The organism is Photobacterium sp. 270122K, assembly GCF_059941365.1.
In genome coordinates this window covers 1-56635 of the sequence record NZ_JBPOEN010000018.1, presented here as the reverse complement: position 1 = coordinate 56635, position 56635 = coordinate 1, and the positions used below count along the sequence as shown (strand labels likewise).

The window sequence follows — 56635 nt, the reverse complement described above, 5'->3', positions numbered from 1 at the left end:
GGCGTAAAGCCTCGTTTTTTATTTATCGTAGGGACAGGCTCACTAAATATCAGTGAGCCTGTTTAATGCCCATCTTCACTCAATAATTAAGTGAAATCACAGTACTGGTGTGACATCTTCAACATGGAAACCGCCTTTGTCCAGTGGGCGGGTGACTTCCTTGCTGCCATTGAAATTTATCTTAGAGAGATCAACTTGCTTGATGGTGCTGTCACGCATGGTTTTGTAATAAAGCTTTCCGTTGGTCTGATCAATCACGGACGTCCATTGGGTGGCACTCGGTAAATCGGGGATATATTTCTTCTCGTTAAACTCGGTACCGATAGGCAAATCGAAGTTATTCAGAATATGGAAAGCTTGTGAAACCGCTTCATCACCGTTGTGTAGATCAGGCGCGGTATTCACGAAAAATGCCGCGCGAACGAAACGTGATGGTGGCGTGATATCACCAGGCATGCCCAGTGCGCCGGAACCCACACCGAATGAGAACGCATTGACGCCACTGAATTTCTGACCTTGGCTGACGCCCGGGTGCAAATTGATGTAGTTGTTCAGGTTGGTTAAGTGCCATTGGTAATCAGGCGCATTGGTCAACACTTGTGCGGTATTCTTATGAATACTGACTTGGCCGTTATTCATGATTTCAATCACGATATTGTTGCCTAGCTTATCAGCAACGCGCCAGTGTGCTGTTGGGGAAGGGTTGCCTTTTGCATCCATATAAACCGGTACGATTTTGATGTTGGCCAGAGCCTGTTCCACTTCTTCGACGGTGCTAAATTGCGAAAGCATCCAACGCACAAAGTCCATATCAGTGATGTTATCGGCTGTGTGGTTAGGATCATACTGGCTAAGTGAACCGTAGTTTTTGAAATAGAACAAGCCGCTAGACAGCCCAGCTTCATTGACCCCCTCGGCGATAAAGCGGTCATCACTCACCGAGATACCGGTAAAGCCGTATTTTGATTCCCAGGTCAGGCCTTTCTTTTGATCGGGCATGATGGAGGTGTAGGTGTGCTTACGTGGGGAAATCACCAGCTTACTGTTTAGGTCGCTTTCACCCCATTCGATAGTACGGGCTTGAATATAATCATCTTGGGTCGTGGTGAGAGAGATACCGGTACAAGCATGGGCGGTATAGGCAAGGCAAGACGTGATAAGTGCTGCGGCTAACTTTAGTTTCATGATTTCATCCTATTAGCGAATACCGTATATATACACCGTATCAAGCAGAATGCGTATAGATCCCAAAAAATTAGCCGACGCAAATCATGGCAACTTTTGCGAACAACGTTTTATTGTAAGGTAAACGTGTCTCCCCGTGATGATTTACAACTCTGATTTGTAACTTTGATTGGCAATAGCGGTTTGCCACACCTTGATGCGTAACACAGCACGCTTTGCTTTGACTTAACGTGCGGCGAAGTATTCGCTCAATGCCTGTCGCCATTCAGGGCTTTGGCGTATCTTAAGTAAGGCACGGTTGAGTTGTTCTCTGTACGGGCTGTTATTCTCAATCACTAAGCCATAATTTTGCTTTTCAAATTGATAGGGCAAAATCATCAGTGATTCGAATTCGCCTTTTTCCTTGGCTTTTTTGATCATGTATTTCAATACCGCATCATCGGCGACAATGGCTTCAACCTCACCACTGTCGAGGGCTTGTAGAAGTTGTTCGGTATCGTGATAACCACGGTGGACAATGCTGTGGTTAGTGAGAAAAAGCGAGGATGTGGACGCTTGTTTGGCTCCTACGGTCATGTTAGCGAGATCGTTCGGCCCCTTTATGTCAGAGCTGAGCAGACCAAGCGTAAATGTACTGGCTAAAACGGCGGTGATACTGGCGATAAAGAAAGTCGTAAACACGGCCAGCATGACGGTCAACACGCGTCCCGTTAACGTTCTGAATTCATAATAATTGAAGGGGCCTTTGGTGATAAACAACAAGCCGAGAATGAACCCTTCAATCAGTTTGGCCTTGCCTGAGGACATGGAATAGAGCTTATCGTTGACACGGTGTTCAAGCAGAAAGTAAATCCCCCCGACAAGTGCTGCTGTCATAAAGAAAAAGCCGATCACCAACAGCAGTTTGGTATTGGTGAAGATGTTTTTAATGGCTGCAAAATGGCCCTGTTGTTTCACCGCTATTGCAAGATGGGTTTCATAAAAGGAGTGAGAAAAGTCTAAGATTTCTTCACGTTCAGGGGTGATGGAAATACATGACACCCCAATATTGAGCGTGGTTGAGGCGACGTCATTGAGGAGTTCTTCCAACTCATGGTTAGTGATCTGGTATTCCAATTCAAGTTCGGCCGCAATTTTCTGCCACAAAAAAATACTCAAACCCGAATAGCTTTTGTCTTCGTGCTCAATCACAAAAGGCGGACAGTTGTAGCTGCCAACCAGTAAAGGCGTTTTCTGTGCGTGGGCTGACAGGCTAAGCCCTTGCAGCAGTAATCCGATGAATAACAACGAGTATGTGCGTTGCAGGCATCGATGCGCTAAACACCACGCATAAGGTATTTTTCGTGTTACAAGTGACGCGATACCCAGCATTGACACCCCGCTTATTCATGGTGATACAACACTATCAGTATAAGACGGCTTTGAATTTTATCCGGTTAATTGTATGTCCGTTTACGGGTGAGATTGACGAGTGCTTGATGATGAAACAGGGTGAAGGGAGCCAATAGGCTATGCTTAAATCAGCGTGATAACCTGTGCCATTGAAGGGGCCTCTGTAAAATTTGTCCCGTTGTGGATGGCTGGCTTATTTAAAGAGAGTCAGGAGGGGATATGCGAAGTGTGTCTTTTTTGGCAGGGCTGTGCCTTTGGTTGTTTAGCGTGTCTGTACAGGCGCAAACGGTGTGGGTTGTGGATGTAAGAGGCGGTATTGGACCGGCTATCAGCGATTATGTTGCCCGAGAAATACAGTTAGCCCATGCAGAAAACGCGCAACTTATTGTGTTAAAAATGGACACGCCGGGAGGGTTAGATACTTCTATGCGCGATATTATTCGTGCGATTACGACATCTCCTGTGCCGGTTGCTACTTGGGTTGGGCCTGCTGGATCACGCGCCGCCAGTGCCGGGACGTATATTTTATTAGCCAGTCACATTGCTGCGATGGCGCCGGGAACCAATTTGGGGGCGGCCACGCCAGTGTCATTAGCCTCACCTGGCGGTAAAGAGCCGGATGACAGCAGCAACAATCCTTTCTCCCCGAAAAAAGACGACACCCCGCGTGATACCCCCTCTGAAACCTATAGTGATGAAGCCAACAGTGATGAAGTCAGTACTGATGCCGCCTCTGACAAAACGAATACCGATGACGACAGAGTGAAAGCCAAAACGGCCATGGAAAAGAAAGTGATCAATGATGCTCGCGCCTATATCCGTGGGTTAGCAAAGTTGCATGGTCGCAATGCGGAATGGGCAGAAACGGCAGTGACAAAAGCCGCGAGTATTGATGCAGAAACGGCCCTGTCGCTGAATGTGATTGATTTCATGGCACCGGATCTCGATAGCCTGATTGCGCAGAGTAATGGCCGTACTCTCACTATTAATGGTATCGAAAGCACACTCTCACTCAGTAATGTGGTTTATGTAGAACGCGAACAGGATTGGCGATTTAAATTGCTGGCGGTGATCACCAATCCCAATGTGGCGTACATATTAATGTTGATTGGGATTTATGGGCTGCTATTGGAATTCTATAACCCCGGTGTGGGCTTGCCCGGCGTATTGGGCGGGATCTGCTTGGTGTTAGCGATGTACTCGCTGCAAATGCTGCCCGTCAGTTATGCCGGATTAGGGCTGATTTTATTGGGTATTGCACTGATGGTCGCCGAAGCCTTCAGCCCCAGTTTTGGCATATTAGGGCTGGGAGGCATTGTCGCATTCGCCTTGGGTTCCATTATGTTGATGGACACAGAAGTGCCGGGGTATCAGATTGCTGTGCCGTTAATTGTCGGGTTTACCGTGGTTTCAGCCCTGTTTACCTTTGTGTTGCTGACGATGTTGTTGCGAACGCGGCGAAAACCCGTCACGACAGGGGTTGAAGTGCTGCTTGGGCAAGAAGCCACGGTGGTCAGTGGTTTTCCGGGGACGGGACGGGTATTGGTGGATGGCGAAATATGGCAAGCCCAATGTGCATCGTCATTAGAAAAAGGGCAGCGGGTGATAGTGATGCGGGTAAAAGGGTTATCACTCGATGTGGCGTTGGGCCATGAACAGAAGAACGAATAAGGATTGATGTCATGATTACATATTCAATAGCCACAATCATCGTGCTGTTAGTGGCCTTGATTGTCAGTATGTTTAAGGTGCTGCGCGAATATGAACGTGCGGTGGTGTTTTTATTGGGGCGGTTTTACGAAGTAAAAGGGCCGGGGTTGATCATCATCGTGCCAATTGTGCAGCAAATGGTACGAGTGGATCTGCGTACCATTGTGTTGGATGTGCCCACGCAAGATTTGATCACGCGGGACAATGTGTCTGTGAAAGTGAATGCGGTGGTCTATTTTCGAGTCGTTGACCCTAAAATGGCGATCAACAATGTAGAGAATTACTTGGAAGCGACCAGCCAATTGTCGCAAACCACGTTACGGTCGGTATTGGGGCAGCATGAACTTGATGAACTGCTTTCTGCCCGTGAGGAATTGAACCGTGATCTTCAGGGGATCTTGGATCAACATACCGATAACTGGGGGATCAAAGTGGCCAATGTAGAGATCAAACACGTTGATCTTGATGACAGTATGGTACGGGCATTGGCCCGCCAGGCGGAAGCCGAGCGTTCTCGTCGGGCAAAAGTGATCCACGCAACCGGTGAGTTAGAAGCCTCGGCGAAGTTGCGCGAAGCCGCAGAAGTGCTAAACCAATCCCCCAATGCTGTGCAGTTGCGCTACATGCAAACACTGACCGAAATTGCCAATGACAGAACGGCGACCATTGTGTTCCCGATGCCGATTGATTTGGTGGAGAAAGTGGCGGGCATGATGAGTGGAGGAGTTGCATCGCCGGCATCTTCATCTGAGCCAGTTAGGACGAAGGGACAGCCTGACGATGAGTCGTCAGGGCATCCCCAGAAATAGCGCTAACCTTTGTTGAAAAGATAACGGCTGCTGAAAGATAACGGCCAAAGAAAGGTGGCGGCACAAGTGTCCAGCGGTAGGTTACGAGCGTTGCAGCATGAAGGTTTGGTATTCAAGATCTTCAAACTGATTATCAAGCATGATCATACCGACAATGGTGGTGACTAGCATGGTGATGGCGAAACCATAGCCGTAAAACACAGGGCCCATATCGATACTGATGAATGCCAGCGTGACGTTGCCTACGGCCATCAGGGCGGTTAACCCAAGGGCAGCGTAACGTTTATCTAGGTAATACATGACGTTAAGGATCGACATCACCAAGACTTGCAAGCTGACCCCGACCAAATCCACGTACAACAAATGCAAATAAGCCAAATCAATCTTTAAGGCGAGCAGGATATCTTCCGCCCAAAGGATAAGCAGGGCGAGTGTGATCCCCTGTACCTTAAAGATCTCATAGATACTTTGCTGACACGCCAGCACCATCTTATCTTTGAGCAGCTGAATGGAGGTCAGCGTCGCCCCTTCACGTACTGCGTCATAGAATTTCAGACAGGCATCGGCAAAATCTGTTTCCATGCGGAGCATAAAGACGGCCATGCCGGGCACGATGGCAAGATAGGCAATAAAAATCGGTAAATCATAGATATAAGAGGCACGAAAGATATCGATGACTTGGTGCGAGGTTTCTTCTCTGAACCAAAATACGAACTTATCCAGCCAAACGCCCAAGTTGTATAGTAAGCCGCAGAAGATCAGGGAATAAAATGTTTTTTTGTAATTGAGGAACTCAAAATCAACCAGACGGTTGGCTGGGAAATGGCGAATAACGTGGTAAAGAAAAGCAAACGTCATTAATGCTTGGCAGCTGGCAAAAATCAGTATCAGCCCTAACAAACCGAAGGGCGGAAGAAGCACACTCAATATCACCATTAATATGTAGCTGAATGCCATGGTGAAAAAGATCCGGTAATACTCTTTCATCCCACTGAGAAAAATGATGATTAACCACTGATTACACAGCAGTACAAATGACGCAAAAATGGTGATTTTAACCGGCGCTTCAATGGTGTCACACATCGCTAATACACCCAGCCCGAACAGTGCGGCAATGATACTGGTGACAAGCATGGAGCCGAGCAGGTTAGGCACGATTTTATGTTCTTGCTTGGCAAAAATTAAATCTGAAATATAACGGGTTAATAACAGCTGAAATAGCCCACTAATGATCAGCGATCCGGCCATGAGGTAGGTGACGATCACCAGAAACTGGACGATCACGTACGTGGGGAAAACGATCCCAATACTGATCAAACCAATGGCAAGCAAGGCCAGAATAGATAACACCCATGGCCCCGAGCTGATCAGCCCCGCCAGTCCGTAGGCTTCAAACATCGACAATAAGGAGTTACGTTTAAGAATCTTCCTTATTTCAAATCCAATCCCCGCCATGGGTGGCCTCCTTGTATAAGTCGCGATAGGCCGCATACATCATTGGTTCATCGTAATATTTCATCACTCGTGCTTTACCAACATCGCCAGCTTGTAGCCAAGCGTCTTTGTCACTGAGCACTTTGATGATGGCTTTCGCCCCTTCGTTGGGGCTGGCGATCGGAATGATCTCGCCGGCAGAGCCTAATGCGGCATCGTCACCGGCAGCACCGTCAATGATTTCACGGCATGCGCCCACTTCCGTGGCAATGCAAGGAATGCCGGACGCCATTGCTTCAAGCAATACCAAGGGCTGTGCTTCACTGATGGAGGTCAGCATCATGACGCCTAGCTTGGGCATGATGTCGACGACGTTTTGGCTGCCGAGCAGTTTGACATTGTTTTGCAAGCCAAGGCTGTCGATCAACAGTTCACATTCGCGCGCGTAGCTTTGGTCTTCTTCTGTTGGGCCAATGATCCAGCCTTCCAGCGAGGGGAACACTTCAACGGCTCCCCGAATGGTACGAATAAACGTTTTGATGTCTTTAATCGGTACCACTCGCCCAACAAGTCCGACGACCAGTGGCGGAGCATCAGGGCGTAATTTGTAGGCAGCGTTAAAGCGTTCTGTGCTGATGCCGTTGACGATCACTCGAGTGCGGTCGCTGGGGGCACCATCATTGTGCTGGCGTTGTCGATTACCTTCAAATAAGGCCACGATCTGATCGGCTTGGTGATAGGCGCTAAGCCCGAGTTGCTCAAAGAAGGTGATCCATGTTTTTCGGGTGTGATCCATGCCTTTATGCATGGAAATGTCGATGGCGCTATGAGTGTCTTTGATCCATGCCGCTTGCGCTAAATCGATTTTACGTTCTTTGGTGTAAATACCGTGTTCGGTGAGCAAAAAAGGGCGCTGCATACGTTGTTTGGCGAGGGCGCCAAGAAAGCCAGCGTAGCCAGTTGAGACACTGTGAAAGGCTTTCGCGTTGGGTAAGTTTTGCGAAATCGACGATAGGATAAATAACGGCTGATAAATGTTGCGATACGTCCAAAAATAATCCACAAACGATTGTTTATGAGCGGATGCAAAATAGCGTTCAGTGATCACTTCCCAAGAGGCGCGGCTATACAGAAAGTCGCTGAGGGTAAGTTCACCGTCTTTACCCAAAAAATCAGAGACATCAAACAAAAGCTCGTCCGGGATCGGATCGTTGTTTTTTTCAAAGAAAGAGAGAAAACGGCCCCATGTGGAGAACAGTTTTGATTTTCCTCGGCGTGCCGAGGGTTTGAGGTGCCCCTTATCCGATAACAGGTAGTGCATTTCAAAGCCCACGACATTGTCAGGAAACTCATACGCAGGTTTGTCATAAAAATCGGGGTGACCACCAAGAAAAATCAGGTGAAAGGTAAACTCAGGTAAACCACTGATGATTTGGTGCACCCAACTGGACACGCCACCGCGGACATACGGATAGGTGCCTTCCAATAATAAGCAGATATCCACTTCTTCGTTGTGGTTTATTAATCGTTTGTTGTTCATCCCCACAACTCCTTGATTTGACTGAGGCGTTCTCCTTTTTGCTCAGGGAAATACGCAATGTATTCTTTGGCGGTGTCGTAATCACCACTGAGGTAAGCCGCTTCCGCCAAATACGGCGCGACTTGTCGCAGCAACAAGCCGCCTTTTAATGCTGCGTCCAAGGCCACCATGGCTTCTTCCGCGCGGTTTAATTCGAGCAGAACACGCCCCAGCAACAGGTTGGCAGATGCAGTTTGTTGTAAACATAACGACTGCGCTAACCACTGTTCGGCTTCTTGTAAATAGTGCTGGCGTAGGATGCCTTCAGCGATGCCTAAGTAGCACAGTTCCCAGTATTGCTGCGCCAGTTCATGCGCTTTGACCGCGTTCGGTTCGCGTTCATAGTGTTTTTTAAGTACTGAAATAGATTCGTTGATCGTCGTTTCAATGCCTTCTAGTGACGCGTAGGCGAGCAGACGAACATCATCCGACAGATCTTTCAGTGCCAACTGCAAGAGGGGAACGGCATGTTGGCGAGGCAGTTGACGAATGGCGGTGACCGCTAAAGAACGGCGTTCGGCATCGGTATTGTGCAGCAGTATTTCGCGCAGTGCCCCAGTGCCAAATTGGGTGTGAAGCACTTCCCCTGGGTTTTGCGGTAGAGGGGCTTTTTCACACTCTTGCCAAGTCACTTGTGATTGCGGGCGGGGCAAATAGAGAGCGACTAACAATGAACAGCTGGTTCCGATCATGCCAATTAGAGGGAGGAAATAATTAAACAGAAACAAAAAACTCACGGCAGGAACGACCGGTGACTTGTAGTGCTTGGGCAGGAATAACCAGCAAATTACCGTGAAACTGGCACACGCCAACGCATGGGTTACCGCAAATGCGCCCCAGCGTTCCAGTGTCATCGGTTGAGAATACACCAAATAGAAACTGGCTAACTCAAAGGTGATCGTTTGAAGTGTTAACCACAGTTTCATTATAGGCTCCGAGTTCGTTCATCAATTTTCTGATTTCTTGTTTGTCTTTTGATAGAGAGAGTGGCCCGATAATGTCGATATCGCCGATGTCATCCCCGAGTTGGGTGTGCAGTAATTCTTCTAAGCGACGAATATAGTGCTGTGCGTCATATAAGGACGTCAGGGGTAGCAAAACCGCTAAGCCGTGTTGACCGCGTGTGGTGCGGCATGACCAGTACACATCCGCCCCTCGACGATAATTGATGACAGAATCGATAATGTGTTTGTGCTTATTTTGGCTGTCGATACATACCACCAACGAGCTGTCAGCCCCATAATTGCGTTTGTTGTGTCGTGCATGCTTGAGGTAACGAACGAACATGTCATTTTGATGCGGTGCCAAAATAGGGGTGACAATCATGTCACTCAACAGATCGGCGGCGTGGTTTGAGACCAACGAAAGCAGGGCGACATTGGCTGGGGTTAGCATGAAAAATTTGGCGTTTTCCGCGACCACGGCGGCTTGCAAGGTACCAAAGGTGTCGAGCAGTGGAATACATAATTGATAGCGTGATTGGTGGGTTTGTTTGGCCTCCAGTTTGGCCGGTGACAGCACTTTTTTGGTTTTCAACATGTCAAGTAACATGGGATCGGTCGGCACTAACTGGTGATGATCCCCCAATGTGGCTTCTGCCTTGGATTGGATCTTGCCGTCTTGTACCTTATAAATCCCAGCGACCTCAATCCCGCCGATTTCTGCCAGCAAGTTGAGGAAAGGATGCCCGAGGTATTCCAAGCGTTGTTCGGCGTGTTGGGTGGCAATTTTATGCAGGGCACTGATACTTGAGCGCAGGCTGACCGTTTGTCCTGCCGTGCGCTGTTCGAGCTGATCGTGCGAAACTTTCAAAAGATGATAGTTCTGGGTGAAACTGTCGATCTTTTGTTGCATATATTGCTGATCAAGTTGGTGTTTACGGTTGATGTTGTGCCAGTAATCCTGAAATTCCCCTGCAATCATGGCAACCATGATGGTACCGATGGCCAAGGATAACGGATAATAGTCAATGTGGCCGGTAATGTTCATGATCGACGCCAAGCCGGCGGTTGTGAGCAGGGCACAGATGAAGCCTTTGGCAAAGCCGTAACGTAGGGCGATCAGCAGAGGGCCGAAGAGGGGCCAGAAAAAGTTATGCTCTGTCGAGGTCGGCCCCAAAGAATCTGACTGCGTCCAGATAAAAATGGCAATGATAGCGACCAAGACGGTTTCAAGCCATGCTTGGCCAGACTGTCGTAATCCGTTGAATAATTTCTTTTTTAATTCCTGCATATGCAATTATCCGTTATTCACCCATGTCTGAATCATGATGCACCGTGTACACATAGATTAGTTGCTTTGACGCGGGGTGACGGTGAGACCGTCTAATAATTCTTCAATCACGATTTGACCCGTGCCGCTGACACTTTCTCTTCCCCAGCCCCCACGGCTGCCTGATGCGCGCCAATAGGTTTGGCCATTGTGGGCAGATTTCACTTCTAATGTGATGCCGACCGCCGGTTCACCGTCTAAACCGCTTTTGTAATGCCACTCTTCAACAGAGCCGGTGATGACGTATTGGATCGGCTGCGTAGCCAACCAAGCTTGTGCCTGTTTTTGCTTGGCACCATCATCAAGAATGCTTTGTAAATCGGTTGCTTGTACGGCGGGATAGCGGACGGTATTGATCCCTTTCGCATAGAGTTGGGTCGCCAGCAGTTGTTCGGCTTTTTCAGCGGCCAACGGGGTATTGGAATGGTTTGCCATGGGCATAATGGCCCACGTTTCAGCGGCGGAAAACGCAGGGCTGTCCGGTACCTGATAACTGCTGCAGGCTGACAATACACAAGCACTAAGAAGGAGTGAGGTTCTTTTCATGGTGGTGATCCTTTTAAAAACTGTAGTAGTAGCCCAAACGCAGACGTAATGAAGCCTCGCCGTTGCGATCTTGGCTTTGCCAATCAGACGTGACATAAAGTTCATCATTACCGAACAGGCGCCAGCCTAATCCTGCGCTGACGGTAAAATCGAAATCTGAATTGACGCTGTTAAAGCCCAATGAGGTATCTAGCCAATAGCGTGGTGAAGGAACGGTTGCGCCAGGCGTGCCGGGTTCCCCATGCCATACCCGCTGACCAATCGCGATACGCTGGTATTTGTCTTCGATAAAATCACTGCTGACAATGGTGCGCGGACCTTGATGCCACGCATTGATGCCGGTGAGTGGGGCGTCACTCAAGTTGACCTGCTGGAGCGTGATGTCGGCATAGAGTTGCCACGCGGGATCATTAAAAAACAGTTGTTCTGAGAGGCGCAGATTCATGTCCCAGCCTTGGCCTATATCATCACCAAAGCGGGTAGACAGGTCGTGATAATTAAGCTGCATGGATAAAGATTCGCGCGCTGTTGGCTGATAGGTTGCTCGAATACCCAAGCGATCATCTTGCCCTGCCAGCGTAAGTAAGTCGCTGGCTTCAATGTGCTGATTGAACCCCAGCGTCACACCCGCTCGCCAGTAGTCATCTAACGTTAAGGCATAGTCAACCGATGCCCCGAGGCGGCTGTCACCCAAACCATCGGCAATATCAAGCCCAACGGTGAGATCGCTGTCGTTAAATTGATAGAGGTAGGTCCCGCGCAGACGGAATTCATCGTCGATGTGATTGCCGGCAAATTGCTCGGGGGTATCCGCCTGTTGCCAATCTGTGCCCAGACGCCAATTGCCATCAAAATGAGGGCGATAGTAATCCATGCTGTAACGCGTAATGTCCCATTGACTGATTTGCATCACTTGGGTGCGGATACTGTGTGTTTTCGTCGGATGTTGCAGGACATGGGCGCGGCGTAATTGGTTTTCAGCCTGTTTATCGGCCATTTTTCCGATACGGTTTTGACCTTGTTGCCACGCTTCCTGATGGCGGCCGACAACTTGCAACGCGACGTTTTTATCGGCTTCTGGCAGTTTTAAGGTGTGTGCCAGCAGGTGTTCAATTTTTGCTTTGTCTTTTTGTTGTAAGGCTAGTGACAGTTGCTGCCAATCAGGCAGGGTGTAGTGCTGTAACGCCGTACGGTGTTGCCAAAACAGAATACGATCGGCTTGGTTCGCGGCCAAATACTGTGAGAACAACTCGGCGGTTAAGGCACCGCTACCGGTGGTATTTGGCGCGGCATCCGCTGCTGCCAGTGCTTTTTTCTCTATCATGGCGCGGGCATAACGCGTGTCGGTAAACATTCCTACCAACGCGCGGTAACTGGCTTCATCATCTGGCAGCGCAAGCAGAGCATCGCGTTTTTCATTGAGCAGATAACGCCGGAGTTGATACGCTTTTTCTGCTTGGCCTTGTTGTTCAAGCAGGGCGGCGTAATTGAGAATGACAGAGGTATCAGCTTCAGCATTGTTTTTTAATAAGGCTTTGTACCATGCACGTGCTTCATGGCTACGATTCAGCGTTTGTGAGGCGCTGGCAAAGGCTAACCAAAGATCGGGATTGCCTGACAGCGGCTTACTGTAGGTGTCATACAGCGTTCGGATGGCCGCATCGTCATTTTGCGCGATGGCCAGCCAGAGTAAATTGTTGACCGCAGAGGGATTTGCTGGCGCTAGCTGTAAAATGCGCGAAAAGAGGGTGTGTGCGTCATCCGGTTGTTGTTGGTGGAGGGCCAATTGTGCTTTGACCGCTAAGATTTCGATGTTGTCGGTGAGCGACGGGTCGGCATCGGCAATGCGCAACAAACTGGCCAGTTCGGAATAGTCCTCGGTGACTGCGCGAGCACGAATAACGGACAGTAATAGCGCTGTATTACCGGTACGTTGGTACAGCGACAGTAGCTTTGCTTGTCGTTCGGCGGTAATCGGTGACATTAGGTTGATATATCGGTAAATATCCAGATTGCCGCTTGCTCGGTCGACCAAGGTATCTTGACTTTGGGTGGATAAGGCGCGGTTGCTGGTGTCCCACGCTAAACTGGATACGGCTTCGATATAATCATTATCCGCCGTAAACCACCTGCTAGGTGTGACCAAGGCTTGTAATGCCTGCTGTGGCTGATTACTCATGATATAGGCATTGGCGGTGCGGGTGGCTTCTTCGAATGTAGGTTGACGCAAACGGATCAATTTGTGCCATTCATTGATCACCGCACGGTGGTGACTTTGGTAACTGTATAACCGGGCCTTGTTGCTGATTAAGGCGCTGTCATTAGGGCGCTTGGCAGCGAGAGCCGTTAAGCTGGTTAATGCTACCTCTGTGCCTTCGGCTTTTTCTATGGCGTTAAGCCATGCTTTGTACTCGCTGGGTTGAATAGCACCCCGTTGGGCGATGGCGTTATAGAACAACCCTTCATAATAAATGTCACCGAGCGCCTGAGACTCTTCCACCCCGGCACGCAATTGCAATGTGCTGGCTTGTCCTTTGTTGAGCAGTTGAATGCTCATGCCTTGAGCGGCGGTAATGTTGCCCTGCCAGCGATAAAGGTCGTGCAAGACCGCCATATTGGCATTGCTCGGGTCTAGGTTAATCGCGGCTTGCTGCAACTCGCTGGCCAGTGCTAAGTCACCCAAACGTAGCGCCATGTTGGCGGTGGTGGCATAACGCGTAGCAGTGGGCGCAATGCTTAACAAGGTTTGTGACAGCTGTAGCGCCGTGTCTAGATTCCCCAGCTGTTCAGAATGGGCAATGGCGGCTTCAAGAAATTGAGGTTGTTGGCTTAATGTGCCCGTATAACTGTCTAAAAATGCTTGGCTACGTGCGGGTTGGAACGTTGAGGTCAATAACGCAAATAAGGTATTGGCGTTTTCTTGAGTTTGGTTTTCAAGAAAGGCGTTGATTTCAAGATCAACCGCGCTGGTGTAATCCTGACTCTGTAGCGCAAGATTGATCAATTCCTGATAGCTGGTTTCTCCGCTGTGAATGTGCGGCTTCAGGTAATGCAGCCCTTTGTCTGGACGCGAAAAGGCAATGGCCGTATCGGCGTATAATCGGGCAACATCGGCTTCTGGAATAGAATCGATGTTATCGATCAGAGCGAGCAGCTGGGTGATGGCGGCTTGTTTCACGGCGGGGTCGGCTTGGTACGATTGTTCGAGTAATAACCCAAGGTAGGTTTTCAGCGCTTTCCAATCTTGCTGACCATCGTTTGCTACCAAAATACTTTGGATGAGCGCACTGGCTTCGTCAAGTTCGCCCAACTGGGTGTAACTTTGGACGATTTGCTTTACCACATCACGGTTTTGCGGATCACGTAAGTACAACTGCTTCAAAAATGCCAGTGACACTTCGGGTGATGAGGAACGGGCAATCAATTGGATCAACATGGATTTGGTTGGCGCAACCAGCCAAAGCGCCCACAGGGACGTTAAGGTCAACACAACAAGCGTTAGCTTATTGAGTAACCTTATCCTTGGCTTTTGGTGTGCTTTATTATCCATAACCTTGCCTGTTTTTTATTAATTAATGCTGCTAATGAAGCGTGCAGTGCGGATCGATTAGCTTGCTGTGCAGCGTAGCGTTCCTGATATCAAACCTGTCTTTGGTGTGGTAATTGTCGCCGATGGCGGCTGTTGTTTGGATTGATGTCGACCGTGCTTTATCGTGACGTTGTCACCTGATTGACGGCGGCACTGACTGACACCTGCAATCGTCATTTTAAGTGGCATATGGGTCTTCACGGCCCATCTGATGGTGTCTCCTTGTTGCTGCCATTTCACCAGTTGACCATTGGCGCTTTGTAGGCGGATACCCGCCGTCGGTTGCGGTGTCGTACGTAGTTGTGTGCGGGGTGAGGTCAGAATGAGATAACGACCATCAGGGCCTGTATTCCAGCCTGCAATCTGGCTTCCGTTCGAGGGGTAGCCTAATGATTCGGGTAATCGAATGCTCTTGATGCCTGAAGAGGTAATTAACCAATCCCCATCCAGCGTTTTGGCTATGCCTGTCTCATAGAGGGTGCGCGCCCGTTTGGCGTATTCACTGAGATACAGTGCTGTCGCATCTTGCTTGAGTGCCCAATCGTAAACGTGTTTCAGGCCTTTGACCGATGCCGGATAAGCACCTGAGTACATGTGGTAATAAATGGAAATGGTTTTCAGACGGCGAGGACTGCCTAATATTTCAAAGGTTTCAACGGCACGGCCGTAACCATCATGATGCTCTGTCCATAAATTAGTATAGAGGTTTTCATTCAATACAGGGGCGTAGACTTGAACGGCATCGGGGTACCAGACGATGGTGGCAGAGACTTGGGTGAAATTATTGTTGCCTCTGACCACATAGGTGTTGCCCCCATTAACGTTCAATAGGTTGGCATTTTCTGCAATTTTTAGAATCTGTTCGGTTGGGTCGGCTTTACCTGACCATAGGATCAATTCGACCTTTTTGCCTTTGGGGGCGAGTTCTCTATTGATGTAGTTCGCGGTCGTGATGATTTCATTGTCGTAGTCGACGGTATAACCGGGGATCGGTAAATGGTCACCGTATTGCTTTTTCTTCACAGAGATAGAGTGATCCCAAAAAAACGGGTGGCTAAAGGTATGGGAAGCGATCTCCACGTTGGGTAATTTGAAAATGTCTCTGGCGATTTGCTCCATGGCGGGGCTTTGTGCTGGATACAATCCCCGTTTACCAATCTCACCTTCAATGATTGACACGGTTTGCGGCAGGGCGTAGTGACTGAAAATATGATCCAGTAACACTTTCGCCGTATAGGGTTTCCCCGGAAACCAACCCTTCGACGGGAAACCATCGCCATCAATGTGCGCGGTTAAGATTCGGAGTCCGGATTCTGTGGTGGCATCGGCGGCGGGGATCGGCGGTAAGCGCAGGGTTTCATCTAATAGTCGGAACGGGTCAACAATCCATGTTTCGGTATCATTGGCCAAACTCAAGACAGGAAATGGCGATAAAATGGCACCGCCCCAAGGGGCTTTAAACAGGGTTGTCGCCGTTTTCCCACTGTCATCTGCGAACGTGATCAAAGAGGTGACGCCAAGCCGGTTAGGCGCATAGGCTTGATGGGGCTCAAAGCGGCTGAATGAAGGGGGATAGTGGTTTTTCGTCCAATCGAGTCCTGTTTGCTGGGTGATAGTGCCACTGAGGTCGCCAACGGATTGGATCCCCATTTTATTTAGCAAACTTTGGTCGTTGGGCAGGGCATTCATGAACAATACGGGGCGTTGTCCTAATACCGATGCTAACCATGCTTGAACGGCGGGCACCTGCTGATAGGTTTTTTCTTCCAACCAAAGGGCGATACCGGCGTAGCGACTCAGGTCGATGTTGGCGAAATCAGTGGTACGAATATCTTTACATTCAGGGACGTACCCGGCGTATTCGATAGGCATGGCCAACATTCGGTGACACTGTGACGTTGTGAAGGTGTCGAGTTGACCATCATAAAAGCCTAAAACCCGTTTTGCGATGGGGACGACCGTGCTGACACCGAATTCATACAGCATGCCATCGCTGATGTACGGGGTGTAACCGTCTTTGATTAATCGCTTGGCGGCTTTTTCTTGTTTGGGGCGTTCAGAGGCAGGAATGTAGTCAATCACAATGGCTTCTATGCCCAGCGCTTTGACGGCTTGTAATCGATCGGTCAGCCAAGCACGATCGGACGCAGGCACGGTGTGGTAGCGTTTTTTGATCGGGTCGTAACTGTGATACAGCGATTCGGCCACAACCGCATTAGGCTTAAAATTCAGTTGCGACAGCACCTCAAAGCCGCGGTTGAAGATCAATGTGGGTTGTGATGGCGCTTGATGCAGTGCGGTTAATAATGCGGTTAAACCGGTTTGCTGCGTTTTGAGTGCTTCAGGGGTTTTGGCGAACAAGGTGTAGCTATCGAGCGTATCGAGAAAAATGCCGTCAAAGCCCTTACTCATGATGCGTTGTGTTTGGGTTAGCAGATAGTCACGCCACGCGGGGACGGTCACATCCATCACATGACTGTTCCAGTTCGCATTTTTTAGCGGTGAGTGTGCTTGCAAAGACGCAGGTAAGGTTTCACCGTCGTATTCGCCAGCACTGAGATAGGCAAACACTTGGGTATTGGCTTGGTGTAGGGTGTGTATCTGTTTGGCTGTGATGAGATCGGGGGTGACGACCACACGGTCATAATTCATTAACTCACGGACGGAGTCGATGTGATTATAATAAAAAGCAATCGACTGACCTTGGCCTGCGGCGATCGGTAGGCTAATCATGAGCATCCAGAAAGTAAGCATGCGCTTTATGTATATCATGATATTTTTCCCGAATCATTTATCTTCCATAGGGATTTATTGTTAACTTGTTATATTAAATAGTAAATACAAGTGCTTAAAAAAGACGGTTTTTTGTTAAAAAAGGAAGACCTGTGTGGCATAAATCTGGCGATGGTGATGAAAAATCGAGCATTGACGAGGGGTTAGGATGATTTTTCAACGCGTTGTCTGTACCACGCCATCTTGCCAAAAGGGGGCTTATTGCCTGATGTCGTTAACCGACGGATTTTTGTACTGAATAAAGCCCGTGAGTCGAGTAAGATAGCGGTCGTTTTGCTGCCTGTTGTTGGGGCAGCGTTTTGATAATAGTGATGAAGCAATGACAAACAAGCAATCAGCAACCACTGCGAAGAAAGGGCTCCACCCGCGTAATCCACACCGTGATCGTTATGACTTCGATGCGCTGATCAAAAGCTGTCCGGCGTTGGCCCCTTTTGTGGCAGAAAACCGCTTTGGTAACCGCTCTGTTGATTTCAACAATCCAGAAGCCGTGAAAACGCTGAACCGTGCGCTGTTGAGTCACTATTACCAAGTGCAATTTTGGGATATTCCTGCGGGTTTCTTGTGTCCGCCGATCCCTGGTCGTGCCGATTACATTCACCACTTAGCGGATTTGCTCGCGTCTTCTAACGAAGGGGTGGTACCTACCGGCAAGCAAGTGCGTGGATTGGATATTGGTGCTGGCGCAAACTGTGTGTATCCGATTGTCGGTCATCGTGCGTATGGCTGGCGCTTTGTCGCTTCAGACATTGATCCGATCTCGGTTAAATTTGCAAAATTCATCGCTGACTCTAACCCATCGCTGGTGGGAAATATTCAATGCCGTTTGCAGAAGAATCCTGACCACATTTTCACCGGTATGATTAATCGTGATGATGTGTTTGATTTCACCGTGTGTAACCCACCGTTCCATGCGTCTTTGGAAGAGGCAATGGCGGGTAATGAGCGCAAAGTGAAAAACTTAGCGGTGAATGCACAGAAGAAAAATGCCTTCATTAAGCCGGGTAAAGGCAAAGGGGCGCCACGTCCCGATCAGCAGGCTTTAGCGGCTGACAAGCAAGCCTCTTCTGCCCTGAACTTTGGTGGTCAGAAAGCAGAGCTTTGGTGCCCTGGCGGCGAGGTGGCGTTCATCCGCCGTATGATTAAGCAGAGTGTCGATTTTGCGGGCCAGTGTTTGTGGTTCACGACGTTGGTATCCAAGAAAGAGAACCTGCCAGCAATTTACAACCAGTTGAAGCAAGTGGGTGCGGTGGAAGTGAAAACCATCGACATGGCGCAAGGCCAGAAGCAAACCCGTATTGTTGCGTGGAGTTTCTTGTCTGCGGAGCAGCATGCTGAATGGCGTGAAGACCGCTGGTTTAAATAACATCATCAGCAATGTCATCAGCGTTCCTTGAGAACGGTGAATGGTGAACAATGTGAATGAAAAGGGAGCAGTATGACTGCTCCCTTTTTGTATTCTGCATTTCGTGTTTCGTGTTTCGTGTCTTGTGTTTAATGTGTTAATCCCGCTACATATTGGGGTAGCACGGGCCGCCACCGCCTTCGGGCGTTACCCATGTAATGTTTTGTGATGGATCTTTGATGTCACAGGTTTTGCAATGGATGCAATTAGCCGCATTGATCTGAAATTTTTTCTCCCCATCGACATTGACCACCTCATACACTCCCGCAGGGCAATAGCGTTGGCTGGGTTCATCGAATTGGTGCAGATGCGATGTGATGGGTAAACGAGGGTCGCTCAGTAACAAATGGCAGGGCTGATTTTCCTCATGCTGAGTGCCTGACAAATACACTGACGACAGCTTATCAAAACTGAGGATGCCATCGGGTTTTGGGTACGGGATTGGTTGGTGGCGGGAAATTGGCTGTAAACACGCGTGATCCGGTTTATTGTCTTTCAGCGTCCAGCGAAACCATTTACTTAACCAATTTTGCTCCAAGGTCGCCATTGCGCCCCCGAACACATTACCGAACTTGTGGATTTCGGCGCCGAAATTGCGGGTGAGGTGTAACTCTTCATACAGCCACGACTCTTTAAACCAGCGATCGTAACTGGGAATTGTTTGTATTCGCCCGTGGGCGATTTCCTCAAAGACGGCTTCAGCCGCTAACATGCCGGATTTCATTGCGGTGTGGCAGCCTTTAATCTTCGCCATGTTGAGTGTCCCAGCATCGCAACCGATCAAAACCCCACCGGGAAATTGTTGGCGCGGCAACGACGATAAACCGCCTTTGGCTATGGCGCGTGCGCCGTAGGCAATGCGCGTTCCCCCTTTGAGGCATTCGGCAAACAGCGGGTGATGCTTCATTTGCTGAAATTCATCAAAGGGGCTGAGGTAGGGATGGTGGTAATTCAAATCCACAATCAAGCCCACCGCTACTTGCTGATTGTCCAGATGATATAAAAAGCTGCCGCCATGAGTATCAGACTCACTGAGCGGCCAGCCGACACCGTGCACAACGCGGCCTGGGGAGTGTTGTTCTTTGGGCACTTCCCATAACTCTTTCAAGCCCAACGCATAGTGTTGCGGTTGTTTGCCGCTGTCTAAATGAAACTCTTTGATCAGTTTTTTGCCCAAGTTCCCCCGCGCACCTTCGGCGAAGATGGTGTATTTCGCCTGCAAATCAACGCCTGCTGCAAATCCGGCTTTAGGTTGACCGTGTTTATCCCGTCCCATGTCTTGCGTTGCCACACCACAAACCATGCCTTTTTGATCGTACAAGATGTCGCTAGCGGGGAAGCCAGGGAAGATTTCCACGCCTAATGCTTCTGCCTGCTGACCCAACCAGCGGCACAGGTTTGCCAGACTGATAATGAAGTTACCGATGTTATCAAGGGTATTGGGCAGAAAAGGCGGCTCTAACGTCAGTGAGTTGTATTGATTGGTCAGATAACAGAACACTTCTTCGTGAACCGCAAGGTGCAAAGGGGCATCCATGCGCTCCCAGTCAGGAAATAATTCATCCAATGCGCGGTGCTCAAACAGTGCACCCGAAAGAATGTGCGCACCGACTTCTGCGCCTTTTTCGACAACACAGACACTGAGAGGTTGGTTGTGTTCATTGGCCAGTTGTTTGAGTCGGCATGCCGCGGATAAACCCGCCGGACCAGCACCGACAATGACAACATCAAAGGCCATACTTTCTCGGGTTGATGCTGAATCCATGATTGCCTCCCATCTTGCGAACCTCATTGATCGCTATGGTTAAAATATAGTCCAGTTGACGTAAACGTAAACTCAACTAGGCTCAAAGTGATGTGCGAAGATTCACAAGGAGAAGCGTGTGAAAGTACTTGTTGCGATAAAACGCGTCATCGACCCTTACGTGAAAGTCAGGGTAAAAAAAGATGGCTCTGGGGTTGAAACCGCTAATGTCAAAATGGCCATCAATCCCTTTTGTGAAATAGCAGTGGAAGAGGCCATACGTTTAAAAGAAGCCGGTCATGCCAGTGAGGTCATTGTCGTGAGTGCCGGTGAACAAACTTGCCAAGAACAGTTGCGCGGGGCACTTGCCCTGGGGGCAGACCGAGCCATTCATATTGACACCCTACCTGAACTGGAACCCTTGACCGTTGCGAAGTTACTGCAGGCGGTGATTGCACAAGAATCTCCACAATTGGTCCTGCTGGGTAAGCAAGCGATTGATAGTGATAATAACCAAGTCGCACAAATGTTATCGGCACTGACTCAGTACGCGCAAGGGACGTTTATCTCTCAATTGAAGGTTAAGCAATCTTCAGCTGATCAGGTTGAAAGAGGGAGAGAGGTTGAAATAGTGAGAGAAGTGGATGGTGGCTTGGAAACCTTATCACTGTCGCTACCGGCTATTTTGAGTACCGATCTGCGTTTGAATGTCCCGCGCTATGCCACCTTACCCAATATTATGAAAGCCAAAGCCAAACCGCTTGCGGTGATCACACCTGAAGCGTTGGGTGTTTCTGTGACCACGTCACAAACCGTGCTTGAGATCATGACGCCACCGGTGCGAGAGGCGGGTGAAAAGGTCGCTTCTGTCGATGCGTTGGTCGATAAGTTGAAGAACAAGGAAAAGGTGATCTAATGGCGATATTGTTGATTGCAGAACATGACAATACACACATGTCGGTGGATACCTTGAAAGCTTTGTCAGCGGCCAAAGTGCTGGCAACATACGGTGAAGAGCGTGATATCGACCTGCTGATTATCGGCGAACAATGCCAAGCGGTTGCTGAACAAGCGCGGCATATGCCTGTGATAAGGCGGGTGTTGGTGGCAGATGACGCTGAGTATGCCCATCAACTGGCGGAAAACGTGTCTGCATTGATCGTGACGCTGTCACACCATTATTCTCATGTTTTGATGGCGGCGACCACGTTGGGGAAAAATGTGTTGCCCCGTGTGGCGGCTTTATTGGATGTCGGCATGCTGTCTGATGTAATCGCGATTGAAAGTGACGATACGGTGGTGCGACCCATTTATGCGGGTAATGCGCTGGCGCGTGTTCAATCGTCGGATCCGATCAAGGTGATCACAGTGCGTAGTGCTGCGTTTGATGCGGTGAGCTTGGCGGATGCACCGGTCGAGGGCATCGAGCTAGTGACGGTGGATGCGACGGTTGCGAATACTGATACTAAGACCACAGCCACGTTTATCGACAAGGTTTCTGCCGTCAGCGAACGGCCTGAATTGTCTGCGGCACGGGTAGTGGTGTCAGGCGGGCGGGGTGTCGGCAGCAAAGAGCAATTTGCCCTTATTGAGCAATTGGCCGATCAACTCGGTGGTGCCGTGGGGGCTTCACGTGCGGCGGTGGATGCGGGTTTTGTGGCGAACGATAAACAAGTTGGGCAGACCGGTAAAATCGTTGCGCCCGATCTGTATATCGCGGTGGGGATCTCCGGGGCAATTCAGCATGTGGCCGGCATGAAAGACGCCAAGGTCATTGTCGCTATTAACAGTGATCCCGAGGCACCGATTTTTGAGATTGCTGATTACGGGCTGGTGGGCGACTTGTTTGAGGTGCTCCCCGCGCTGATCTCTGCACTCAAGGCGTGACGTTACATTACGACGTCACGCTCTTCTCAAGCACAGCGTTACTCGATAATGTGCCAGCCGCGTTGATCTGCAAGGGCAAACAGCGCGGTTTTATCCCGTTCTTGCTCTGCCATCATCCAATCGACAAACTGTGTGACGGCGTCACTTTGAATGGTGGAGTGATAGTAATATTGCCAGCACGTATTCGCGATAATGGTCCCGTGCTGCGGCAAATGTAAATACGCTTCATTCAGCTCATGCACCACCAGCATTAAATCCGTCATGGTGACGCCTTGACCGGCAAAACAGGAGGTCAGCGCCATATCGAGCGTGTTGAACGTGATCCCACGGTGGTTGACTGCTTCTTTTCGTTGATTACACGACAACCAGGTTTTCCAGTCGCTTTGATCTGGCGTTGGGTGCAAGCGCGGATAAGTCAGTAGTTCATCGACGGACAGTGTTTTGTGGCTGTGGGTCAGCAACTGCGAATACACCGGTGCGAGGTACTCTTTACGAATGAAATGCTGCTGATAGCGGCTCTTTTGATCCGTCTTCATGTTGTAGATAGCGACATCATAATCATCATCTTCCAACCGCAATTCTTCACTGTTATGCCCCATGCTGGATGACACTACAATGTCTAACTCGGGATAGCGTTCTTTAAATGAATGCAGTCGGGGGATCAACCAGCGTACCGCAAAGCTCATCGCCATTTTGACGCGCAGCGTTTGGGTTTGTTGTGCCTTCAATTGCTGAATTTGGTGGTTTAACTCGGAATATTGACGGGTCAAGATCAGCGCAATTTCCTTCCCTTCATTGGACAGTTCTAACGCGCGGTGATGACGAATAAATAAGGCAAAACCGAGATGATCTTCCAATTGGCGGATCTGTCTGCTGACGGCGCTTTGGGTGACATTTAGTTCATTGGCAGCCAAGGTGAAGCTCAAATGTCGTGCGGCCGATTCAAACACCTTCAAGCCATTGAGTGAAGGGGGTAATAAACTGTGTCTTCTTTTCATGACTGGCCCGTTCAATTCCTGTTAAATCGTTCTTTGCATGAGTTTTAGGAATGCAAAGATACTATAAATGTTGTTTGAAAGACATGCTGAATGCGCCTACATTAGCGGAATAAAATTTGGGGTGATAATGCCCTGTTTTCGCAAGGTGAAAAATGAAAAAGTTGATCAGCTTAGCTGTACCACTCATTGTTTCTCAGCTGGTCGGCCAATTATTAGTGTTTACTGATGTCTGGATGATGGCCAAGTTGAGCATTCTGTCGATTGCCGGTGGCGGATTAGGGGCCGCGGTGTATTCCATCATCTTCATGGTGGCGGGGAGTACCGTAGGCTGTGTCGCCAACTTGATTGCCATTGCTTACGGCAAAGCCGAAACTGATCCACAAGGTGGGCAGGCGGAAATCAGTACCTCGCTGAAAAGCGGTGTATTGTTGGCTGTGGTTCTCACATTAGCGTTGCAACCTTTATTTTATTTAATGCCGCATTTATTGCACGCTGCCGATCAAGACCCTCACGCTGTGACCATGGCGATGGAATATGTGGATGCCTTAAAATGGACCATGTTGCCGACATTGATGCTACTGGTACTGCGTAGCCTCGTCAGTGCGTTTGGTGATACCCGTTCAGTGATGGTGATGTCCCTGATCACGGTTGTCCTTAATGTGCCGCTGAGTTATTTCTTTGCATTCCAGTTGGACATGGGGTTGGCCGGATTGGGCTACGGCACGGCACTGGCCAGTGCAACAGTGATGATCGGTTACGGTTTTTGGGTATTCAGTCGCCCCAAATACCGCCCCTATCAGCCTTTTTCGCATTGGCATGAATACAAGCTTGGGATCTTAACACCGCTATTAGCGATAGGGGTGCCGATCATGATCGCGACCATGCTAGAGCATGCCTTATTTTCCAGTGCAGCGTTGTTGGCGGGTACCTTGGGTGCTGTGTCATTGGCGATTCACCAAATTGCATTACAGTGTTTGAACTTATCGTGGAATATCGCGTTTGGCTTCTCGCAAGCGGCGTCTATTTTGGTCAGTCAACATGTGGGGCGTAAAGAGCCAGCATTAGTGAAGCATTATGCCAAACTGGGTTTGATCCTGGTCACGGCCACCAGTGCACTGATTGGTTTGGCGGTGAGTGTGGATCCCGAGTTTTTAACCACGGTATTCAGTGTGGAAGGGGATGCGTTAGCGTCTGATTTGGTCAGCGCATTACCAGGCGTGATGGTGATGGTTGCCATGTGCTTTGTGGTCGATGCTTGGCAGTTGGCTGCTATCAGTATTTTGCGTGGAATGAAGGTGGTAAAAGCGCCGACAATCACCACGGCGATTGGTTACTGGATGATTGGTTTGCCGTCAGCGTGGTTCCTTATGCACAGCATGGGATTACGCGGTATTTGGGCGGGCTTAGGCATCGGTCTTGGCGCGACAGGCTTAATGCTGTTGGTTATTTTGATCCGCGCATTACGTCAGTTGGAAATGCCAACAGGGGCAACGCCTCCGGATGCAAACAATCCGCACAATGATCCGAAAGACGAGACGATTGTTATCACGGCGTGATGCTATCGTATATGCTCCAACAAAAACGGTGCCCAAGGGCACCGTTTTTTATTTCTGTTTCCAGCCGCTATACATGACTGACGCATGACTTGTGTGTGACTTGGGTATTACGCATGGCATGCAAGTGTGGCAGGCACAGTGTGTGAGTCTTAGCGCAAGCGGAAGACATCCGTTTGTTTATCGGCCTGCACATCGGCAAAGCTACGGATGAACGGTCCTTGCTGGCGAACGTCAGCAGGCAATTGCTCAATCATCATTTTGGCTTGATCTTTTGTTTCGAAGTCACCATAAATCACGGCGTACCAGTTGTAACCTTGGCTACGTTTCCAGTTTACCCAGATTGGATCTTGCCCCTGAATACCGTGAATGTATTGCTTCACATCAGCTTGACGCTCTTCTTTAAGCGCGAGTACCTGCACGGTGAAATGGTTGGGGTTAAGGTGGCCATATGCTTCTTGTGTTGTCATGGCGCCAATGCACTGGCTGTCAGTGTGAATGGTTTCTGTTGTTGAACAACCAGCTAACAGTAGCAGGCCAACCAATGCAAAAATCTTTTGCATGAAAACTCCTAAATGAAAACGTGAAACGGTGCGTTTGTTATGTGAAAACGGATATATGCTAACTGTTATCTAAAACCGCATGTATCTACAAACCGCATGAGCAAAGGGATGGATACCGTTCACCCATGCCGGTTTATGTGTTGCCAATAGTTATTAAGTCTATCAATTAAGCGGTAAGATTGATGCTCTTAAATAGTATATCGGTGCGTATTCGACGAAATTGACAGCATATCACGCTTAAAAAAACGCCATATATTCGCGCTGCCCATGTATTTCAGTGTTCTTACGCGATGGTGTATGGTCAACAGGCACTATTTTAGCGTCGAAACCGACATCTGTATATACATACAGTGCTCATTAAGCATGGCTCGGCGGATAGCAAGTTAGCCGTTGTTGCCGATAGCTGTGTCGTCAATTTTGAGCAAATTTTAACTCAACAAGAAGTGCGCTTTTCCTACAATACGAGAGAATTTATGTATCTGATAAACAGCATATTTCTTAGTTGAGGTGATCTGAGCCTAAAAGTTCAACCAAATACTTCTATCAACATCATCATGGTTGAGGGCATATTTATAAAATCCACTGCGAGTGATATCAAAATACACAGGTAAGTGACGGCATTGGCAGTTGCAGAGTCGCGAGACGACGAGAGTCATTGTTGATGGTGTTGTTTTTATAAGTTGATGATTTACTGATAATTATAATCTGTTTGATTTATTTGTAATTTAAGTGGTAATTACTTGCTGTTTATGTTGTCAGAATTTATTGTCGGACAAAAATGTCTTATTTTTCGTGTGTTATTTTACACCTTGAGTTCGTTATGTGTGGTCGTTATTCTGCGCCGTAAATAGAAAAGGATAATAAATCTGCTTCCTCGCTATGTAGATTGACCTTATAGCTTAATGCTAAAGCTTAATTTGTGGCTGAGTAATATTGATTGACTTCTGTTTTATTTACTTATTTTAAGTTGGCTAATTTGCGCTATACCCTGTTTGACAATAACAAGCGTTTAAAAAATAACGTTTGAATGAGAACAATAGGATGAAATGGCGTGTTGTAATTTCGTTATGCATATATATCAAGGAGAATAAATGTATAAGCATACTCTGATGAGTGTTCCGCTTATTGTCATGTTGACGGCATGTGGTTCAGATAATGATGATGTTATTGATAAAACAACGGAAACATTCAATGACATTACCTTTAGCGGTGTTGTCTATAATGGCGCCATGGCAAACACGACAGTGGCAATTTACGCCGGCACCAGCCTGTTGGCCACGGTAGATACGGACGACAACGGCCAATATTCCGTTAACGCTTCTATCTCTGAAACAGACTTTGCTCAAATTAAAGATCAGCCGGTCACTTATCATGCTACGCGTAATGATATTATTTTGTATCAATATGCCGGTATTAGCCTAGCCGAAGCCTTTGCCAGCGAAAATAACAAAACGCTTATTTCAAATTTCTCTACGGTTGAATATGTTTTAGCGGATGCTAACCATGATAATTATGTCACTAAGAAAGAGTGGAATAATTATCAGGCTGTCGACCGTGATGTGGCTGAGCTATTGGTTGTACGTCATGGTGTTGGCTTGAAATCCGTGATTGATCACTCTGCCTCTATGGCTGGGTTTGATAATAGTACGGTTTGGCTACGTGCATTATTAGCTGATGCGAATTGGGAAGAGTGGTATACGCAAAATATCACGCCTTATCAAACGGCGTGGGATGCTTTATTTGCGGACACGTGGTTTATTGACCAAGAATCTTACCGCTTCCGTGATCTTCCTGCGTGGCAATCACAATACGATTACGTGGTGATGCCTGGAACAGTATTGCCAGTGATTGAAAACATGGTGATCACGGGTGTACCAAGCCGCGTACGTTTGGGCGATGTTATCACACCAACAGTACAGGCCGTTTGGTCAAATGAAACCAGCACGGATATCAGTGCGCTTTCAACCTTTAGTGTCAGTCCGTCAGATGCCGTAGAGGTTGTGGATGGTCAGTTGCGCGTTGCCGCATTGGGTACCATCACGCTAACGGCTGACTTTAACGGTAAGATCGCGAAAGTCACGTTTATCTCGAGCGCAGAAGCGTTGCTTGAATCCATTACGTTGTCAGACATTGGTGACACCGTGATGGTGGGCGATAAGCTTTCACCGGTGGTTAACGCTCTATGGTCTGACGAAAGCAACACCAACGTGACACCGTCTGTGTCATGGACGGCGTCGCCTGCCGATGCCATTGTTGTTACCGACGGTCTACCACAAATTGTTAAAGCGGGTGAGGTTGAACTGACCGCCCATTACCAAGGTGCCACCTCGTCGGTGACCTTCAATGCAGCGGAAGCGGTGTTAACCTCACTGCGTTTAGCGTCAGACAGCACTGAGCAATACCTTAATGATTACGTCTCTGTGATTGCCGAAGGTGTGAACGAGAACGGCTTTGCATTGGACGTGAGCGATCAAGTTGAGTGGGTATCAAGCAATGCAGCGGTATTGGAATCGCTAGAGAACGGTCAGTTCTTGGCGAAAGGCGTGGGTGTGGCAACACTGTCTGCCTCGCTGGGTGAGATTGCGGCTGAGCAAGCGTTCACCGTTGTCGCGAAGCTGGTCAATGTCAGCATTAACCTGCCAAATGGTACGATTTCACGCGAAGAAACCGTACAACTAAGCCTAAATGCTGAATTCAATGACGGCAGCGTGACTGCCATCACTGACGATATTGTCTGGGCAAGTTTGAACCCAGAATACCTGACCATTGATGAAAACGGCGTTGCCGTGGGCGTCTTGGAAGGTACCGCGCAAGTTACTGCGACGTACAATGGTGTGACGCTAGAAGATACGGTTCACGTCATTGCACCGCGCATTGTGTCATCAACGCCTCGCTTTGAAGATGGTATGTTGATCGTAAAAGAAGGTGAGTCAATTGGTTATGGCTTTACCTTCACCCGTTCAAATGGGGTTCAGCACGTCTTTGAAGCATCAGCGGATGAAACCGATTTCGAAGCGTATGGCTTACGCAAGCTTCAAGATGCTTCTGGTATCCAGATTGCTGAAATGGATAAAGACGCGGACTTGATCCATGGTGTACGTGCTGGTCAAGATGTCTTGTCGATTGATGATGTACCGCCAGCACTGCAAAATATCCTTGTAGAAATTGGTGCAATTGATACCGCTTACGATAGCAAGCGCAAAGTACAAATTAACGTCAACGTTATTGATAACGACGATGTGTACCAGTGGCACCGTGTCACTGCGCAAGCACCAGCGGGTGATTCTGCGACCATGGTACAAGCCATTCAGAGCGGCAATGTTCTTTACCGTTTCTGGACAGTTGAAGGTGCCGAGCAAGACGGTTTGTATGTGACGCAAGTGACAGCGGCGGGTGAGTCTACGCCTGTGTTTGTTATGGCTGCGTCAGATAAAGAGTTGGCGAACAACCAAATTATCCATGAAAGCAACGGCTATGTGTTGTTGGTAACGTCAACGGACAGCGATAATCCACACAGTGGTGACACTGTTAGCTACCGTTACAACCTTGCCGATGGGACGTTAACGGCTGTGAATATGACAGGTACGGGTTATCCGGACGATGAGTTTAACTTCTCTTCCGATAGCTTTGCGTTCTCACCAAACGGTGATTTTGTGTCTATTCGTAGCTATAGCTATACCAATACCGCCACGGCTTACGTGTATGACTTTGCTACCGAAGCATGGACAATAAAAGGTGAAATGGAAGGCGCACGTATTCAAACACCGTCTAACACACAGAAAATTACTGTGTTGAACACGAAAAACATGGACTCGTCGTCTAGCGGTTACGTCGCACCGATGCTCAGTGAGTTTGATTTAGAAACGCACGCTATTGTGACGCAAGAATTGACTATCCCGGGTGATGCAGAGTTCTACTGTCGTAGCGTTGATACATTCAGCCTTGCGGCGGCGGATAACCTGCGTGATTCAGCGGCCGGTTGTATGATTGCACGTAAAGGATCATGGGACGGGATTGGCTACTGGTTATGGGATTCTGTGGCTGAGTTGCCAAAAGTTCACCTGTTTACGGATGGTGTCGTGACTTCTACCAGTGATGTATACGGTGTAGCCGCACGTAAACCGGATGGCCATGTGGTATTCAGTGCAGCCCGTATCGTGAATGGCGCTCGTGAAAGCGTATTTGACGTGGCAGAAATTGTCGATGTTGAAATTGAAGGCATCATTGAGCAGCACGTTCGCCATCAGCGTTTCAACCAAAACGGTGAAACACTGATTGGTAACCACAGTCCGAAAACGCGCATGATGGACGGAAACCAGTTCTTGATTGAAAATGCGAATGTACCTAATGAGGTGTTTGCCGTTTTCAACCAAGGTACCGCGGTGCGTAATGAGCACGGTGTATGGGAAAGTAATAAGTACATGTATCAACTGCCTAAGAAGGTTGATAACGGTACCAAGTTCTACCACCTGGGTGATACGTTCATCGTGAGCCCTGAAGATCATTACAATGCTGATTACTGGTTCCTGCAATTGCGTGACCCAGAAGATGAAGAAGTGGTTGATCCGGTGCTTCCTGAGCCACCAGTAGAACCTACGCCTCCCGTAGAGCCAACACCACCTGTTGAGCCTGCACCAGAAGTGTAAGTGAACCGACGGCTATCTTGAACAACCGATCAGGATGCTAACGGCAACAAACAAAAGGGCTACTTCGGTAGCCCTTTTTGTGTCTGGTATCTTATCAATACGGTATTAACGTTGACGAACAAAGTGGTTCTGCACGATGGCGTTCAAGAAGGTTTCGCTTTTCTCTAAGCCAAAATGCAGAGGGGAAGCGAGTTCACCAAAGAGCGATGAACCGCCACCTAACAGAACGGGAATCGTTGTGATGATCAATTCGTCAATCATGTCGGCTTGTAAGAAATGCTGAATCGTCACGCCACCATCAATGTAAAGATCATGAAAACCCTTGTCATGCAATGCCGGTAAAATCTCAGACACATCGCCTTTCATCAGAAAGATTTTATCTTCATACCCTGCGGGTACAGATGTCATTGTATTGCTCAACACACACACCGGCTTGCTGTAGGGCCAGTCGCAACCAAAGCTCATGACGATATCAAACGTATTTCGTCCCATCACAAGCGCATCGACGCGATCCATCAGCGCACCAAACCCCATGTCGTTTCTGTCTGGATTGGGAATGGCGTGTAGCCAGTCAATGTTGCCGTGTTGATCGGCAATGTAGCCATCTAAGCTCGTTGCAATAAAAACAATGTTAGACATCTTAACTCCAAAGATTGGACGGACTTGCATTCGTCGGGGGATTAATACAAAATTCTACACTGTAGAATTTATTGAAGTGTAGCGAGGGTGAGAAATGTCTGTCAAGGATAAAAAGCGGGGGCGGCCGAGTGGCAAGCAGGCACCATTAAATGCGGAACATATTTTGGCGACGGCGAAAGGTTTGATGCAGCCGGAAGGGAAAATGCCGAGTATTCGCCAATTGGCCAGTGCGTTGAATGTGGATGCGATGGCGATTTATCACTACTTCAACAACAAACAGGCCTTACAAGTGGCGATTTGTGTGTCGTTGATTGAAGAGATATACCAACCCGATACGCAGCAAGACATGACACGTGTGAAAGGTGAGCATTGGCAAACCGCATTGCATGCATTATGCCGCAGCTATCTCACGTTACTGACGACGTATCCCGGTTTGCTCAACACGTTTTTAAGTTTACCGGATGGCGGGCCTGCGAACGTATTCATTACGCGTTTTGAATACATCATCGCACCCTTGGCGTTGAGTGAGGCTCAAGCCAAGGATGCGTTACACTTGCTGGTGGATTTCCTGCACGGCTTTGCCCATGCGCACTATTGCAACCAAGAGGCCGGGGCATTGAGCCTCGATATGATGGATGGCCCTTTTACTCTGTATTGTGCAGGGCTGGCACATTTATCGGGAAACTGATTTATTTCGTTGAAGATGGACCAGGCAACGATGACCAGACAACAGGCTTAACGCGTTGATGGTACGGCGGCGATGCGTTCTGCTCTTCGTTCTGACACAATCAAATAGGTCAGAATCGCAAGGGATAACGAGACGCTGGTCAAGCTCACATAAAAGGCACCAAAATAACTGAACAGTTCGCCCACCACGCCAATCGATAAACTGGCCATCAGGGTACTGATTTGCAACAGGCTGGAAAACAGCGTTGAGGCGGTACCCAGTCGGTGTTTCATCATGTCTTGCATCGCGACCATGCCGAGCGTTGCGGTCAGGCCAATGAAAATACCATTGAAAACTTGCAGTGCCATGAAGCCGCCTAAGTGGGAGAGGTTAATCATCCCGATATAGAACAGACAGCCACTGATTAATCCGACACTCAGTACCCGTAACGTGCCAAAGCGGTGCGCCAGTTTACCGGCATTCATCATAATAGGAATTTCACAAAAGGCAGCCAGCCCAAACAGAATACCCACCCATTGTGTGCCGATCATTAACTCTTGTGATAAGTACAACGGCATCACCGTAATGTAGAGATTGCTGGCCGCAAACATTAACACCACTGCGGCGGAAAAGATCACAATACGCTTATTCAATACACGTTGCGGGACGGACTCTGATGTGTCGAGTGCTGTATTCGTTGGCGCTGTTTGCGGGTCGTCCACGCCATCCGCTTCATCACTCTTCGTCTGGGCTGGACTTTGTGTCGTGTCTGGAATGCAAAAGATCGTGATCACAATGGTCAATGCAGTGACGAGCCCTGCGACCAGAAACGAGGCACTAAAGCCAAACGCGCTTTTGAGCATAAAGGCCAGCGGTGGACCAAAGACCCAGGCAATCGCAATGCCTGCCCGCATGATGCCAAGAAACGATGCGCTATCTTCTAAGTGGCGATCGGCAAATTCACGACCAAGTGCAAACAGTTGGCCAAAAATGGCCCCACTGAGGCTGCCAAACACCATGGCCACCGCCACCGCCAAATAATAATCACGGATCACCGAGAAACTGACCACGGTGACCAAATAACAAGAGAGCGCGATTAATAAAATGTGTTTACGGCGCCAGTTTTTATCAGACTGAATGGCAATATATTGTGAAACAACCACAGATGCACACACGGAGAGCACCATATAGCCACTGAGCATCGCGGGGCTTGCGCCTAATCCCTCGATAATGAACAAACTTGATAACGGGTAGAAAAAAGACCCGCATAAGCCGGACACGAACGCCGTGAAAATAAATAGCCACGCTGTTTTGTTTTTAAACATTCTCTTTCCTTGATCCTTCCTAGATACCTGAAACGACGTCTGGCCAGACACGTGAAAACAGCGTTAGTCTATCCAATTCTCATGGGGTTGATTGATGCGATTCCACCGACTACTGATACTTTTCTATCAATCATAGGTTCACTTTTGACAGAGGTTGATTATATCGATACCTTGCTCTGGATGAACAGGGAGTAAGATCAATGAAACCATCGATAGAAAATGTACTTAGCAATGCGGATTTTAATTGGATGGTTAAGCAGTACCATTGCAAAGTGAAAAAGGAAGCGTTCACCTGTTCATGGCACTACCATGCAGAATATGAACTTGTTCTGTATCGCGATCCTAATAGTGTGTTGAATGCGCGCTATTTTGCGGGTGATAGCGTCGGACAGATAAAGCATAACAGTTTGTTACTGTACGGGCCGGGGTTACCGCACATGCTCACCGGCGCAATCAATGGCGAGGTAGAGCAGGGCCATTATTCGATCATCTTATGGTTTCGTCATCAATGGATTGAAGCGCTGCAATATGCCATGCCTGAGTTGAATGTACTGAAATGCCTGCTTCAACGTTCTGCGTATGGATTACAGTTCAGTGAGCAGACGGCAGAACAGGTTTACCTACTCCTTAACGATATCGGTCGCTTAGACCCTCACCATCAATTGCTTCAGGTGCTACGTGCGCTGACGCTGTTATCGGACGATCAACAAGCGGCGACCTTGTCGGTGAACCCTTATGGTTTTCAAAAAAATGGGTTTCAAAATATTAGTGATGATGAATCGATCAAACGGGTCGATCAAGCCCGCAAGTACATTGAGGATCATTACGCAAAGCCAGTCAAAATCCGCGATTTATGTGAATACCTTCATATGAGTGAAAGCTCGGCATATCGCTTGTTTGAACGGCACTTCCAAGAAAGTTTTTCCGATCACCTTAAACGATTTAGAGTCGGGAAGTCGTGTGAGTTACTGGTGAATAGCCGATTACCGGTCTCTATCATTGCTGAGCGCAGCGGCTTTAATAATCTCTCTAACTTTAACCGCCATTTTAAAACGGTAAAAGGGATCACACCTTCTGTCTTTCGGGCACAATTTAAATAAATGTGTGGTTTTTATAACCTGAATGCAGAGAACATCCTTTCGCTATTACCTGATACGGCAATGATGTGTTAATGATAAAGTATGCAACAAGGCTGACAATTAGTTGGTTTCAGTCGCGAAAAAAGAGATTCATAGGTGAGTTGAGTCGATGAACTCCGTAATATTAATAGATATTACTCAATCACTTAGGTTTTCCACTCATGGATTTTTCTGCTTTACGTCGCGGGGCGATATCCGGTGCGCTGATGTTGGTGTTGTCTGGTTGTAGTTCAACCGTCCAAACGGATGATTTATTAACACATAAAATTAGCCATCCATTACAGGTGGAAAAATACCAAACCGCAGACTGGTATAAACCGAGTAAGCATGAACTGGACGCTTTGAGTATCATTCACCCTGATGGCTTTATCAGTAAGGGTGTGCGTTTAACCGTAGAAGGTAGCCAGAATACCGTGATCTATTTTGGTGGCTCACCATTTCGTGATGGCGAAAATGACGTTGATATCATGGGGCAGTTTGCCTTCTTAGGCTTGAACGTCATCATGTTTAAAAATCGCGGCATCGACAGTCACGGTACATGGCCTTCACTGACACAATTGAAGCAAGATGCCAAATCCGTGTTTGAGTACAGCAAGAAAAACTATAAGAATGAGTTTCTGATTGTACACGGTACGGCGATGAGCAGCTTCTTGGTAGCAGAAATCGCGAAAGAGCAGCAATTGAATGTGAATGCCGTGGTACTTGAAGGGGCCGTCACGACCGTTGAGGAACTGACAGCGGTTAAAAATCGCTTTCCGTGGTTACCGAAAAGTTGGTTACCCGAAGCCTTTAAGCACAACGTGTCGATGTCAGATTCATTGGAGCAGCTTGATAACTATGAATTGCTGACAGCCTTTGATGGCCCAGTGCTGTTATTAGCCGCAGAAGACGATGACATGGTGCCGGTTGAGTTACCTCAGAATCTGTATAACGCGTTGCCGGGTATTAAAAAGTCGCTGACCGTGGTTCCAAATGCGGATGAAAATGATCTTTTATTGCATGATGACTCTTTAGCGGCTTACACCATGTTTGTGCGCAAATATGGATGGGAAGAATAAGTCGCAATAACCCCCTCGGTAAATGCTGATTTTTATACCTCTCTTCAATAAAAAGGCGGAATTTGTCCGCTTTTTTATTACCTGAAAGCCCCTTGGTTATATCAAACCGATAAACCGCCTTCCTTCCGTTATAACTAAACTCTCTGTCATAGAGAGAAAGCGAATTTCTGACGCTGTGCATTTCGTTAATAATCATAAGAAGCAGAAAGAAAAACGAGAAGAAAGCGTTCAATCAGGGGGGAGGAATACGTATGTTGTTATGGATAGCGATTGTGATCAGTATGCTGGTGGCATCATTGATGACATCGGGGATCACGAGTGCAATTTTAGATTTTACCGCCTTTTTGATTCTCTTGATCGTTGGCGTGCGCCGCGCGACCGGACAACCGGTTTCACCGTCATGCAATGCGTCTGATTCTACGAAATATAAACTGTAATCCTGCCTCGTGCATTGTCATTTCCCGAAATAGCAGAACCAGAAATAAAAGAAACCAGGCACTTGGCCTGGTTTCTTTATTTACGCTATGGTCTGGTTAGCTCTGCCACAAAATATAGGCGAGCGACCCCCCACCAATACTGAACCACAGCAGTACACCTAAGAGTAATGGTTGAAAACCGGCTGCCCGCATTTTCTGGATGGTGATCCCTGAACCGATCAGGAACAAGCACACCACCAACAGACGTTTAGATGCCGCAAAGACCATGTCATAGAACAGCTGTAGATCAGGCAAGAAGTGTGCAATCAAAATAGCCACGCAGTAAAAAAGAATAAAAAATGGAACGCTGATTTTCTTGTTATCGCCTTTAAACAAGACGGCACTCAAAAAGGCAATGGGGATGATCCACAGCGCACGTGCCAGTTTCAGGGTTGTCGCTGTTTTTAACGCTTCGTCACCGTAAGCACCCGCGGCACCCACCACGGAAGAGGTATCATGAATGGCAATCGCCGCCCACGTGCCAAAAGCGTGTTGGCTCATTTCAAAAAAGTGGCCGATGATCGGGAACACAAATAACGCGATTGCATTCAGCACAAATACCGTCCCCAGCGCAATAGACGTTTGATCATCACGGGCATTGATTGCCGGTGCAACGGCCGCAATGGCGCTGCCGCCACAAATCGCGGTGCCAGAGGCGATCAGGTGACCGGTTTTTTGCTCAATCTTCAATAGTCGCGTTAATACAAAGCCCAGTATTAAGGTGCAGAAGATGGACGCGACGATCAACCCAAAGCCTTCTTTGCTGGCGCTGATGGCTTGATCTAAATGGATCCCAAACCCTAACCCGATAATGGAATAGGAGAGCAGCTTTTTCGTTAAGGCGGCCAGATTAAACTGGGTAGGAACAAGCCCGAGCGTGGCAAGGCTGAATCCCATCACTAAAGCAATTGGTGAGCTGATAAAGGGTAATAAACAAAGGAGTGCAACGCCGTAAAACAACCAATCGGTTTTCCGCGCAGGGTGGAAAAGTTGGTTAAAAAGAGAATGTCGTGTCGTCATCGTGTCATCAGTAGACAAAAGGGAAAGAAAAGGAACGCAATTATAAGGCCAATGATAGTTAAGTCAGAGTTGAATAAATTGATGCTAGGGTTAAAAAAATCTGAACATAATCAAAGCAGAGCAGAATGAACGCTGAACGGGGCTAGCGGGGGATTTGAATGTCGGCGAAGAGGCATGCAGGCTAGAAATCCCGCCTTGTTATTTCCTCACCCATTTTCCGGAAGGGTCTTGATAGTAATGGCCACGGGCGGTCCGTTCTACCGCTTTTTTATAGGCAAGATGGCCGACTTCTCTCACGCTCAGCCCATGAGACACCGCGATTTGTTTGAACTTGGCATTGCGACGTTGATTCACGTCAGCGACTAACGCCCGCACGGTTTGAGAGGGCGTGGCGGTAATCGGAGCAATCAAGCCGGTGCTGGCTTCACCCACCAAGCCTTGGCTTTTAGCTTGTTGGAGATCAAGCGCAAACGCGCTGCAAGACATGAACACGGCAATGAAAAAGAGCAGTAATCGTTTCATGGCAAACTCCTTGCCCAGTTAGAAGACGTCATCGTCACTGAATAACTCGTCAATTTCCTTATCAACTTTGATTCGAATCTCATGTTCTATTTTTATATTCAAGTTTACTTCAATCGGTTTATCCGAGGCAGTGACCTGAACCGTTGGTGTACACCCCAATAAATTGCTACAGAGCAGAAGCAGTAACAGCCAGAGCACCGGCAGGTACGCCGTGAGGTAAGTCGGTATGTAAGACAGCTTAAGTTGAATATCCATGAGCTACAACCTTCAATGAGCACGCCATGCGCAGACAACAGGTGCATTACACCCAGTGATCAGCATGTCCATACCCAGCGATATCGTTATCATTGTCAAATACAAGCGCAAAATGCTACTCATCCACACCCATCTGCTTTAAAAACAACGCTTCCAGCTTTGATGAATCTATCATGTTCAAGGTTTTTATAAGTGCTGGAATATTTTCTTGGAGACTCAGGTTGACGTTGACTTGCCGACCCGCGAGTACATCAGGATTGTGCCCTTTAAATGCGGCCTTCGTCCTCATTTCTCCTTCTTTAGAGTAGTCTAGATGAACCGACAGCGTGCGGTAGTTATAATTTTTGAGAATCTTTCCCACAACCAGTAAGTTCTGTTCACCCGCAGCTTCAATGTTTTTGGCGATAGCCGACTCTTCTTTGTATTTTACTATGCCCCCCGGATAACGGGCATGGAGCGTACCGCGTTCGATCACCGGTTTTCCATCCTGAAACGACAAGGGGAGCTGCCCATCCACAATCCCGGTCATCACAATATCGTTCGCCTCAAGTGAGGCGATCAATTGGTCGAGGTGTATCCCTTGCACGATCACGGGCACCGAAGGGATATTCATGATGCTGTCACTGCTAACATCGTGCAGACTCACGCTGCCTCCGAGCATGTAGGCATTTGCACGGTATAAGCGATACGCCGAACGAGACGTATCGAACGAGAGGTTGGCATACAGGTTCTCCAAGAGGATCCCTGCATGCAGATAGCCCACTTTTAGCCCGATGGGTTGCAGGGAACGCATGCCTTGTGGCGTCACCTCACTGGTCATCGCCAGATTCAGATCCGCAAAGTGCACGTTATCCACATAGCCGCTCAAATTGTGGGTAAACACCCCGAACCGCACTTGCCAATTGGGCTTGGCAGACGGGCGATACTGAATGCGCGCATCAAAACTGATCTTGCCAGCATGCAGGTCATAATTTACCGGTAGATGCGGTAAGTAGAATTTCTTCAGCGATTGCTTGGTCGAAAAGTGAATCTCATTACGGTGTAACGTTATGTCGGCGTTGTTGCGCTGCCAATTGTAGCGGGCGCTGAAGTGCAGTAAGTCGGTACGCGGTCTATGTGTGCTACTACTCGTACTATTACCGGACCTAGTCCGCGCTGAATCAGTATGACGATGCCCCTTATAGCGGTGACTAAACAGCGTGCCATCCAGAACCACGTGGTGGTGATTCAGTGTGGCATTCCCTTCAGTCTGCAAGGTGGGTAAACGTTGTTTGTTTTGAGAGAGCGTCAGTTTGATGTGGTACGCACTGTGCAGGGTAAATGAGCCGGTGTGAGATCGGGGGAGAGTGAACAGTATATCCGACAAGGTCAGAGCAAGTTGCCCCGTATAGTGCTGCACGGGAAGCTGTGCGTTTGTGGTCGTGCGACGAATGGCTTGAATCTGCTTGTCTGAGTCATCGTCATCACTGATCACTTGTTTAGCCGATAACATTGCTTTAATGGCCAGTGGCTGGTGGGCCAATGTGACGGAGACGTTGGCTTGCTTAGGCTTTGCATCGGTCAGCACCGACAATTGCAGCTGTTTAGCATCAATCTGGATGTTATCTGCTTTGGCTTCTACCCAGCGTCCCCCTTGTTGGATTTGCGCCTTTTCAATCTGTAAGCGGGTATTGTGCCATTCAGTATACAGCCCTTGTGGCGTCCAATGGCCTTTCAAGGTGGTATCAAGCGTGATGTTGTCTAATGACGCGCTAGGACTTGGATAGAGGGCTCGTACTTGCCCGTGAATTGCGGATTCTAAATGACACTCTGGTGGTTTGTGGTTGTCGGCGGCTTTTATCGGCATTGCTATTGCCATGGGTATCGGCATATTACAGTGCAATGCTGTGATGTTGATGCCTAGCTGGTTATCGACGTGGTCAGCGGTTTGCGTGCCGGTCTGGGAGGGCAACGTGGAGACGGTGAAGGCTTCAGGTGCTGGTTTCAAGTTAATCGTGAGTCGCCCTTGCTGGGCTTGAACGTGATGGGCTTGAACGTGATCTTGTTGATAATGTACGGTAAAGGCCAAAGTGCGATCGGTCTTGATAGCAAACCGAGACGGTGTGTTAGATTGGCCTTGAGCGTTGGCTTGGTTTTGAGTGCGGTCTGACAGGGAGCGGCTAAATAATCGTTCAGGCAGCAATTGTGACGGAAGGTGTAGCTGCATATGGGCGGGCAGGGTCAATTGAAGCGTATACCGGGCTTCTTTAATGGTGGTGTTTTCTGTCTTATTGGTATGGGCTGTGCCATTGCCATTGCCATTGCCATTGCCATTGCCATTACGGCGGACGGGGGTATCGATGCGAACAGCCGTTTGTGTCGCTGTCAGCGAGATGGGGGCATTGAGGATCACATTCGGCATCGCTGCGAGTTGAAACTTATCGGTAATGTCTTTGGTTTGTTTAATGTCCGCGTTGCATGACAGCTGTTTCGGCAACGGGCTGGTAAAACTGACCTCCGCCTCACAGTGCACCGTATTACCCTTCGGGCCGGTTGCTGATCCCGCAACATGCGCGTGTACGGCATCACGGTGTTTCACTAGTACGTTAATGCGATAGGGATTGGGCCACAACGCGTTGCCTTTGATGTGTAAGCGCGCCTTACGGTCGGGCTTGTTCATGCGAAAATGCGGCGTTTCAATTACCACCTTGGATTGCAGCAATAAGTGCCCATAAGTGAATTGCGCGATTTTGACTTTCCGCAGCGGAAGTTGTGCAAGGTGCGCAATGGTTTGGCCAAGATGCATCCCTTGATGGCGGGCATCCGGTGTTTCGATGAAGGTCGGCAGGTGCATAGGTTGATCCAGCACCAGTGATTTAGCTGTGATCTTCATGGTTGCGATGGGTTGCTTGATATTCATCCGTAGCGTTATATCTTCGCCATATTGTGCAAAACCACGGATAACGGTCGGCCATTGCGGCTCAATGCGCGTGAGGTGAACGACAAGTGGCGTGTCATGCGCCTGCCAACTGAGTGAAAATTGTCCGGTTTGTACGGCAATCGGATACCGGTTGTGTGCAGTATCTTGCGGAAAGAACAGATCAAGTTGCCCCCCTTTGGTCGTCCCTGTCAGTGTCACGAAGGGATCGGTTGTCAGCACCAGGTCAACATCATTCAGGATCTGGTCATAGTGCGGCTCGCTTTGCTTAGTTTCATTTTGCTCAGTTTCATTTTGTCCTGATAGGCGCAGCGCTATCTGTTGGCTATGCCCATTTAAGACATAGGGCGCATTCAGGTTAATTAGCCTTATCGAAGCGTCCGTGAGGGTTATAGATGCCACGTTAACGGGATCAAGCGTCTGATTAAGCGAAGGCGGCAACTGGATCTCAACACTTGGTGCATGTAATTGCCATGCCGCGCCGGAGATCGCGGAATTTTTGTCGATGGCACGCGTTAGCGACAGCTCATGTAAGGTAACGGTGTAATCATGAAGGGAGAAAGAAAGCGTCTGAATGTGAGACTGTTTGCCCAGTGAAACGCCAGACAGGGCATGAAGTTGTATCCCCATGGCGGCGAGCCAAAACGGCAAAACAATGACGGGAACCAGACAGATCACGACCATCAAAATGAGCGCATAGGCCATCATCCGGCGTTTTGGCTTACGACGGGGTTGCTTTATTGAAGGATTATCGGGTGTAGACGCTACGTTTTTATCTGTTGAGTCACTGTCCATGCATAACCGATAAGGCATTAAAAATAAGTCGGTATTTATCTTTAAGCATAATCGTTAGTGACTGAAAGCGGCAAAAAAAGGCCGGATTGCGACAGGACATAGTAAAATGTACGCGATCCGGCAGATTCCATGTGGGTTAGATCTTGTTATAAGAATTCAGATTTATAAGGGTATCAGTTCGAACGGGTAGATCGTTTAGGTGGCGCGTTTTACGGTATCACTTAACCGGCTAATGCCGGATCACGGGCTAGTGCATGTTGTGCATCCAGCGGTGAATAGGGGTGTGTAATGTGCTGTTGGTTTTCATGATTGAGTTGCACCATGGCATTACGTAACGCGGCATGTGCCACATCCACTTGATTCGTTTCTAATGCTTGCATGGCACGGAGCAGTTCTCGTTGGATACCGTTGATTTGCTTCGTGGCATGTTCGAGTTCAATGGCTTCAATTGAGGCGATTTTTGTCACGCGCTGCATTGATACTTGATTCGGCGCCACGCCGTGAGTGGCCATCAGTTGCGACGTGCACTGTTTGATATACGTCATGGTCTGCGTGAGTGACTGCGAAAGGTGTTCCATTTAACATTCCTTATTGCAACTTCTTACGTACAGCGTACTCACTGCAACGTGAAGCCTTCCATGGGTAAGATGAACATTCAACACGTCACCGATAACCGTCGCTATGTTGATGTTGTAAGGTATATTCTGGCTGTTTCAGCGCTTATGCTATGAATCTAGTGGAATGTCTAAAACGGAATATTGGCATAGATCAATTTCCCGTGAATCTTTTTGTTCACTAGCCATAACGTAGTCATTAATATGATTAAGTTATCATGTTGGTGTGAAAATCCTCGGGGTAGTACAAGAGATTGTGAATATAAATTCTGTAGCGTGAATAAGACGTGTTATGACGAATTAATGTGTCTTTTGGTGAGGATTCGAGGTTCACGCAATGTTTGAACCACTTTTTGCTGATTTAGCATAGTTTTTCGTTATCATTGAACGGTTAACGCCGAATGCAGTTAGGAGAATACGTGAATAAGTTACTGTCTTTCGAAGCCCTGTTGGTGCTGGATGCCATAGAACGTCGAGGCAGTTTTGCCGCTGCCGCCGAGGAATTGGGCAGAGCCCCGTCATCATTAAGTTATCAGGTGCAAAAGCTGGAACAAGATTTGGATTTGGTGATTTTTGACAGGTCTGGGCATCGCGCCGTCTTTACTAAAGCTGGACAGTTATTGCTGCAACGCGGACGTGCCTTATTGGCCGCAGCCGATGAAATGGTGGCAGATGCCAGTGCACTGGCACATGGTTGGGAATTGGAATTAACCATTGCTTACGATAGCCTGATCACGCTTGATCGTTTATTGCCGCTGGTGGAATCGTTGGCGAAACAAAGTAAAACCAAACTAAAATTAAAAGAAGAAGCTTTAGCCGGTACCTGGGAAGCGTTGGCACAAGATAGGGCGGATATCATTCTGGCTTCTTCTCAAACACTGTCGCAGCAAGATGTTAAAATCCAGCCTATTGGTCACGTTGATGTGGTTTGGGTTGCCCATCCTTCTCATCCTATCCATCAAGAAGCCAATCCACTTGAACCGGCAACACGTAAACAATATCGCAGTATTGCTGTGGCAGATACCGCCCGCAGTTTACCGCCGATCACGCATAATATTCTTGATGATCAACCGCTACTGACGTTATCGAGTATGCACGACAAGCTGGTGGCCTTGAAAGCCGGTTTGGGTGTCGCGACCTTACCTTATGCTTATGCGAAAAGCGCGATTGATCAAGGGGAACTGGCAATCATTGGTGAACAACCGGCCAATGAGGTAGAGATCGTGATGGCGTGGCATCGTGGACAAATGGGGAAAGCGAAAACTTGGTGTATTAAGCAATTGCCAATGCTATGGAAAAATAGTGATATTCGGCTGGGGGAGTAAATCAACGTGGCGAGAGTGTGAGTCCGTCTCGTTAGATTGCATCGTTATCAGGCGCCAACGGTGAATCGGCCCCTGATAACGGGATTGCAAAGGGTAAACTGAAAGCGCACGTTGTCTCGGCTGCATTGTTTCTATCGTATTGACTCGATTGAATTGTCCCGGACAGTGCAACGGCGAATACAGCGAGGCCTAATTCATGTCCCAGTCACAGCCGTGCGTACACTTTACGCATATGTGGGTCTGCTGACTCATCGCTGTGACGATAGCCTGGGGGATCATTCGCGAACACGTTATCATCGACGCATAGCGCTGATATTTCTTCAATACGGCAAACATCCCACGCCTGTGCTGATGGCACAAAGCTGTCTTCCGCTTGATAGCAACGCAATACGATATCCCCTTGTTCAGACTCGCCAATCGCGACCGGATGCGCAATTCGACTGACTCCGTTGTAGTTAAAGTGTATCTCTCTACGTCCATTAATTGCGGCAATAAGCGCTTTAATCATGATGATTCCCTATCAATTAAAAATATTTGGCCGAATCATAATATATTGCGCTTAAAAGAAGTGAGATCTATTGCATAGAAGTTACAACTCATGCGTTGATGTCTGTGTCGATTGCAAGGGCAGCAGCATCTCTACAACGCCATCTTCCATTTGAATATCAATCTGAAAGCCGACTTTTTGCGCTAACATGATCATGCCGCGATTAGCGGGCATCGTCATACCGGTCATGTATTTCAAGCCCGTCTTTTGACAATAGTGAATGATCTTGTTCATTAAAATACTGCCCAGCCCGATCCCTTTAAGATCGGAGCGCACTAAAATCGCAAACTCCGCTTCGGTATTATCCGGATCAGACAACGCGCGCGTGACGCCGATGATCGACGGCACGGATTGGCCTTGATCGTCAAGGATCGTCTCAACGGCGACAAACGCCATCTCACGGTCATAATCAATCTGGGTTAAATTCGCTAACGCTTCATGATTCAACTCGCCGACATCTGAAAAGAAACGCTTATAGAGATCATCGACGGAGACATGGGAAATGAAATCCGCATGCAGCGGTTCATCTTCCGGCAGGATAGGTCGCAGCAAGATTTCACGGCCATCTTTTAGCGTCACGTGTTCTTCAAACTCCTTCGGGTAAGGACGAATGGCTAAACGCGCGGCTTTGTTCCCTTTAAATGCTTGAATGGTCATTGACGCGTCAATCACGGTCATATCATCGCCAGAGGCCAGCAAAGGATGAATATCAAAGGTTTTGATTTCGGGGCAATCAATGATCAGCTGTGACATTTTGACTAATAGCTTACATAACGCGTGTATATCGAGTCCTTCAGGACGATTTCGCTGGTGGATTTTGCCGGTTTTGATGGCGTTGATCACCATGTAGCGCGCTAGCGCCATATTTAAAGGCGGAATGGCAACCGCGGCATCTTTATGAATGGTCCATTCTGCGGTGTCTTCGCCGAGTAAGATCACGGGGCCGAAAATGGCATCGTGATGAACGGAAATCCGTAGCTCCTGTGCGCCGGTCCGTTTGGCCATGCGTTGAACCAGTAGGCCATCCACTTTTGCCCCTGGGTATTCCAGCGATACGCGATCTAAAATGGCTTGTGCGCTGTTGGCCACTTCGTCGGCACTGCGCAGGTGCAGCATAACTCCATGTACTTCGGATTTATGTGGAATGTCTGGCGAACGCAATTTAACGGCTACGGGATAGCCAATTTGGTTGGCAATGTGTGCCGCTTCGGCAGGATCACTGGCTATCCAAGTGGGCAAGGTCGTGAAGCCATAGCTTTCCAGCACCGGACGCATTTCATGGGTTTCTAGCTGGTGGATCCCCTGCGCCAGCAAATGATTAAGGATGTCATGCACATGGCGTGGATTGGCTTGGATTTCGCCAAAAGACACCGGTGTTTCCATTAACTGCTTCTGGTTACGGCGGTACTCGACCAAATGCATGAACGCAGAGACCGCACTTTCCGGAGTACGATAAGCGGGATAGCCCGCTTCGGTGAAAATTTTACGTGACTGAATCGCCTCGTCCTCGCCCGCCCAGTTGGTCAAAATATTGAATTTTCGGCTACGGGGGTGCTGCTTAATGACTTCCGTTAGTCGTTGTGCAGTCGCGTTGCCGGGCGCAATGGCTGACGGCGAGTGCATGATCAATAAGGCGTCGAAATCATCGCTGTCGAGCAATATCTTGACCGCTTGCTCGTAACGCTGAATGTCCGCATCCCCAATGATGTCGATAGGGTTTGCTTGTGACCAACATGACGGCAAAACGGCCGACAGTTTGGCGAGGGTATCCACGCTGAGTGTCGCCAGTTTGCCACCGCGATCCGATAACGCATCCACGGCCATGATCGCAGGGCCACCGCCGTTGGTTAAAATGGCTAAACGTTCACCGCGTAACGGCACAGAATGTGCCAGTGTTTCCACTGCCGCAAACAGTTCGTGAGTATTGTTTACGCGTAACATCCCTGAACGGCGAATGGCAGCATCGTACACCGCATCTAATCCCGCAGGGCCACCGGTGTGCAGCATGGCGGCGGCGCTGCCAGGTTGTGTACGGCCACTTTTTACCACCAAAATACGGCGGTTTCGTGCGGCGGCGCGTGCGGCAGACATAAAGCGGCGCGCATCTTTTACGGAATCGATATACAGCAGAATGGCTTCGGTTTTGCTGTCTCGGCACAGCGTATCCAGCAGTTCTGCAAAGTTGATGTCACAGGCATCCCCAATAGATAAGAAAGTGGAAAAACCAATGCTTTTGTTTTTTGCCCAATCGAGAATGGTGGTGCATACAGCCGCAGACTGGGAGATAAAAGCGATATTGCCTTTATTGGCGGCAATCGGTGAGAACGAGGCATTCAAGTTAAGCCAAGGCAGAATCAAGCCCATGCTATTGGGGCCGACAATGCGCATGTTATAGCGTTGCGCCATAGCAAACAGGCGATCTTCTTCTGTGCTGCCATCCTCATGAATAATCTGGGTCATGCCGGCGGCCAATATGATCGCGACTTTTACGCCTTTCTTGCCCAGTTGTTCAATGATGTCGACATTGCGTGAGGCATGGGTACACACAATGGCCAAATCCGGCACCCGCGGTAGGCTATCAATGGTGGGATAGGCGAGCACACCAGCAACGGCATCATACTTAGGGGTAACGGGCATAATGGGTCCACGGAAAGAACCGGATAACAAATTTCTGATCACCACATTTCCCGCACGCGACGGATTATCAGAGGCGCCAATCACAGTGATCGATTGCGGTTTGAGCAGTTTATCTAATCCTTCCATGGCACAACTCTCTTATTTGGTTGGCAAGTAGCCAACGCGAAAATGTGGATTAAAGATGAGTGTAACGAAACGGTTAGCGGGTGTCTGACTGGGGTGCGGGAGGTGTGATCAACGGCAAGGTATCCTGACCAGAATGAGAAAGTGCTGATTGAGGTGCTGATTGTGTTGTTGATTGAGGGGGCGTTTTAATCAGGATGGCATCTGTGGGTAGATACGTTAACGTCCGTGTTAACGTCCAGGTCAACGTCATTGAATCAAATCAATGAAGCATATGGTTTAAATCTGATAGCGGGATTTATCGCCAATATCGTAATGCAGTGGCATGCGCCATTTAGAGAAGGCGGCCACCGCCAGTAAAATCGCCCCCGTCATGCTGAATGCAATACTGATTTGATCTTGCCCGAATACGGTACAGAACCAAAAGCCTGCTAGCGCCAAGGGTGTCAGTAATAACGCTTTAATTTGGAAACAAAAATACTCTTTAATCGATAAAGCACTGAAAGCAAACAAGGCGGCGCCTAATGCCAGTGGTTGCCATAAACCCAGTAATTGCCACACCGTCGCAAATAAGGCGCTGCCTAAAATCAACCAGCGAAAGCGTTTATCGTAAATGTGGACCGTGGTGGTTGCCAGCAGGGCGGCAATCACTAAACCCAGTGTGGCAATGTGTTGTTCCCACGCCACGATAGACATGATACCAGCCGAGGCGGTAAGCGCAGAGCGGTAGAGAATGACGGTGAGTTTGTCTAATCCGTCAAGCTCACTCTGAATATGAGGATCGGCCATGAATAGCTCCATGAATGTAAATGTAGGGGGGTATTTTACGCGCTTTTGCTGTGACAGAGGACAGAGAGTTATTGATCTATCTTAAACTTAGGGTTGAATGGGTTAAAAACCAACGGCATTATGTGTGCAAAATTTATATGGCAGAGTCAAAATGAAAAAAATCGCCGTATTCGCTGCTGTAGCGATACTTTCCGGGTGTGCAACGGAATCTGGAAATACTGAATTGGTCACCTCTTCAGCACAAGAGCAATATCAAACAGAGCCCTCGTTTGTTTTTGAAAAAGATCCGTTAAAAGAAACGACCACGGTTGCTGTGGTGGAAGAGACGATTGTCACTGAATCAGTGGTGATTGATCCCGTTCAAGATAAAGAAACGGTGGTGATCACCGCGCCTACGGATGAAAAGCCCGTTATCTATAAATACGCGAAGAAGGCCGTTGACGGTTACACCATTCAGGTGTTGGCGGGGACGCACGACCGCGGTTTTAATCAATATGTAAAGCGTCTACCAGCCGAGCAACCGGTGTGGGTCAATGAAAAAAACCTGAACGGTTCCCCGTGGTACACCTTGCTGTTTGGTCAATATGAAAGCAAAGATGCCGCGCGCCAAGCATTGAAAGCGTTGCCACAAGAGATCAAAGATTTTGGTCCCTTCATTCGTGACTTACGCCAAATCAAAACCTCGCAGTATCCAAAACTGACGCAAGTGAACGGCTAACACCGATAGCGCAATTGTGCCTTCTGGTACCGATTCACTACCGGCGACGTATTGCTTGAATGGCGCTCGCGCCGTTACCGTGTCACGTAATGTAAGCAGCCCAAGGCTGCTTTTTTTGCCTTATTTATTTCTAAGTTTCTAGAAATACCTTTTTATCGCTTGATCATTTCAAGAGTTCTTGTAGTATTGAAATAACAGCGTAGTTACCTATACGGAATGTTTTAAAGATGAACAGCGATCAAGCGACACGTATTTTTGATTCACTTTCTTCCGGTGTTCGCCTCGATATTTGGCGTTTACTGGTAAAAGCCGGCCACGAAGGGCGCGTAGCGGGGGAAATGGCGACCGCGTTAGAGGTTGCCCCCAATGCACTTTCTTTCCATTTGAAAGCCATGTTGCATGCTGATTTGGTGTCGGTGGAACAACAAGGGAGATATCAGCGTTATCGCGCCAATATACCGATGATGATGGATTTGATCGGCTACATGACAGAAGCCTGCTGTGGCGATGATACCTCGGCAGCGTGCCATCCAAGCCAACTCATGCCGCGTTGCTAAAGGAACGTTTCGGTAAAACGATCGAGCAGCGCGATAACACGCATTAGAACCACAATAAAAATTCACAAAACAGAATGATAGAGAGGAGCTAACATGGGCATTTTTGAACGCTATCTCAGTGTATGGGTAGGCATCGGTATGGTACTTGGCCTTGCTGGCGGGGTCATGTTTCCAGAGGTATTTACGTTTTTAGGTGAACTGCAATACGCGCAAATCAACATGATGATCGCCGTACTGATTTGGCTGATGATCTACCCGATGATGATGCAAATTGACTTCGGCGCGATCAAGAAAATACATCAGCGCCCGAAAGGCATCGTGATCACGATTGTTGTGAACTGGTTGATAAAGCCGTTCACGATGGCGCTGTTGGCCGTTTTCTTTATTCGCTACCTGTTTGGCCCTTGGATCTCACCCTCATTGGGGGATGAATACATCGCCGGTATGATTTTGTTGGGGGTTGCACCGTGTACGGCAATGGTTTTTGTGTGGAGTCAGTTGACCAAAGGGGATGCGAACTACACCTTGGTACAAGTGGCCGTGAATGACCTGATCATGGTTGTGGCGTTTGCGCCGATTGCGGCTTTTCTGTTGGGCGTCACCGAAGTGATGGTGCCATGGGATACCTTGCTACTATCGGTCACCTTGTTTGTGGTTATTCCACTGGTCGCGGGTGTGTTAACCCGTATGTTGGTGAAAAACCGTGATGCCGATAAGCAGCAAGCCACGCTTGATCACTTATCAAAAAACATGAAGCCGCTTTCCATCATGGGCTTAGTGGGTACGGTGATCCTTTTATTCGGTTTCCAGGCTGAGAAAATCATCAGTAACCCTGTGGATATTGTGCTAATTGCCATCCCATTGTTGATTCAAACGTATCTGATTTTTGCCGTGACGTATATTTGGATGCGTAAATCGAAGCAGCCACACCGTGTTGCGGCTCCGGGAGCGATGATTGGTGCCTCGAATTTCTTTGAGTTAGCCGTGGCTGTTGCCATCAGTTTATTCGGTATTCATTCAGGTGCAGCATTAGCAACGGTTGTAGGGGTATTGGTTGAGGTGCCTGTTATGCTGTCTTTGGTGGCTTATGCAAACAAAACCAAGCATCAGTTTGCCGCTGAAACTGCATAATTATTTAATAAAGTCATAACAGCTGGCTTGCATTGTGGGTATGTGGTTGCTTTAATGAATCAATATTCACAATGTGAGCCTTTTGTTTAATGGGCCTTTCGCAAGGAAGAAAATACAGCCAGCGTATCGCGGAGGGTGAAAAATGCATTGCTGTTGGATAATTAGCCTTATTCGATCCTTTTAAACAAAAGATATCACTATTGAGTGAGATATAAGGTGCAATAGCGCCCTTTTTTTTATTACTATTAGGGCAGATTTATTTTGTCTCTTACGCGCCATTTTTGCTATCGGCAGTACCGGACAAAATTGCACCAGAATTCTGCTGGCTAGGTTGCCAGTAACGATAACAAGGGATGATAATGAGCTCAATCCACGTATTACTACTCTGTGGCGGCGGCAGCGCCGAACACGAAGTTTCTCTCGTTTCCGCAAACTACATTGAGCAAAAGCTCCAACAGATTGAAGACATCACCTACACCCGCATTGAAATGAAGGTCGATGGTTGGTTCAATGCTGACAACCAACCGTGTCAGCTGAACTTGGATCGCACGCTACAAGTGGGTGATGACAAGTTCACCGTTGATTACGTGATCCCATGTGTACACGGTTTCCCAGGTGAAACGGGCGATCTGCAATCATTCCTTGATATGGCAAAACTGCCGTACTTAGGTTGTGGTGCAGAAGCGAGCACCAATTGCTTCAACAAGATCACCACCAAGCTGTGGTTTGATGCGCTAGGTATCCCGAATACCCCGTATGTTTTCCTGAGCGAAAACACCGACGCTGCACACGAACAAGCAGAAGCGGCATTGGCTAAGTGGGGCATCGTCTTCATCAAAGCGGCTTGCCAAGGCTCTTCGGTTGGTTGTTACCGTGTCACGAACAAAGACGAATTGACCAAAGCGGTTAACGACGCATTCGGTTATTCCGATCAAGTGTTGATTGAAAAAGCGATTAAGCCACGTGAGCTTGAAATTGCCGCTTACCAGTACGGTGATGAATTGGTAATTACCAATCCGGGCGAAGTGACATGCCCAGACGATCAATTCTACACTTACGAAGAAAAATACAGCGCAGCCAGCCATTCCACGACGGTTGTTGAAGCAAGCAATGTGACAGAAGCGCAAGTGAATGCGATGCGTGAATACGCCCGCAAGGCCTTCGTACACATGAAGCTGAAAGACTTGTCGCGTATTGACTTCTTCTTGAGTGAAGACAATGAGATTCTGCTGAATGAAATCAATACCTTCCCAGGTATGACGCCGATTTCCATGTTCCCGAAAATGCTGGAACATCATGGCCACGATTTCAAAGCGTTCATTGAAAGCGCGATTAAAACCGCAGTAAAATAAACATCACGATAATGAGAAAACCGAGCCCGCCTCGGTTTTTTTTCATCCCAATAAAACAGAAGCGTTATACTGTGTATAGTTTGCTTCATTGTGTATCGACGGGGGTGTCAGTCGCATGAAAAATGGTAACGCACTGACCAATGAAGAGAAGCAACAACGCTTTAAACAGTTACAAAGTCGCAATTACATTGCCAGTATGCGACTGGAGGGGATTCATTGGGTAGAGGCCACACCACAGCATAACCCCAAGAACCTATCGGAAGCGGAACAAATTGCAGAGTTGAAATCACACTATGCCCGATAAATACGATGTTCACCAAGATCCAGACTGTTATCCCGACAGTGATGTGTTAGTTAACCTGCTTGGCATCATGGATAACGCACAACTTGAAGCCGCAGAGCGAGATTTCACCCGTGTGCGTGCTGAACATTTTATCCCGCAATTTGATAACGTCACATTGGCGTATCTGCAAGACATTCATTTTACCTTGTTTCAAGATCTCTACCTTTGGGCAGGGAAACTTCGTCAGGTTGATATCACGAAAGGGCAAACCCGTTTCTGTCACTGGGCGAATATCGATAAAGAAAGCACCAAGCTATTAAACGCCCTCGCGGATGAAGGCCATTTACAGGGTTTACCGTTAGCGGATTTCATTCAACGTATCGCCCATTATTACTGTGAGGTGAACGTGATACACCCATTCCGCGAAGGCAACGGACGTGTACAGCGCATATTTTTTGAAGTATTGGCCATTAATGCCGGTTATGAAATCTGCTGGGAAGGCATTCATTTGCAAGAATGGGTTGATGCGAATCAAGCAGGCTATTTTGGTGATTTAGCGCCTTTGGAAGGATTGTTTTCCCGGATTACGGTGCCTATTGATCGTGAGAAGGGCTATGACGCACATTGGAATGATGCCCCCACGGAGTAAGAATTATCACGCACTAATGCACTATAATTAAATATCTGTAGGTGGAATAAAACCATCAATCCGCACCATTTAACAGGGCTACCACACAGACCGTTGATGAACGACTGACAAATAGCCCATAAATGCAGGAGGGGGAATTACTTTTCCCACGGTGTCGGTTTAATATATTTCGCCACTTCCTTCTCATGACGGTCTGTGTTCCCGACATATTGTGCAGGCATCGCAGGGCTTTTCCAACGGCCTTGTTCTTGAATCTCGATAATCGACAAACCCGCATCAGAGAGATCTTTTGCAGCGCCCACACGAGGGGATTGGCCGGAGAAAATGTCCGCTTTTGCCATGCCGAGTTCATCACTTGCGCGGCGGAAGACACGGTAAATAGAGGAGTGGTCAAGGGGATTGCTGCCTATGTTACCGTGGCGATCAATGCGGCGATAAACAAACCCCTCATGGATCATGCCGATAACTAGCCAACGTTGCAAAGCCTTTGATGCCACAGCACTGAGTGCAATGGTATTCGGTCCGACGATGATATCGATCAGCCCGTTCGGGTGCATAACCACATCGTCAATGGTGAGCGCCGCCAATTCACTGCGCTTGAGCATGGCTTCAAACATCACTGCCCAAATAGCCATGTCGCGGACATCTTTGGCTTTGGTTGAAAGGGCGTAGCTTTCGAGTAAGGTCTGTAAATGTTCATCTCGAAAAGCGGCAGCATTTTGTGCATCATCGTGTTTTTCAAATTGCTGTTTTTTCATCGCTAAACGGATTTCAGTTTTCGCACAAGGGTCAGGCAGAGCATGACAGCGGTGCACTAATGATACTGTGACAATGTAACGTTTTAGACTGGCCAGTTTTCGCGTCTCAGACATCTTTTCAATGTAACGGTGAACGGTTTCAGCATTAGCAGGCAAGGCGGGCACTTTACAGTCGGCGCAAAACGCGATAAATGCATTCCAATCATTCGTGAATGAAATCACCGTATTCTTGGCATATTGATGACGGGTTAACTCAGCCATTGAATCAAAAGACGGCAATGGTTTGTTGAAGTGTTCCAGACTGATATCACGGAGATATTCATCGTCTATTGGGGCAATCTTCTTCGTCATCTGTATTCCTAATGCATTATAATTTATTGTTTAGTTTAGCATAAACACTGACAGGTCAAATGAAAATGATAAAATTCGGGGGGCAATTAACAACTTTTTATGCCTTTTCACAGACAGACGGTGAAAATAATGATTAAATCATTAACAACAGGTCCTGAACAACAAGATACAAACAAGGTGTAGGATGAAAAAGAGGCTATTCCACAGAGGCCACCACATCGAGAACGTGACCAATACAGAAAACGGCTGGACAGCAGTGATTGAAGGGCGCTCAATTACGCATTCACTCTCGCTGGTTAAAAAAAGCATTGATTGGTGGTACGACATGAATACCTTCATGCCACCGGAAAAGTTGGTGACGACTGCCACGAAAAAAACACAACAACCACGGGTTATTGATTACAAAGGGTTCAAAATCCGCAATGACAGCGGTGAAGAGAATCAATGGTATGTCATGGCAGGAACACGCTTACTCAAAGGCAGTGCAGAAGCCATCAAAAAACATTTAGATGCCGCGCTAACGAAAACACGCAGATAATAAAAAACGCCAGGAAGGCGTTTTTTATGGTTACCACAAGCGAACCGCCTTAATCGGCATCATCTTCTTTGTCGACATCAACCAGATAATCACCGCTTAGCCAATTTCGGCCAATCAATAGCTTGTACTCTAACTTGCTGCGGTCACGCAGGTTCACGTTTACCGTTTTGTGTTCACCGTTCCAACCCAGATCCATCTTTACCGCGTAGCGGCGTTCAACACCTTGCGCGTTACGGATCTTACTTACTTTCACAATCTTGCCTTTGAACTTGGCTTCTTTGCCTTGCTCATTGTAAGACGTAAACTCAACCATATGACCAAGGTGATCACGCATATTCTCACTGTCGCTGTCTTCACCCAACACTTTGATGTCTTTAGCATGGATGGAGGTTGTCGCAGCGCCGGTATCGATACGCGCTAAGTAATCCATATCAAGTTCATACACCTTAATGGTTTCAACTTGACCGACAATCGATTTATCCCCATCGCAATCTGCCATCGCGACATTGATGTTAAATAGAGAAAGTAAAAACAGGGCAGGGATGAACAGTTTCTTCACGAAAACTCCTAGTCATCAGATTCAATGAAAACGCGAGACAGTATCTCAGCATCGCACTGAACGTTAGATGAATTACTGTGACATATCTAGAAATACTAGTTATTAATGAGAAAATTACGAATTTCCGCGCAACTTTTAACCGGCTCATTAAACACGTATCCCTGAAAGCCAACTTCTTTGGCCACTTGTATATTCAAGGCCTGATCGTCGATAAACAGCGATTGATCGGGCACGATTGAAAACCGCTCGACCATGATTTCAAAGATGGCCGTTTCCGGTTTGATCACCAGCTCTTTGCCTGAAACAAGGCCACCTTCAAACAGGGATTCAAGTTGATGCCGCTCATTCAAGTTTTCAAAGAAAGCGCTGCTCATGTTCGTTAAGTAGAACAGCTTAAAGCCGCGATCATTTAATTGATCAATCAAAGCCCGTGTTTCATCAATCATTATCAGGTTATCTAAGACATGATCGATAAAATCCTGCATGCGATTTTCGGTAAACTGCGTTCGGGCTGCGAACTTCGGGATGACTTCTGCCATCAACATGGTGCCACGGTCCAGCGACAACCAGTCAGGGTGTTGCAGCACTTCGCTGAGTAACAGTGCTTGTTCATCCGGCGAAGAGGTAAAACGTTTGACGATATTATTCGGTTGCCAATCAAACAATACCGCGCCAAAGTCAAATATCACGTTTCTAATCATGTGCGTTTCCGTTACAGTATTACTTATTAATAATTTTGGGTCAGGGAATCGGAAAATGAGACATTTGAAGAGCGTGCCTGACTCACAGATCCAAGAAAATTAACGAGATTTCTGCAATGAACGATAATAGCCGCTTAGTATTTTCAACAGAAACAGGCCGCATTAAAGAAGAAAAAGTCGCGCCGGCGCGTCCTCAAGGTGACGGCATTGTTCGCATTCAGCGTCAGACTAAAGGCCGTAAAGGCAAAGGCGTGTGCATCGTCACTGGTCTGGATATGGAAGACACCCAACTTAAACTGCTGGCCGCTGAACTGAAGAAAGTCTGCGGCTGCGGTGGTTCTGTAAAAGATGGCACAATTGAAATCCAAGGCGACAAGCGTGATGTCATCAAAGCAGCACTTGAGAAAAAAGGCCATACGGTGAAATTGGCGGGCGGCTAGCGCCCACTGCGCCTCATCGTTGATACAGCAAAAAGCCCGAATAATCTCGGGCTTTTTGTTATCTGAACAGTGTATAAAAGTAGGCTGGCACCGGGTTGTTACATGAATCAGAGAATATAACCACACTATGATTAACAAGTTTTCGTAAAAATTGAATCATGCAGGAACATTGATACGATGCTAGATAGGACAGTGTTATAATCAAAAGAGGATAAATGCTATGCAAAGGATTGCGGTGTTGCTATTTATGGTGTTCAACTTACTTGTCTGTACAGCAAGTTACGCCAGTCAGTCACGCACTCAGTTTCGTACAATTGATGCACCATCATTAGCTGATAATGTACTGAAAGCGCAAACCAAACAATCTCTCTACGTCTATTTACCTGCAAGTTACTTTACCTCTAATAAAAATTATCCTGTTGTCTACTATTTGCATGGTTTTCAAGGTGGGCCTTTTGAAGCACTGAATATTGCAGGAAAAAGGCTCGACGAGTACACCGTTAAAAATCAAATAAAAGAGATGATCATCGTTGGCGTCAATGGTGCAAACAAGTTTGGCGGGAGTTTTTATACCAACTCACCGGTAACCGGTAACTGGGAAGACTTTGTTACATCAGATGTCGTCACGTACGTCGATAATAATTTCAGAACTCTGGCTTCTGCAGAAAACAGAGGCATTGTCGGATTTTCGATGGGTGGATTTGCGGCTATCAATATTGCTTTCCTCCATCCTGATAAATTTCAACATCTATTCTCATTAAGCCCAGGACTATTTGATGCAAACGGCTTAACGAAAGCGGTTGCTCAATGGGGGGAGCAAAACTGGGCGCCGATTCTTGAAGCGTACGCAGCTGCATTTGCGCCTAATCCAAAAGGTACTGATGGCCGTTACTGGTATGACTGGGATCCAAAAAATCCTGCAGTTGTAAAAATGTGGGAGTCAGGCTTTGGGAACATTGATGAAAAAGTCGATGCCTACCTTCAGAAAAAAGAGAAGCTGTCTTCAATCTATGTAGAATACGGAAGTGAAGATACGTACCAGTGGATCCCAGAAGGAAGCAAATACCTCGTGGACACACTTAAAGCAAAAGGTGTAAAAGTCACGGCCCACGATCATGGAAGCGGTCACGTTTTAACATACCTTCAAGGTGAGCACATTATTCATTTTTTTGGTAACGCATTCTAATTGACCCGCAGCTCACCGCAGAGTTCATCACCGAGCTTATGGCTGGCTGCTGAATGTAAACAATGGCGCGTTTGAAATTCAAGGTGTGGAATAACGTGTGCGTGGAAAAGTCATTGACCGTCGATGATGAAAAACACCAAGCACGGTGTACAAACATCAGCGATTGGATTAAAGGAAAACAGTGAGTAATCCAAACGATGTCACACCAGTCTGTGTAATTAACTATTGGTATTGAAGCACCAGGCAAACTGACCATTTGCAGCCGGGCTAACATATCGATGTTAATTACCTATTTTATGGTAAATAGCCGCATACTGTTAAATGCAGCTCTCTTTAAATGTCATAAAAGCCAACCGATAGACGAGGGAAGTAGGTAAAGACTCAAACGTTAGGTAAACCCATGATAATCAACAATATCAGACATCCAATTTAACATAAGATAGATTATGCGCACCAAAGG

At 47.9% G+C, this 56635-nt stretch carries 46 protein-coding genes; 21 read left to right on the top strand and 25 right to left on the bottom strand.

Annotated elements, in window-relative coordinates; genetic code table 11:
- Window positions 1-96: 96 nt before the first annotated feature.
- Both ACSF8W_RS23105 and ACSF8W_RS23100 read right to left on the bottom strand, forming a co-directional pair.
- Entirely contained in the window at window positions 97-1185 is a 1089-nt protein-coding gene (locus tag ACSF8W_RS23105; RefSeq protein ID WP_500849440.1) for a linear amide C-N hydrolase, read from the bottom strand.
- 225 nt (window positions 1186-1410) lie between these two features.
- On the bottom strand, window positions 1411-2472 hold the full coding sequence (locus ACSF8W_RS23100; protein WP_500849439.1) for a transporter substrate-binding domain-containing protein: 1062 nt from the start codon (window positions 2470-2472) through the stop codon (window positions 1411-1413).
- Between the two features lie 324 nt (window positions 2473-2796).
- Between ACSF8W_RS23100 and ACSF8W_RS23095 the strand changes: the two genes are divergently transcribed.
- Together ACSF8W_RS23095 and ACSF8W_RS23090 are read left to right on the top strand one after the other, a co-directional pair.
- Window positions 2797-4248, top strand: a complete 1452-nt coding sequence (locus tag ACSF8W_RS23095; RefSeq protein ID WP_500849438.1) for an NfeD family protein — start codon at window positions 2797-2799, stop codon at window positions 4246-4248.
- A gap of 11 nt (window positions 4249-4259) precedes the next feature.
- Window positions 4260-5096, top strand: coding sequence for a slipin family protein (locus tag ACSF8W_RS23090; protein WP_500849437.1), 837 nt, complete (start codon window positions 4260-4262; stop codon window positions 5094-5096).
- Window positions 5097-5177: 81 nt separating this feature from the next.
- On the opposite strand, the gene pelG is transcribed toward ACSF8W_RS23090, so the two are convergent.
- The 7 genes from pelG to ACSF8W_RS23055 are packed head-to-tail and all read right to left on the bottom strand — an operon-like array spanning window position 5178 to window position 17287.
- On the bottom strand, window positions 5178-6551 hold the full coding sequence (pelG, locus tag ACSF8W_RS23085) for an exopolysaccharide Pel transporter PelG (RefSeq protein WP_500849436.1): 1374 nt from the start codon (window positions 6549-6551) through the stop codon (window positions 5178-5180).
- The gene (pelF, locus tag ACSF8W_RS23080; protein ID WP_500849435.1) at window positions 6532-8070 is read right to left on the bottom strand and encodes a GT4 family glycosyltransferase PelF; all 1539 of its coding nucleotides are present in this window, start codon (window positions 8068-8070) and stop codon (window positions 6532-6534) included. Before pelF ends, pelG begins: the two co-directional genes overlap by 20 nt.
- A complete protein-coding gene (locus tag ACSF8W_RS23075; protein WP_500849434.1) occupies window positions 8067-9035 on the bottom strand; it encodes a HEAT repeat domain-containing protein in 969 nt (322 codons plus the stop codon). Before ACSF8W_RS23075 ends, pelF begins: the two co-directional genes overlap by 4 nt.
- Window positions 8998-10341, bottom strand: a complete 1344-nt coding sequence (locus tag ACSF8W_RS23070; RefSeq protein WP_500849433.1) for a PelD GGDEF domain-containing protein — start codon at window positions 10339-10341, stop codon at window positions 8998-9000. Before ACSF8W_RS23070 ends, ACSF8W_RS23075 begins: the two co-directional genes overlap by 38 nt.
- A gap of 57 nt (window positions 10342-10398) precedes the next feature.
- Window positions 10399-10926 (bottom strand): hypothetical protein, encoded by a 528-nt coding sequence (locus ACSF8W_RS23065; protein WP_500849432.1) that lies wholly within the window; start codon window positions 10924-10926, stop codon window positions 10399-10401.
- Between the two features lie 13 nt (window positions 10927-10939).
- Window positions 10940-14476, bottom strand: coding sequence for a tetratricopeptide repeat protein (locus ACSF8W_RS23060; protein WP_500849431.1), 3537 nt, complete (start codon window positions 14474-14476; stop codon window positions 10940-10942).
- 57 nt (window positions 14477-14533) lie between these two features.
- Window positions 14534-17287: an endo alpha-1,4 polygalactosaminidase gene (locus ACSF8W_RS23055; RefSeq protein ID WP_500849430.1), complete on the bottom strand. Its 2754-nt coding sequence runs from the start codon at window positions 17285-17287 to the stop codon at window positions 14534-14536.
- 340 nt (window positions 17288-17627) lie between these two features.
- Here ACSF8W_RS23055 and rlmF point away from each other — a divergent pair, with 340 nt between their 5' ends.
- Window positions 17628-18674, top strand: a complete 1047-nt coding sequence (rlmF, locus tag ACSF8W_RS23050; protein WP_500849429.1) for a 23S rRNA (adenine(1618)-N(6))-methyltransferase RlmF — start codon at window positions 17628-17630, stop codon at window positions 18672-18674.
- Between the two features lie 145 nt (window positions 18675-18819).
- Here rlmF and ACSF8W_RS23045 read toward each other — a convergent pair whose 3' ends face one another.
- Window positions 18820-20451 (bottom strand): electron transfer flavoprotein-ubiquinone oxidoreductase, encoded by a 1632-nt coding sequence (locus ACSF8W_RS23045; RefSeq protein WP_500849441.1) that lies wholly within the window; start codon window positions 20449-20451, stop codon window positions 18820-18822.
- Window positions 20452-20596: 145 nt separating this feature from the next.
- Here ACSF8W_RS23045 and ACSF8W_RS23040 point away from each other — a divergent pair, with 145 nt between their 5' ends.
- Window positions 20597-21373 (top strand): electron transfer flavoprotein subunit beta/FixA family protein, encoded by a 777-nt coding sequence (locus tag ACSF8W_RS23040; RefSeq protein WP_500849428.1) that lies wholly within the window; start codon window positions 20597-20599, stop codon window positions 21371-21373.
- A complete protein-coding gene (locus tag ACSF8W_RS23035; protein ID WP_500849427.1) occupies window positions 21373-22344 on the top strand; it encodes an electron transfer flavoprotein subunit alpha/FixB family protein in 972 nt (323 codons plus the stop codon). The genes ACSF8W_RS23040 and ACSF8W_RS23035 overlap by 1 nt, the downstream gene beginning before the upstream one ends.
- Window positions 22345-22382: 38 nt before the next feature.
- Here ACSF8W_RS23035 and ACSF8W_RS23030 read toward each other — a convergent pair whose 3' ends face one another.
- Entirely contained in the window at window positions 22383-23342 is a 960-nt protein-coding gene (locus ACSF8W_RS23030) for a LysR substrate-binding domain-containing protein (RefSeq protein WP_500849426.1), read from the bottom strand.
- A gap of 152 nt (window positions 23343-23494) precedes the next feature.
- Between ACSF8W_RS23030 and ACSF8W_RS23025 the strand changes: the two genes are divergently transcribed.
- Window positions 23495-24898 carry an MATE family efflux transporter gene (locus ACSF8W_RS23025; RefSeq protein WP_500849425.1) on the top strand — a complete coding sequence of 468 codons (1404 nt, stop codon included), beginning with the start codon at window positions 23495-23497 and terminating at the stop codon, window positions 24896-24898.
- Window positions 24899-25047: 149 nt separating this feature from the next.
- Here the strand turns inward: ACSF8W_RS23025 and ACSF8W_RS23020 are convergent, their stop codons facing one another.
- Window positions 25048-25458: an SPOR domain-containing protein gene (locus tag ACSF8W_RS23020; protein ID WP_428477386.1), complete on the bottom strand. Its 411-nt coding sequence runs from the start codon at window positions 25456-25458 to the stop codon at window positions 25048-25050.
- Between the two features lie 1091 nt (window positions 25459-26549).
- Between ACSF8W_RS23020 and ACSF8W_RS23015 the strand changes: the two genes are divergently transcribed.
- Window positions 26550-30104, top strand: a complete 3555-nt coding sequence (locus ACSF8W_RS23015) for an Ig-like domain-containing protein (RefSeq protein WP_500849424.1) — start codon at window positions 26550-26552, stop codon at window positions 30102-30104.
- A gap of 105 nt (window positions 30105-30209) precedes the next feature.
- Here the strand turns inward: ACSF8W_RS23015 and ACSF8W_RS23010 are convergent, their stop codons facing one another.
- Entirely contained in the window at window positions 30210-30743 is a 534-nt protein-coding gene (locus ACSF8W_RS23010) for a dihydrofolate reductase family protein (protein WP_500849423.1), read from the bottom strand.
- A gap of 94 nt (window positions 30744-30837) precedes the next feature.
- On the opposite strand from ACSF8W_RS23010, the gene ACSF8W_RS23005 reads away from it, so the two are divergent.
- Window positions 30838-31431: a TetR/AcrR family transcriptional regulator gene (locus ACSF8W_RS23005; RefSeq protein WP_500849422.1), complete on the top strand. Its 594-nt coding sequence runs from the start codon at window positions 30838-30840 to the stop codon at window positions 31429-31431.
- A gap of 47 nt (window positions 31432-31478) precedes the next feature.
- Here ACSF8W_RS23005 and ACSF8W_RS23000 read toward each other — a convergent pair whose 3' ends face one another.
- The gene (locus ACSF8W_RS23000) at window positions 31479-32735 is read right to left on the bottom strand and encodes a sugar efflux transporter (RefSeq protein ID WP_500849421.1); all 1257 of its coding nucleotides are present in this window, start codon (window positions 32733-32735) and stop codon (window positions 31479-31481) included.
- Window positions 32736-32935: 200 nt separating this feature from the next.
- Between ACSF8W_RS23000 and ACSF8W_RS22995 the strand changes: the two genes are divergently transcribed.
- The 3 genes from ACSF8W_RS22995 (at window position 32936) to ACSF8W_RS22985 (ending at window position 35369) form a co-directional block, all read left to right on the top strand.
- Window positions 32936-33835 carry a helix-turn-helix domain-containing protein gene (locus ACSF8W_RS22995; RefSeq protein ID WP_500849420.1) on the top strand — a complete coding sequence of 300 codons (900 nt, stop codon included), beginning with the start codon at window positions 32936-32938 and terminating at the stop codon, window positions 33833-33835.
- Between the two features lie 200 nt (window positions 33836-34035).
- Window positions 34036-34932, top strand: a complete 897-nt coding sequence (locus ACSF8W_RS22990) for an alpha/beta hydrolase (protein ID WP_500849419.1) — start codon at window positions 34036-34038, stop codon at window positions 34930-34932.
- Between the two features lie 251 nt (window positions 34933-35183).
- Complete coding sequence (locus ACSF8W_RS22985; RefSeq protein ID WP_500849418.1) at window positions 35184-35369, top strand: hypothetical protein; 186 nt, start codon at window positions 35184-35186, stop codon at window positions 35367-35369.
- A 96-nt stretch (window positions 35370-35465) separates the two neighbouring features.
- Here the strand turns inward: ACSF8W_RS22985 and ACSF8W_RS22980 are convergent, their stop codons facing one another.
- The 5 genes from ACSF8W_RS22980 to ACSF8W_RS22960 all read right to left on the bottom strand — a co-directional run bounded on the left by ACSF8W_RS22980 (window position 35466) and on the right by ACSF8W_RS22960 (window position 41495).
- Window positions 35466-36428: a YeiH family protein gene (locus ACSF8W_RS22980; RefSeq protein ID WP_500849417.1), complete on the bottom strand. Its 963-nt coding sequence runs from the start codon at window positions 36426-36428 to the stop codon at window positions 35466-35468.
- A gap of 198 nt (window positions 36429-36626) precedes the next feature.
- The gene (locus ACSF8W_RS22975; RefSeq protein ID WP_500849416.1) at window positions 36627-36950 is read right to left on the bottom strand and encodes a YdbL family probable chaperone protein; all 324 of its coding nucleotides are present in this window, start codon (window positions 36948-36950) and stop codon (window positions 36627-36629) included.
- A gap of 18 nt (window positions 36951-36968) precedes the next feature.
- Window positions 36969-37205 carry a YnbE family lipoprotein gene (locus tag ACSF8W_RS22970; protein ID WP_500849415.1) on the bottom strand — a complete coding sequence of 79 codons (237 nt, stop codon included), beginning with the start codon at window positions 37203-37205 and terminating at the stop codon, window positions 36969-36971.
- A 115-nt stretch (window positions 37206-37320) separates the two neighbouring features.
- Entirely contained in the window at window positions 37321-40917 is a 3597-nt protein-coding gene (locus ACSF8W_RS22965; RefSeq protein WP_500849414.1) for an intermembrane phospholipid transport protein YdbH family protein, read from the bottom strand.
- 221 nt (window positions 40918-41138) lie between these two features.
- Complete coding sequence (locus ACSF8W_RS22960) at window positions 41139-41495, bottom strand: hypothetical protein (protein ID WP_500849413.1); 357 nt, start codon at window positions 41493-41495, stop codon at window positions 41139-41141.
- A 455-nt stretch (window positions 41496-41950) separates the two neighbouring features.
- Here ACSF8W_RS22960 and ACSF8W_RS22955 point away from each other — a divergent pair, with 455 nt between their 5' ends.
- Window positions 41951-42856, top strand: coding sequence for a LysR family transcriptional regulator (locus tag ACSF8W_RS22955; protein WP_500849412.1), 906 nt, complete (start codon window positions 41951-41953; stop codon window positions 42854-42856).
- 205 nt (window positions 42857-43061) lie between these two features.
- Here ACSF8W_RS22955 and ACSF8W_RS22950 read toward each other — a convergent pair whose 3' ends face one another.
- The 3 genes from ACSF8W_RS22950 to ACSF8W_RS22940 form a co-directional block, all read right to left on the bottom strand.
- Complete coding sequence (locus ACSF8W_RS22950) at window positions 43062-43364, bottom strand: hypothetical protein (RefSeq protein WP_500849411.1); 303 nt, start codon at window positions 43362-43364, stop codon at window positions 43062-43064.
- 81 nt (window positions 43365-43445) lie between these two features.
- Entirely contained in the window at window positions 43446-46166 is a 2721-nt protein-coding gene (locus ACSF8W_RS22945; protein ID WP_500849410.1) for a bifunctional acetate--CoA ligase family protein/GNAT family N-acetyltransferase, read from the bottom strand.
- A gap of 276 nt (window positions 46167-46442) precedes the next feature.
- Window positions 46443-46952: a DUF2301 domain-containing membrane protein gene (locus ACSF8W_RS22940; RefSeq protein WP_500849409.1), complete on the bottom strand. Its 510-nt coding sequence runs from the start codon at window positions 46950-46952 to the stop codon at window positions 46443-46445.
- Between the two features lie 151 nt (window positions 46953-47103).
- On the opposite strand from ACSF8W_RS22940, the gene ACSF8W_RS22935 reads away from it, so the two are divergent.
- The 6 genes from ACSF8W_RS22935 to ACSF8W_RS22910 all read left to right on the top strand — a co-directional run bounded on the left by ACSF8W_RS22935 (window position 47104) and on the right by ACSF8W_RS22910 (window position 51642).
- Window positions 47104-47670, top strand: a complete 567-nt coding sequence (locus ACSF8W_RS22935) for an SPOR domain-containing protein (protein ID WP_500849408.1) — start codon at window positions 47104-47106, stop codon at window positions 47668-47670.
- Between the two features lie 227 nt (window positions 47671-47897).
- The gene (locus ACSF8W_RS22930; protein ID WP_500849407.1) at window positions 47898-48227 is read left to right on the top strand and encodes an ArsR/SmtB family transcription factor; all 330 of its coding nucleotides are present in this window, start codon (window positions 47898-47900) and stop codon (window positions 48225-48227) included.
- A gap of 93 nt (window positions 48228-48320) precedes the next feature.
- Window positions 48321-49358 (top strand): ACR3 family arsenite efflux transporter, encoded by a 1038-nt coding sequence (gene arsB / locus ACSF8W_RS22925; protein ID WP_500849406.1) that lies wholly within the window; start codon window positions 48321-48323, stop codon window positions 49356-49358.
- 359 nt (window positions 49359-49717) lie between these two features.
- The gene (locus ACSF8W_RS22920; protein ID WP_500849405.1) at window positions 49718-50710 is read left to right on the top strand and encodes a D-alanine--D-alanine ligase; all 993 of its coding nucleotides are present in this window, start codon (window positions 49718-49720) and stop codon (window positions 50708-50710) included.
- A gap of 115 nt (window positions 50711-50825) precedes the next feature.
- Window positions 50826-51014: a YhfG family protein gene (locus ACSF8W_RS22915; protein WP_500849404.1), complete on the top strand. Its 189-nt coding sequence runs from the start codon at window positions 50826-50828 to the stop codon at window positions 51012-51014.
- On the top strand, window positions 51004-51642 hold the full coding sequence (locus ACSF8W_RS22910) for a putative adenosine monophosphate-protein transferase Fic (protein ID WP_500849403.1): 639 nt from the start codon (window positions 51004-51006) through the stop codon (window positions 51640-51642). Before ACSF8W_RS22915 ends, ACSF8W_RS22910 begins: the two co-directional genes overlap by 11 nt.
- A gap of 137 nt (window positions 51643-51779) precedes the next feature.
- Here the strand turns inward: ACSF8W_RS22910 and ACSF8W_RS22905 are convergent, their stop codons facing one another.
- On the bottom strand, window positions 51780-52751 hold the full coding sequence (locus ACSF8W_RS22905) for a tyrosine-type recombinase/integrase (protein ID WP_500849402.1): 972 nt from the start codon (window positions 52749-52751) through the stop codon (window positions 51780-51782).
- A gap of 184 nt (window positions 52752-52935) precedes the next feature.
- On the opposite strand from ACSF8W_RS22905, the gene ACSF8W_RS22900 reads away from it, so the two are divergent.
- On the top strand, window positions 52936-53289 hold the full coding sequence (locus tag ACSF8W_RS22900; RefSeq protein ID WP_500849401.1) for a DUF3319 domain-containing protein: 354 nt from the start codon (window positions 52936-52938) through the stop codon (window positions 53287-53289).
- A 49-nt stretch (window positions 53290-53338) separates the two neighbouring features.
- Here ACSF8W_RS22900 and ACSF8W_RS22895 read toward each other — a convergent pair whose 3' ends face one another.
- Window positions 53339-53848 carry an ATP-dependent zinc protease family protein gene (locus ACSF8W_RS22895; protein WP_500849400.1) on the bottom strand — a complete coding sequence of 170 codons (510 nt, stop codon included), beginning with the start codon at window positions 53846-53848 and terminating at the stop codon, window positions 53339-53341.
- A 95-nt stretch (window positions 53849-53943) separates the two neighbouring features.
- Window positions 53944-54549: an HAD family hydrolase gene (locus ACSF8W_RS22890; RefSeq protein WP_500849399.1), complete on the bottom strand. Its 606-nt coding sequence runs from the start codon at window positions 54547-54549 to the stop codon at window positions 53944-53946.
- 116 nt (window positions 54550-54665) lie between these two features.
- Between ACSF8W_RS22890 and yciH the strand changes: the two genes are divergently transcribed.
- Window positions 54666-54989, top strand: coding sequence for a stress response translation initiation inhibitor YciH (gene yciH / locus ACSF8W_RS22885; protein WP_500849398.1), 324 nt, complete (start codon window positions 54666-54668; stop codon window positions 54987-54989).
- A gap of 220 nt (window positions 54990-55209) precedes the next feature.
- Window positions 55210-56175 (top strand): alpha/beta hydrolase, encoded by a 966-nt coding sequence (locus ACSF8W_RS22880; RefSeq protein WP_500849397.1) that lies wholly within the window; start codon window positions 55210-55212, stop codon window positions 56173-56175.
- Window positions 56176-56635 lie beyond the last annotated feature (460 nt).

What these genes read in the sequence shown, in the direction of transcription:
- ACSF8W_RS23105 (WP_500849440.1), bottom strand. Translation starts at nt 1,185, where the DNA reads ATGAAACTAAAGTTAGCCGCAGCACTTATCACGTCTTGCCTTGCCTAT.
- ACSF8W_RS23095 (WP_500849438.1), top strand. Translation starts at nt 2,797, where the DNA reads ATGCGAAGTGTGTCTTTTTTGGCAGGGCTGTGCCTTTGGTTGTTTAGC.
- ACSF8W_RS23090 (WP_500849437.1), top strand. Translation starts at nt 4,260, where the DNA reads ATGATTACATATTCAATAGCCACAATCATCGTGCTGTTAGTGGCCTTG.
- pelG (WP_500849436.1), bottom strand. Translation starts at nt 6,551, where the DNA reads ATGGCGGGGATTGGATTTGAAATAAGGAAGATTCTTAAACGTAACTCC.
- pelF (WP_500849435.1), bottom strand. Translation starts at nt 8,070, where the DNA reads ATGAACAACAAACGATTAATAAACCACAACGAAGAAGTGGATATCTGC.
- ACSF8W_RS23075 (WP_500849434.1), bottom strand. Translation starts at nt 9,035, where the DNA reads ATGAAACTGTGGTTAACACTTCAAACGATCACCTTTGAGTTAGCCAGT.
- ACSF8W_RS23070 (WP_500849433.1), bottom strand. Translation starts at nt 10,341, where the DNA reads ATGCAGGAATTAAAAAAGAAATTATTCAACGGATTACGACAGTCTGGC.
- ACSF8W_RS23065 (WP_500849432.1), bottom strand. Translation starts at nt 10,926, where the DNA reads ATGAAAAGAACCTCACTCCTTCTTAGTGCTTGTGTATTGTCAGCCTGC.
- ACSF8W_RS23060 (WP_500849431.1), bottom strand. Translation starts at nt 14,476, where the DNA reads ATGGATAATAAAGCACACCAAAAGCCAAGGATAAGGTTACTCAATAAG.
- ACSF8W_RS23055 (WP_500849430.1), bottom strand. Translation starts at nt 17,287, where the DNA reads ATGATATACATAAAGCGCATGCTTACTTTCTGGATGCTCATGATTAGC.
- rlmF (WP_500849429.1), top strand. Translation starts at nt 17,628, where the DNA reads ATGACAAACAAGCAATCAGCAACCACTGCGAAGAAAGGGCTCCACCCG.
- ACSF8W_RS23045 (WP_500849441.1), bottom strand. Translation starts at nt 20,451, where the DNA reads ATGGCCTTTGATGTTGTCATTGTCGGTGCTGGTCCGGCGGGTTTATCC.
- ACSF8W_RS23035 (WP_500849427.1), top strand. Translation starts at nt 21,373, where the DNA reads ATGGCGATATTGTTGATTGCAGAACATGACAATACACACATGTCGGTG.
- ACSF8W_RS23030 (WP_500849426.1), bottom strand. Translation starts at nt 23,342, where the DNA reads ATGAAAAGAAGACACAGTTTATTACCCCCTTCACTCAATGGCTTGAAG.
- ACSF8W_RS23025 (WP_500849425.1), top strand. Translation starts at nt 23,495, where the DNA reads ATGAAAAAGTTGATCAGCTTAGCTGTACCACTCATTGTTTCTCAGCTG.
- ACSF8W_RS23020 (WP_428477386.1), bottom strand. Translation starts at nt 25,458, where the DNA reads ATGCAAAAGATTTTTGCATTGGTTGGCCTGCTACTGTTAGCTGGTTGT.
- ACSF8W_RS23015 (WP_500849424.1), top strand. Translation starts at nt 26,550, where the DNA reads ATGTATAAGCATACTCTGATGAGTGTTCCGCTTATTGTCATGTTGACG.
- ACSF8W_RS23010 (WP_500849423.1), bottom strand. Translation starts at nt 30,743, where the DNA reads ATGTCTAACATTGTTTTTATTGCAACGAGCTTAGATGGCTACATTGCC.
- ACSF8W_RS23005 (WP_500849422.1), top strand. Translation starts at nt 30,838, where the DNA reads ATGTCTGTCAAGGATAAAAAGCGGGGGCGGCCGAGTGGCAAGCAGGCA.
- ACSF8W_RS23000 (WP_500849421.1), bottom strand. Translation starts at nt 32,735, where the DNA reads ATGTTTAAAAACAAAACAGCGTGGCTATTTATTTTCACGGCGTTCGTG.
- ACSF8W_RS22995 (WP_500849420.1), top strand. Translation starts at nt 32,936, where the DNA reads ATGAAACCATCGATAGAAAATGTACTTAGCAATGCGGATTTTAATTGG.
- ACSF8W_RS22990 (WP_500849419.1), top strand. Translation starts at nt 34,036, where the DNA reads ATGGATTTTTCTGCTTTACGTCGCGGGGCGATATCCGGTGCGCTGATG.
- ACSF8W_RS22985 (WP_500849418.1), top strand. Translation starts at nt 35,184, where the DNA reads ATGTTGTTATGGATAGCGATTGTGATCAGTATGCTGGTGGCATCATTG.
- ACSF8W_RS22980 (WP_500849417.1), bottom strand. Translation starts at nt 36,428, where the DNA reads ATGACGACACGACATTCTCTTTTTAACCAACTTTTCCACCCTGCGCGG.
- ACSF8W_RS22975 (WP_500849416.1), bottom strand. Translation starts at nt 36,950, where the DNA reads ATGAAACGATTACTGCTCTTTTTCATTGCCGTGTTCATGTCTTGCAGC.
- ACSF8W_RS22970 (WP_500849415.1), bottom strand. Translation starts at nt 37,205, where the DNA reads ATGGATATTCAACTTAAGCTGTCTTACATACCGACTTACCTCACGGCG.
- ACSF8W_RS22965 (WP_500849414.1), bottom strand. Translation starts at nt 40,917, where the DNA reads ATGGACAGTGACTCAACAGATAAAAACGTAGCGTCTACACCCGATAAT.
- ACSF8W_RS22960 (WP_500849413.1), bottom strand. Translation starts at nt 41,495, where the DNA reads ATGGAACACCTTTCGCAGTCACTCACGCAGACCATGACGTATATCAAA.
- ACSF8W_RS22950 (WP_500849411.1), bottom strand. Translation starts at nt 43,364, where the DNA reads ATGATTAAAGCGCTTATTGCCGCAATTAATGGACGTAGAGAGATACAC.
- ACSF8W_RS22945 (WP_500849410.1), bottom strand. Translation starts at nt 46,166, where the DNA reads ATGGAAGGATTAGATAAACTGCTCAAACCGCAATCGATCACTGTGATT.
- ACSF8W_RS22940 (WP_500849409.1), bottom strand. Translation starts at nt 46,952, where the DNA reads ATGGCCGATCCTCATATTCAGAGTGAGCTTGACGGATTAGACAAACTC.
- ACSF8W_RS22935 (WP_500849408.1), top strand. Translation starts at nt 47,104, where the DNA reads ATGAAAAAAATCGCCGTATTCGCTGCTGTAGCGATACTTTCCGGGTGT.
- ACSF8W_RS22930 (WP_500849407.1), top strand. Translation starts at nt 47,898, where the DNA reads ATGAACAGCGATCAAGCGACACGTATTTTTGATTCACTTTCTTCCGGT.
- arsB (WP_500849406.1), top strand. Translation starts at nt 48,321, where the DNA reads ATGGGCATTTTTGAACGCTATCTCAGTGTATGGGTAGGCATCGGTATG.
- ACSF8W_RS22920 (WP_500849405.1), top strand. Translation starts at nt 49,718, where the DNA reads ATGAGCTCAATCCACGTATTACTACTCTGTGGCGGCGGCAGCGCCGAA.
- ACSF8W_RS22915 (WP_500849404.1), top strand. Translation starts at nt 50,826, where the DNA reads ATGAAAAATGGTAACGCACTGACCAATGAAGAGAAGCAACAACGCTTT.
- ACSF8W_RS22910 (WP_500849403.1), top strand. Translation starts at nt 51,004, where the DNA reads ATGCCCGATAAATACGATGTTCACCAAGATCCAGACTGTTATCCCGAC.
- ACSF8W_RS22905 (WP_500849402.1), bottom strand. Translation starts at nt 52,751, where the DNA reads ATGACGAAGAAGATTGCCCCAATAGACGATGAATATCTCCGTGATATC.
- ACSF8W_RS22900 (WP_500849401.1), top strand. Translation starts at nt 52,936, where the DNA reads ATGAAAAAGAGGCTATTCCACAGAGGCCACCACATCGAGAACGTGACC.
- ACSF8W_RS22890 (WP_500849399.1), bottom strand. Translation starts at nt 54,549, where the DNA reads ATGATTAGAAACGTGATATTTGACTTTGGCGCGGTATTGTTTGATTGG.
- yciH (WP_500849398.1), top strand. Translation starts at nt 54,666, where the DNA reads ATGAACGATAATAGCCGCTTAGTATTTTCAACAGAAACAGGCCGCATT.
- ACSF8W_RS22880 (WP_500849397.1), top strand. Translation starts at nt 55,210, where the DNA reads ATGCAAAGGATTGCGGTGTTGCTATTTATGGTGTTCAACTTACTTGTC.